Here is a 57,671-nt window from a genome sequence, read left to right as displayed (position 1 = left end):
ACGGATAAAGCTGATAGTGAAGCTCTTTCACGTTATGGTTACACCGCAAAGTTAATCATATGGCAGCCTGAACCTGAAAATGTCAGATTATTAAAAGCTTTACTAGGCAGACGAGATGTCTATCTAGGTAGTCTATTGCAGGAAAAGAATCGACTTGAAAAGGCGCAGTCCACTCATACCTCCGTTGTTGTGATTAAATTACTTGAAGAGAATATTGAGTATTTAAATCAGCAACTTGAACATATTGATAAGTTAATAAATAATCACATAGATCAAGATCCAACATTGAAACAGGATTTGAAATTACTGCAAACTATTCCTTCAATCGGTGAACGATCAGGCTTATTACTGTTGGGGTTATTTCATTCGCACAAGTTTGAAAAAGCAAGTCAAGCTGCTGCATATGTAGGTTTGGTTCCAGTACATCAGTTGTCTGGCAGTTCAGTCAACAAGCAAAGTCACTTATCAAAAGCAGGTGACAGTAAAATACGCTCAGTATTGTATATGTCAGCATTAACAGCGATTAAATATAATCCACACATTGAAGCTTTATATCAACGATTATTAAGCCAGGGTAAAAATAAAATGTGTGCTTTAGGTGCTGCAATGCGCAAGCTTATACATCTGTGTTATGGCGTTTTAAAACATCAGACTGCCTATCAAAGAGATTATTTATTGGTCGAATAATCTCAAAACCTGATTGACTACCAAGACGGTATCTCAGGTCAGTGACTTTACGTATATTCAAACAAATTCAGGCTGGGTCTACACCGCCTTTATTATTGATGTATTCTCACGAGCAATTGTTGGCTGGAAAGTATCTACACGAATGAATACAGATATGGTGCTCGATGCATTGGAGCAAGCATTGCACGATCTAGGCATGCCAAAGAATGTGATTCATCATTCCGATAGAGGTGTTCAATATCTTTCTATTCGCTATACCAATCGTTTAGAAGCTGCAAATTTACGAGCATCAGTCGGTACAACTGGTGATTCATACGATAATGCTCTGGCTGAAACGGTGAATGGCTTATACAAAACAGAGGTGATTGAATATCTAAAAGCAGATTGGCAAGGTTTAGCAGATGTACAACTTGCGACATTAAATTGGGTAGATTGGTTCAATAAAAAGCGTGTACACAGTGCACTGGGTTATGTATCGCCTTTTGAGTTTGAAGCAATGTACTATGATAAGATTAACCCGTTAGGTCAGGTGGCCTAACTTAAATAAAAAAGTCTCCGACAAACCCGGTACGGTTCAGTTCAAAACCTATTTAGGGCATACCATTGTGAAAAAACATACCCAGATTGATAACTGTCACTATATTGATGTCGGTTCCTCTTATACCCAGAAGCTGTGTATAGTCAAAATTAAATAAGGATAAAGACGGTGATATAAAAGATCTCCTTACGAAGAAATGAAAAGCATCAATATGATGGCTTTATCAAACGATTAATTAATAGGTTTTATAAGGTAAAAACTTGCCAGACAATACGACATTTACCCGGTCACCGTTCGGGTTTTCCTCACGCTGAATATCCATGCTGAAGTCGATTGCGCTCATAATGCCATCACCGAATTCTTCATGGATCAGCTCTTTAATAGTCGAACCATATACATTTACAACTTCATACCAGCGGTAAATTAAAGGGTCCGTAGGCACACTGGTTGGTAAAGAGCCTTTGTAAGGTACAATTTGCAGCCATGCTACTGCCTCATCACTAAGGTCAAAAATCTGACCAATTTTCTCTGCCTGCTGTTTATTAAATGCCATTTGTCCCAGGCAGGCAGCCGTTACCCATTCTTTAGAAAGACCAATTTCTTTGGCGACATCTGCCCATTTAATTGACTTTAAAACTTTCGCTGAAATGATCATGTCAGTTACTTGTTGACGATGGGTAATCATAAAAATCTCCAGATTATTTTTGAAATACATTTATGTGAATTTTCATTAATGCAGTTCTCATGCCAACTAGAGGACGAAATTAGCTTTAAATAGAGCGTAAAAAATTGAATGATTTTTAAATAATTTATGGCACAGCTTTTGCTTTATTTATAACAAGCATGGCAATGGCGCCATAACAAAATTACCTGTTCTGATATTTAAGGCAACGACGCCTAAGGTTTCAAAGACCTTAGGCGTCTTTTTGTTTAAAAACAGGTCCAGATATTAAAAATGAGGACGATGACATGGCATATCTTGCTCCTGCAGAGTTTGCAAAAAAAGTGGTAGATGCGGGTGAATCCAAATTACATATGGCAACCCGTGATGTATTGATTCGTGCCTTTATGGCAGGTGCGATTTTGGCACTGGCAGCAGTATTTGCCATTACCATAGCCGTGCAAACAGGATCAGCACTAATTGGTGCGCTCCTGTTTCCAGTTGGTTTTTGTATGTTGTATTTATTGGGCTATGACCTGTTAACTGGGGTATTTGTACTTACGCCGCTGGCATGGCTAGATAAACGCCCAGGGGTGACATGGGGACGTATTCTAAAAAACTGGGGCTTGGTGTTTGTAGGGAACTTTACAGGCTGTTTAGTCGTTGCAGTGCTCATGGCAGCGGTTTATACCATGGGTTTTGCAGCGGATCCAAACCCTGTCGGCGTGAAAATTGCGCATATTGGCGAGGAGCGGACATTAGGTTATGCCGAATACGGATTCGCCGGCTGGATGACTATTTTTATCCGTGGCATGCTGTGTAACTGGATGGTGTCATTAGGTGTCATTGGCGCGATGATGTCTACTACGGTGAGTGGCAAATTCATTGCCATGTGGATGCCAATTATGCTGTTCTTTGCCATGGGCTTTGAGCACTCTGTCGTTAACATGTTCCTGTTCCCATTTGCCATGATGATGGGCGGTGACTTCTCGATTGCTGACTACTTCCTATGGAATGAACTGCCGGTTGCTTTAGGTAATCTGGTGGGTGGTTTGGCATTAACAGGTCTGGCACTTTATACAACCCATGTCCGTACTGGTGTTAAAAAAGAATTTTAATATTCACCATTTTATAAAGGGATCATATAGATCCCTTTTTGAGCTTTCAGCATGAAAAAAACATTAAAAGTCAGTATTGGGCAATATTCTACTGCCGGAATTAAACAACAGAACCAGGATTTCCATGGAGTATATCTGCCCGAAGGACATGTGCTGAAACAGAAAGGTATTGCCTGTGTTATAGCGGATGGAATCGGTAGCAGTAATGTCAGTCATCTTGCAGCAGAAACCGCCGTTGGCAGTTTTTTATCTGACTATTATTCTACTTCAGATGCCTGGAGTACACAGACTTCAGCAGAACGGGTGATCCGCGCGACCAATTCATGGCTTTATGCACAGACTCAACAAAGTCAAGGACGTTTTGATAAAGACCGAGGTTATGTCTGTACCTTATCTGCACTGATTTTAAAACAGCAACAAGCCCATGTTTTTCATGTTGGTGATAGTCGTATTTACCGCATTCGCGATCATGAAATTGAATTACTGACCCATGATCATCGTGTCTGGTTGTCTTCAAGAGAGCATTATCTTAGCCGAGCCTTAGGTGCCGACTATCGTATTGAAATTGATTATCGAAATATTGAGCTCAAAGAAAAAGATATTTTTTTACTGATGACGGATGGGGTCTATGAATTTGTCACAGATCAACAATTATTAGATTTAATTTTAGTAGATGCAGATTTAAATCAACTTGCCAAAGCATTCGTTGAAAAAGCTTTAGAACAGGGCAGTGATGATAACTTAAGTCTCCAGGTGATCCATGTAGAACAGCTGCCTGAACTGAATCAGTTTCATATTCAGCAGGATTATGTATTTCCACAACAGCTCAGTAAAGGTGAAGTGTTTGAAGGCTATGTGATTGATAAAATTTTGCACCAAAATCATCGCAGTTGCCTGTATTTGGCACACGATACTCAGCAGCAGCCCTTGGTTATAAAAACTTTGGGGGTAGATTTACAGCAAGATAAAAATGCCGTAGAGCAGTTTCAACTCGAAGATTGGGTATCGAAACGTCTGAAACATGACAACCTGATGCAGTGTTATCCACATAACACTGAGAAAAAATATTTATTCCAATGTTATGAATATTTACAGGGTGAAACCTTGGCTCAATGGCTGCATCGCCAAGAAAAGCCTTTAAATCTGGATGAGATTTTACCAATTTTGCAACAAACAGCCTTGGCTTTAAATGCAATGCACCGGCTGGAAATGCTACATCAGGATATACGACCAAAAAACATCATGGTTATAAATGCAGAAAATGCCATGAAAATTAAACTGATTGATTATGGTTCAACGGCAGTAAGAGGCCTGGTCGAAATTAATCCTAAAAATGCGAATCGAGCACTCGGAACCTTGGCATTTATGGCACCGGAGTATTTTATTGATCATTCGCCATCTGTACATTCAGACCAATTTTCTTTGGCGGTAATGGCCTATTATTTATTCACCAAACAATTACCTTATGGGACAGATTTAGCTCGCTGTAACAGTTTAAAGCAGATGAAAAAAGTTCAATATCATTCCATCAGGAAATATCGGCCAGATTTACCTATATGGTTAGATAAAATTTTAGGCCAAGCGCTGAGTATTGAACCGATACATCGTTTTGAGGCCTTGTCTGAACTCATTCATAATCTAATGCATCCTTCCAAAGAATTATTAAACTCTAAACCACCAGCAATCATTGAACGAGATCCTTTACGTTTTTGGCAAATGAGTTGCGCCGTATTAGGGCTATTATTTTTACTGAGTATTGCATGGCCATTTATTTGAAAAGATAGGATCAAACCATGCTTAAAATTGAAGGTACATAGATAAGTTTTTATTCAAACAGCTTTGTTGCACAAAGATTTGAAATGCAAAGCGCCCCTAATTGAGCTAAATTTAAGGCGTAATTTGGGTAAGTGGTCGACCTAATTCCGTAAATCTGTTGAGGACTGCTACACGTGCATGAATCTCATTGACTTGGCTATCAAAACGCCTTGCTCTGAGTTTATCTCCTAATAATTTAATGCAGTGCATCTTAGTTTCAACCAAACTTCACCGATGATAGCCTGATTTTTTCCATAGTGTCCTGCCTGAGAAGCACTGCTTCCAAGATTAACTGTTCGAAGTAATTCATTTCGATCTAGCGAGCTGCTCTTTGTATCTTTCCAAGGTTTCGCATTTTTTTCTAGGTGGAATCACCGCATGCGCTTGCCGATCTGCAATGACCTCACGGCATTGCTTGGTGTCATAAGCTCCATCGGTATAAACAGAGTCAATCTGCTCATCTTGTGGAATCTGATTAAGTAAATCACCAAGCACCTGTGAATCACTGACATTATTGGTTGTAAGCTGAATAGCGCGTATTTGTAGAGTTTTAGCATCTATGCCAATATGAAGTTTACGCCATTGGCGACGATATTCAGGTCCATATTTCTTGCGTTTCCATTCGCCCTCACCTAGAAACTTCATGCCTGTAGAGTCTATGAGTAGATGCAGCCCATCGCTACTTTTTTGGTAATTGATTGCAATATTAATATGCTTTTGTCTTCTACAAAGCGTGGTGTACGAATATCACTGATATTCGTAGCTGCTCATCCGCAAAGTTTAATCAGACTTTGCACAAAGCCAGTGACCATACGTAAAGACAGACGGAGTAAGGATTTAATCATTAAGCAGCATTGGATGGCTGCATCGGAGTAGGTTTGATTTCGCCCTTATTTTGCCTTTTGATGGCGCATACCATTGCGTAGCAGGATCAAACCAAATGGCAATATTTCCGCGATGAACGAGTGCTCGGTTATATGCGGGCCAATTGGTTGTGCGGTAGATTTTATGTGTAGGCTTCTTCATTTGAAAATTATATCGCTGAAAAAGCCTTTACAGATAGGTTTGTGCAACAAAGCCTCTATGAACTTAAAGTAACATGTTCTAAATTTAACATAATGGCGGTTTTACGAAATTAAAAAATCCTAGACTCAAATCTAGGGTTTAAATTTAAAAAAATACATAAAAATTAATAACATGGTATTAATATTGTCCCATTGTAATTTGTTTCAATTCTAATGAATTATGAAACTCAAAATGTAAATAATTATCAAATATTTTGTATTTAAGCCAACTGTTACTTTCTCTTTCGGGGGTTTCAAATAAATTAGCTACAGATTGCATCGTACTTTTGTGATTAATACCTGTGATCAGATTTTCTAAAAATGGGTATGGGTAATATTCTTCATTCTCTTTGACGTAGATGAAAATGGTATCTAGTATCTGATGTTCATTAAACCTGAACGTAATACCTCTCTTAAAAAATTGCCAATAGGATAGCTTTTCTCCACCAAAATTAGTCTCTAATGAGTCAAACTCACTTGCAACAAGAATAACTGCTTTCAAAATATCTGAACTTGACTCTTTAGTTCCAAGACAAGATAAAAAAACCTCTACATCACCTGAAAAATTCACTTATGACATACCTAAATCAAAATTTTCTTTATCCTTTGGTTTTTATCATATTAAAAATGAAATCTCTGATTCAAAGTTAAAATTTTCAAAAGCTGTATCCATTTAACATAAATCTCTTATACGAATTCTAGCCCTGCATAGGGCGGGCTAGATATAGCGATTAGACCCAATTCTCTAGCTTCAGACCATCAATTCGTTCAAATTCTTTTGTATTGTTCGTAACTAATACAACATCCAATGCCAAAGCATGAGCAGCGATCAGCATATCTAAGCTGCCAATCGGTTTACCTGTAGATTGAAGATTCTGGCGTAATTTGGCGTAATGCCAAATCGCCTGTTCATCGTAAGGAAGAATCTCTAAAGGTGACAAAAACTTGTTTAACGCCTTTTTATTGCGTTCAGATCCAGACTTCTCTACACCAAAAGCCAGCTCAGATGCCGTGATACTCGAAATCGCAAGCTGGCCGAGTTGATATTGCTTAAAGCGCTCAAAAACTTGTTGAGGCTTATTGTTGATGACATAGATACAAATATTTGTGTCTAAGAGGTAAATCATCTGAACTCCTCACGGAGCTGTTCGCCTTGATCAGCTCGCTCCAATTGGAATCCAACCTCAAACTCATTTATTGCTTCTAACATGACATCCCAAGGATTGTCGATGGGCATGAGTAATACACCACGACCGAAGCTTTTGATGGCCACTTCCGTGCCATTAAAGCGAAAGGCTTTAGGCAAGCGAACAGCCTGACTGCGACCAGTTTGAAATACTTTCGCAATTTCCATAATTACCTCCCGAAACCAAGATATATATCATTGATATATATCTTAACATTAAATCTTGTAAAGTCAAAGTGAAATTAAAATCATAAGGCAATAAAAAAGCCCGACATCCTGTCGGGCTTTTTCATATCGGGGTGCTCGTCTTACTGATCTCGTGCTGCCCATTCCTTGCGCTATTTTCTTATTCTTGTTTTCTGGAAACATCCAGTTCCCTTATGTATTCATCATAGGGCTAATGCTTTGGATTACCAATCCTCAAAAATCTTAAATTCATGTAAGTTTTAGCTTACAAAGTTGGCCTATTTTATCCCAAGAGTTGTCCGCAGAAATTGGGGATTATTTATGAACTGTGACCCTTGAGAAATCAGGAAAAAATGCAAAAACGAATGTTTTTTGATCAATTTTATTGGCTAAAAGTTACAGTTTTGCTTAAAAAGAAACCGACTTGTTTCCAAGTCGGTTGAACGAGAACGTTCCAGAGGGTATGAATAACGATAAGATACTGATCTTAAAGTAATATTAAAAACACTGTTATTCACCAATTAAAATGTCTATGCGATAAACCATTTAAAATGTCCTGTTTTTAACCACAAGAGTCAAGCACAGGATTTAAATTTCTTTGTTCAATAACAGCTTTCTGAGCTTTACGACTCGGCATACTTTTCTTGGCCCGGGAACGTTTATTTTGTTTTTCCAATACTTCATGTTGCTGTTGAATATGCGCCAGGACTGAACCTAACCGTTTATTCTCAACAATCTCATTTTGCTGCAGCCCAGCCAATTTATTGAAGATGCTGTAGTTGAGCTTTCGTCCTTCATGCATGAGGGCCAAAGTGCCATCCGGATACTCCAGAATTGAAATGTATTGCCCAGCAAGCTTATGATTCAGCTCTGTCGGTTCAAGTATATAAATACATTTATCATACGTGATGGTTAGGTTCTTCGTGACCTTACGCGGTTCCTGCCAGGTAAAAATATCATCCAGTTCAAGATTAGATTCGGTTAGGGGTAGATGTAAATTCTTCGAGTTTCTCGCACACTTGGCAAATTTCTGATTGAAGTGCTCAATGAAGCAGGGTAGCCATGCATTGGCTTCGGCAATTGAACTGATGCCTTCCAAACGCATCTCCTTGATCAACCGGTCTTGAAGGGTTCTATTCGCGCGTTCTACGCGACCTTTAGCCTGTGGTGAGTTGGCAAAGATAATATCAATGTTTAACTCATTCAGAATCCGGCCAAATTGCGTGATCTGGCTGTTTAGGCTAGATTTTTGGTTCACTCGGAAGACCTAATGTTTGTCGCTATAAAAGGCCAGATGTTTGCCGTATTGTTCAATGTAGGCTCGGGTTGAAAGCATATAGTCAAAGGTCGTTTCGGCCTCACAAAAGCGCAGATGCAACAGCTTTCCAGTAGCATCATCGATATAAACCAGCAAGCAGCACTTAGCAGCGCGTCCTTCGAACCAGTCATGATATGAGCCATCAATCTGGATTAGCTCACCGAAGCAATCCCGGTTATAGTGTGGCTGATATGGACGTTTAAGGCGCTTGGATCGAGGAATCCAGAGGTCATTTGCCGTCATCCACCGCCGAAGCGTTTCTACCGGGATATCTAGGGCAAACATGCTGCTGAGCTTCTCATGCGCCAAGGTGGGTCCAAATCCAAGCAGATGTTCAGAAATAATAGAAAAAATTTCGATTTTAATAAATCATCATGGCGACGATGACCTGGTTGACCACGACTGGCATGTATCAGGCCTGAAACACCATCTTGCTTTAGCTTGTGCAATAATCGGGTTATTTGACGGGTTGAAAGATTAAGAATTTCTGCAGCACGGACTTGGTTAATACGTTGATCTCGAACGTCTTGCAGAACAGCAAGACGTTGAATTTCTTTGTCAGACATAGTGATCAGCATCTATATTTCATATCCAGTCTATGATGTTTAAACCATCATAAACTAGACATTTTTATTGGTGAGAATATAGACATTTCTATTTTGGAGTTACACTTAGTGTTATTCCTAAGTAGAAATGTCCTACCTAATAACCAAATAGAAATGTCCTATATGGACATTTCCAAGTCAAGCACAGGATTTAGATTTCGTTCTTGAATTGCTGTTTTCTGTGCACGTCTGCTTGGCATCTTTTGAGAACGATTACGTTTGTTTTGCTGTTCCAGTTCTTCATGCTGTTGTTGGATATGATTCAGAACAGCACCCAACCGTTTATTCTCAACAATCTCTCGCTGATTCAGCTGACTTAATTTATCGAAGAGGCTGTAATTGATCTTTCGGCTATTATGCATGATGGCTACAGTACCATCCGGGTATTCAAGGAACTAAAGATACTTACCGATCAACCTTTGATTTTCTTCGGTGTTTTCCAGGAGATATACGCATTTATCATAAGTAATCGTCAGGCTATTCGTGACTCTGAGGGGTTCACGCCAAGTAAAAATATCATCTAATTCTTCGGCTGTTTCAGTGATAGGCCGATGTAGATTCTTAGGATTAAAAGCCAGCTTGGCGAACTTCTGATTGAACTGCTCAATGAAGCAGGGTAGCCAGGCATTCGCTTGCTCAATCGAACAGATGCCTTCCAGGCACATCTCCTTGATCAGACGATCCTGAAGGGTTCTGTTAGCACGTTCCACACGGCCTTTGGCCTGCGGTGAATTAGCGAAGATGATATCGATATTCAGGGTGCTGAGTACACGTCCAAACTAGGTAATCTTGGTGTCTTTCTTGCTGCTTTGATTCACTCTTAAGACTGAATGTTTGTCGCTGTAAAATGCTAAAGGCTTACCGTGCTGTTCGACATATAAGCGTGTTGAAATCATATAGTCAAAGGTTGATTCTGACTCACAGAAGCGTAAATGCTGTAATTTTCCTGTGGCATCATCGATAAATACCAGCAGACAGCACTTAGCAGCGCGTCCTTCAAACCAGTCATGGTGTGAGCCATCGATTTGAATCAGTTCACCATAACAATCTCGGTTATAACGAGGCTGATACGGGCGTTTCAGGCGCTTGGATCGAGGAATCCATAAGTCAGCTGCAATCATCCAGGAACGCAGGGTTTCTACTGAAAGATCGAATCCATGTACGGTGGTGAGCTTTTCATGCGCTAAAGTGGGTCCGAAACCATGGAGTTGGTCAGAAACAATATTGAGGCACTTGAGTCTGAGTTCTTCAGGAAGTTTGGAATTGCTGATTTGGCCACGACCGGCATGGGCTCATGCAACTGGACCTTGGGCTTTGTATTTCTGCAGTAAGCGTCTGATCTGACGTTCTGAAATATGAAGTAGCTGAGTAGCCTGGGATTGAGTTATGCGTTGATCGCAGATTTCCTGCAAGACCGACAATCGTTTAAGTTCTTTATCCGACATAGACACCAACATATCAAACCGTCCGCTAAGGAAATTGCAGAAGTGCATATTCTAAAAGCGGACATTTCTATTTTGGAGTTACAAAACCCATTTCGTATAAGGTGTATTATGTTAATTTTAGCTATTCTTAATTCCCCTCTATCCAAACTTGCTTGATCCACTCCGCTAAATTTAGCCATATCTCATCGCTGTAACCATCGGCTGTCCAATACCTAATTTCATTACTAGGAACTAGGCAATAATAACTACCATTATCTTCACAGATAGGTAACCAGTTGTTTGGCAAGCCTTGCTCCCTAGCATCACTCAGAACAATAGAAAGTTCCCTGTAATATTCTTTATTGTTTGTAATAGATGCCAATTCAAGTGTTCCATAAAAGATATTACTAACTTCTTTCAATACTTTTTTATAATCTTCTGGAAAAATGAAACCAATTTCCCTTTCATAGCTAGCTAATACTGTATCAGTAGGTAATTCTATATTTGGGTAAACTGAACCGTACCGGGTTTGTCGGAGACTTTTTTATTTAAGTTAGGCCACCTGACCTAACGTGTTAATCTTATCATAGTACATTGCTTCAAACTCAAAAGGCGATACATAACCCAGTGCGCTGTGTACACGCTTTTTGTTGAACCAATCGACCCAGTTTAGTGTCGCAAGTTGTACATCTGCTAAACCTTGCCAATCTGCTTTTAAATATTCAATCACCTCTGTTTTGTATAAGCCATTCACCGTTTCAGCCAAAGCATTATCGTATGAATCACCCGTCGTACCGACTGATGCTCGTAAATTTGCTGCTTCTAAACGATTGGTATAGCGAATAGAAAGATATTGAACACCTCTATCTGAATGATGAATCACATTCTTAGGCATACCTCGATCGTGCAATGCTTGCTCCAATGCATCGAGCACCATATCTGTATTCATCCGTGTAGATACTTTCCATCCAACAATTGCTCGCGAGAACACATCAATAATAAATGCAGTGTAGACCCAGCCAGAATTGGTTTGAATATACGTAAAGTCACTGACCCATAATTGGTCAGGTCGATCAGCACTAAAATTCCGTTTCACTAAATCATCTGCTCGTTTTTGATCATCTCGGCTGCGGGTAGTTTGTTTGTTCTTACCACGCCAAACACCTTGTATTCCTAGCTTTTGCATCAATCGAGCAACTGTACAGCGCGCAATATTATAGCCTTCACGTTTCAGTTTTTGCCAGACTTTACGTACACCATATCGACCTGAACTTTCTTTCCAAATACGTTTGATTTGCTCTGCATGATGTAAATCATGTAGATCTCGTTTCGCTCGATGTTCTGGATTGTCAGCGAGATCTAAAGTTCGGTAATAGGTTGAAGCTGCGATCGGTAAAATCCTACAAATCGCATCAACACCATATCGATCTTTATTGTTATGGATAAAATCCACCATTATTTGTATGGGCGGTCGAGCTCCGCCTGGGCGAAAAAAGCGGCTGCTTTACGTAGAATTTCATTGGCACGCTTTAATTCTTTAATTTCACGTTCCATTTGCTTCATTTTTTCTTGATCAGATATCTCTTGTACTTTAATAGGATTTTGCTGATCTAAATGCTTTTGATGCCAGGCACGAAGTGTTTCAGGAGTACAACCGATCTTAGGCGCAATTGCTGTGATTGCAGCCCAAGTAGAAGGATAATCTTTTTCAGATTCAATCAATAATTGAACCGATCTTTCTCTGATTTCAGGGGTATATTTTAATTTTGTCATCGGGATAGTCTCTCAGAATATTGACTCTCCGACAAACCCGGTACGGTTCAAACTTCAGATGAGAGATTCTTTAGTTCATTTAGAACTTTATCAAGCTGAGTATTCATATTTTTAATCATTTAAATGGTTTTTCGTATTATATTAATTTTAGGGATATTTAATAATTAAGAATATTACAATGACTAGAAATGAGCTTATTAAATTATTAGAGCATCTGGGAATTCATCACAGCAGTTACTCTTTTGATAAAATCAAGAACTCTGAATGCATTAGTGTCTTAAAACAAAAAACAGAGTGGTGTGTTTATTACACTGAGAGGGATAAACCTGAACTTATATTTTCCTCTAAAGAAGAAAGTGATGCTTATGAATTTGTAGCTGATGAGTTTAAAAGATGGGCATCATAGAAACCCATTTAACATAATGGCGGTTATACGAAATTAATGGATGTTCGTATAGATTACTTGCATATTGTATTCGATCGAATACAATATAGTGAGAAGATAAGGAATCCTCATGATTGAAATTAAACGTCTTCCAGAATTTGATGAATGGTTGGATGGCATTAAAGACAATATGACCCGTATCCGCCTGAATCGTCGATTAGATAAGGTTCAACGTGGAAACTGGGGAGACATTAAACCTCTCCAAGATGGCGTTTGGGAAATGAGAGAATTCTTCGGTTCTGGATGGAGGATGTATTACATCCAACATGGTGACGTTGTGATTGTAATGCTTGGTGGTGGAGATAAATCAACTCAACAACAAGACATCGATCGTGCAGTCAAACTATCGAAAACGTTGGAGGATTAAAATGGTTAAAGTAGCTGATTTACCAAGTTTTGATATGGCTGAGTCACTCAAAACTGAAGAAGACATTGTGATGTATCTCAATATGGTTCTTGAAGAGAATGATCCAGCTGAATTAGCTCATGCACTTGGTGTTATTGCCAAAGCTCGTGGCATGACTCAAATCGCTAAAGAAGCAGGAATTGGGCGTGAGGCACTCTACAAAGCCCTACGTCATGATTCAGCACCACGTTTTGATACGATTAATCGTGTAGTGAATGCTTTAGGCTTAAAACTCACAGTACAACACGCCTAAGACTTTAAAAAATATAATAAAAATGGGAGCTAAAGGCGCCCATTTTTAGTTTCGTATAAGGTGTATTATGTTAGGGTCTGTTGACATTTACTGTTCATAATTAACCCTATAAAGGTAGCCATAAAAATATACAGGCTAAAGCAACAGAACTTTGATAATTTCTTTTGAGCTTGTCATATCGAGTAGCTATTCCTCTAAATTGCTTTAATCTACAAAACATATTTTCAACTAAATGCCTGATTTTATATAAATACCAGTCCATATGGTCATTGTTCGATTGGCTATTTGTTTTCTTTGGTATATTCGCTTTAGTCCCTGTTTTCCTGATCTGTTCACGCAGTGGTTCTGAATCATAGCCTTTATCTGCACATACCACTTTTGTCTCTTTTAAATCTAATGTTGATATTAAATCAGGTGCAACTTTAACATCATGTGTGGTTCCATCGGTAATCATGAAATCAATAGGATTGCCATGTGCATCAACAATCAAATGTATTTTTGAGGAGTTTCCTCCTACACTTTTAGAAATAGATTGATTCGCTATGCCAGCAGAATGTTGATGAGCACGTACATGAGAGCCATCAATAAAAATCCACTCCATATCGGGGCATGAGGCTAGTAATTTGAATAATCTAAGTAACTTACCGCTGCTTGACCAACGATTAAAACGTTTGAAAATAGAGTTTGAATGACCAAAACAACAAGGAATATCTCGCCACGGACAGCCTGTTCTAATTCTATAGAGAATAGCTTCAATAAAATTGCGTAAATTTGAGTTGTGGTGAATGGATAAATTACGCAGAATAACTTTCAACTTTTGCCAGTGTTGATCTGTCAGCATGGTACGAGGCATAGCGAATAGTAAAATTGGGTTCGGCGATTTGATTTTACTACTTCGCTATTTTTTTAAGCTAAAAGTGTCAACACACCCTAATTTTAGAAAAACTAATTTTTTAGCAAAAACAAAATCTAATCTTCTAAAAAAGCTCTACGATTTATTCTGTTCTTAACCCTAATCGTTTTTTCCATTCTTCTATAGGGATATAATATTGATCTAACTCTTCTTCCTTGAGATCACTTACTCTTCGCATGTATAAAGTCGGCCAGTGATCCTCTTCAGGGATATAAGCAAACTCTATATTAAATTTTCCTTCTTCTGTTAGGGTGATCTTATAGTTCGTCCATTTTTCTATAAATAGCTCCAATGATCTCAACTCTTTTATCAGCCCACAAATATTTTCTTCAATTTCATATGCGCGTTCACCAAATGGAAAAGAATCAATATTTCCATTCTTCAAACGCCATTCAGCCCCACCAGAATAGTGTTCAGGGTATATATCACCAATAAAATATATTTCTATCGCCTCATTTGGCATTATTGACCATAGAAGTTCGCCAATTTTTTGATAAATTTCCTGTTCGTTCATTTTCAACATTCAAAAATTATTACCATTCAATTAAATGATCTTTTTTATAGTATTAAAAGCCTTATATTTAACATAATGGCGGTTATGCGAAACGAGAGCTACCAGCTCTCGTTTTTTGTTATGGAAACTGCTAAAATTCAAATACGCCATTGACGTATAAAGAGTCCATGTTATTTATTGAAACCAGCATCTTTACCAAGTAAATTAAAGACCTTGTATCTGATGAGGAATATCGTCAACTTCAGCAAGATCTTTTGGTACAGCCTGATAGAGGTGACCTAATCAAGAATGGCGGTGGTATTCGCAAAGTACGTTGTGCTCAAGGTAACAAAGGGAAAAGTGGTGGGATACGGGTGATTTATTATTGGGTCACCGAGGATGATCAGATCTTTTTCTTAGTGGCTTATCCAAAATCAGTAAAAGATAATTTAACAGATAAGGAAACCGCCATTCTGCGCCAACTCGTGAAGGAGCAATTTCATGGATAACAACTTATTTGATGACTTGGTTGCTTCAATCAAAGAAGCTGGAGCTATCAAACGTAAAGAAGTTAAAGCAAGCCGAGTTACAGAACTCGAATTGCCTGATATTAAAGAAGTACGTGAAAAAACTGGCTTGAGCCAAAATGAATTTGTTGCACGTCTACATATTAGCCCCCGTACCCTGCAAAATTGGGAACAGGGACGACGCTATCCAACTGGACCAGCAGCTACATTGATTCGAATTTTAGATGCTCACCCAAGCCTTATTTGAAAAAATTACTTAAAAAATGGGAGCTTAAGACCCCCATTTTTATTTCGTATAAGGTGTATTATGTTAATTTAGTTTTTCTAATTTAATCGATCTTTTGACCCATCTTTAATTCTTCAAGACCCGCCATACAACCAATATATGATTTTTGTTGATTTTCATAGAATTTATTAAAATCATCCAAACTAGAATCATCATCAAGATTGTTTTTTTTCACCCATTCTTTATAAGAAGAAAAATTCTGAATCACAAAATCTAATAAATTTATTCTAGTTTTGGTTAAGTCACACCACTTACTTTTAGATTCTATTTTTTCTGACAATGGAATTTTTTTATCATCATAATCCTTCGAATAGATCATATTATTAATTACGGCTTTATTGAGTTCACCATTTAAATTTTGATACTGTTTATCAAATTCTTCACTAGATAAAGCAAAACAACTACAACTAACGAATAACAGTATAAAGCTTAGTAATTTCATTATATTAAATGCCCTAAATTTTCATTTATTATAAAAGAAATTTCAACAAAGTCTTAGTCTATTTAACATAATAGAGCTTATACGAAAAGTGTTTGTTTAATATTACTTTAAGATCAGTATCTTATCGTTATTCATACCCTCTGGAACGTTCTCGTTCAACCGACTTGGAAACAAGTCGGTTTTTTTATGAACAGTTTTGATAGTTCTTGCCAATAAATCTGACTAAAAATTACGCTTTTCAGCTTGAGTGATACAATTTTGTGATACATTATTGTATATACAAATTTGAATGTTTTTTATGGAACAGTATTTCGAATGGGATGAGGCAAAGAATCGAAAGAATCAGAAAAAGCACGATGTCTCTTTCGAAACAGCAAGCCTTGTTTTTGATGATCCATTAAGGATCTCAATCCAAGACAGACATACCGATGGTGAAGAACGTTGGCAAACCATTGGAAAAGTAAAAGGCGTACTAATGCTCTTAGTAGCTCACACCATCTTTGATGAAGATGACTGTGAAATCATACGAATCATTAGTGCAAGACAAGTCACCAAAGCGGAGCGAGATAGATATGAGCATGGTTAGATACTCACGCAAAGAACTGAATGAAAAATTCAGCGACAAGCAAGATGCTGAAATTCAACGCTTGCTTGCTAAGGGAACGGTTCCTGACGATCAGCTAGATCTCTCAGATATGCCTGAAATTACCGACTGGAGCAATGCTGTACGCCATAATCAATTATATCGCCCAGTGAAGCAACAAACTTCCATTCGTTTAGATGCTGATGTACTTGCATGGTTTAAAGCTCAAGGCAAAGGCTATCAAACACGAATGAATGAAATTTTGCGGGATGCTATGCTCAAAGAATTAAAAAATCATCAGTAAAAATGGGAGCTTAAGCTCCCATTTTTGATTTTGATTGCGTATAATATAGATTATGTTAAATAGGCGTAGATATAGAGCTTAATTAACAAAAATTCTCCAAACCCATTTAAAAATACTGCCAACCATATTAGGAAATAAATAACCTATAACGAAGCAACTGATTACTGTAAAAATTATAATTTTAGGTGAACTAACCGTAGAGCCTAGATATAAAGAGGAAAATATTGCTAGTCCTAGACCTAGGATGACCCCACCCACAGAATAGTAAAATGCTGTAATTAATCGTTCAGAATTATCCATTATTACCCCTGAATTTTTAATTAGGATTAAGAGGTTTAAAAATTTTATTAATAATAATTGCTTGCGATATATCGCAAGTATCACTTACCTCTACTTTCCATGAATAATTCCTTTTTTTAAGAGGAAAATCTTCTCCTCCACCATATGCAATTTTATCTCCGATATGGAAATTTTTATAGATAAAAACCTGATTTTTATACTTTTAACAATGATACAAAAAAATTAACTGAAGCAGATGTAATTGCTCTTTTTATGCCAACTATCGATTAAGCATTATCAGTATATTAAAACTATCACTTGGTTTACCTGTAAGTAAATTGAATACTTGGCATAATCCCAAATGGCTTGTTCATTGTAAGGTAAAGTGACAAAAGTAAAATAAGTCTACACAGCGCATTAAAAATACTGTGTCTGATTTTATGGTGATTCTGATGCTATCGCGATGAGTTTGCGCACTCTCTGAATATAGTATTTCGCTTCTTCATCGCGAGAGAAAGCACTGATACTGACTTTGACACCATCAGGCATTCTTAGTGTAACTATTGCAGCATCGTAAACAGGGTAGTCTGATTCCAGTTCAACTTTATATACTTGTAAATTTGAAAGGGGGTAATGTGTTAGCCTGCTTCTAAAAGGAGACTTTCTTTGAAGAATGATTTCTCTAGATATGGAATTTAACGTCAAATCAATTGAATCACCTAAAATTGCAAACCACAAAATCACAGTTGAAAAAACAAGAGGAAGGATCAAAAATCCGAAAGTTGCAAAAATGACTCCGAAAATTGGAGTATTTGTCCAATCTGTCGATTGTGCTAAGCCTAAATAGTACAAGACGAAAGGAATACAAAACAGAGACCAGGGCAGCAGAAAAAGCCGAATCCAAAAAGGAAATTCTCTTACGTAGCGTACTACATCTTCTTCGAAGATAATAAACTCCTCTGATCTTTGTAACTTATTTTTACTTATCATTTTCTTCTTGAATCACATATCTATCTTGATGGTGTTTTATTTATTATACGCTTATCAGTTTTTTTCTCATGGTAAACTTCTGATGAGTACGTTTATTTTACCAAGTTAAAGTCTCCGTTTTTATCAGCACACATCAACTCTAAAAAGTTCCTTCATCTTATGACACTTGCGCCACCTTAAGTTTATTTACCGTCTTAAATCTGTAAATAACTCATCACTGTCTAGTGATGTGGTGTAGTCGTTTGTGTGTTGTATATATCACATCACTAGCCTATCTGAAAAATTAAAAAACAGGCTATGTTTATGTTATCTAATGTCCGAGAACAGTGGTTCTCTAACATCCGTGGGGATGTACTTGCCGGATTAGTCGTCGGTCTTGCACTCATCCCTGAAGCCATCGCATTTTCAATTATTGCAGGTGTAGATCCTAAAGTTGGTCTATACGCATCCTTCTGTATTGCCGTCGTGATTTCTTTCGTAGGTGGTCGTCCTGCCATGATTTCAGCAGCCACTGGTGCAATGGCGCTGCTTATGGTCACATTGGTCAAAGAGCATGGGCTTGAATATCTGCTGGCAGCAACAATTTTGACAGGCGTGATTCAAATATTGGCAGGCTATTTAAAGCTCGCCAAGTTAATGCGGTTTGTATCTAAATCTGTGGTTATTGGATTCGTAAATGCGTTAGCGATCTTAATTTTCATGGCTCAATTGCCTGAACTGATTAATGTGACCTGGCATGTATATGCTTTTGTTGCTTTAGGTTTAGCAATTATTTATCTATTCCCTCTGGTTCCCAAATTAGGAAAATTACTCCCTTCTCCACTAGTCTGCATCATTGCAATCACATTATTGGCAATCGCTTTAGGAATTGATGTACGGACCGTGGGCGATATGGGGTCTTTACCTGACACACTTCCAATGTTCTTGATTCCAGATATTCCTTTGAATATTGAAACATTGATGATTATTTTGCCTTATTCAGTCGCACTGGCGGCTGTAGGTTTACTTGAATCGATGATGACAGCAACTATCGTGGATGAAATGACTGATACGCCAAGTGATAAATATCAGGAATGTAAGGGACAAGGGATTGCGAATATTGCTTCTGGCTTTATGGGTGGCATGGCTGGTTGTGCAATGATTGGTCAATCTATGATTAACGTAAAATCAGGTGGCCTTACACGCTTATCAACATTCTCTGCGGGCATTTTTCTTCTTATTCTGGTTGTATTTATCAGCGACTGGCTCAAAGTGATTCCAATGGCTGCATTGGTAGCGGTAATGATAATGGTCTCTATCAGTACCTTTGAATGGAGTTCTGTCACTCAGTTAAAAGATAATCCTAAGAGCAGTAATATCGTCATGATTGCGACGGTGATTGTAGTTGTTGCTACGCATAACCTGGCTTTGGGTGTGTTAACAGGCGTATTACTTTCAGCCTTGTTCCTGGCGAATAAACTTGAAAATGATATCCAGGTGACAGCATCTTTTGAAGGAATGGCCCGTTTATATGAGTTGAGAGGTCAGATCTTCTTTAGTTCTTCTGAAAAATTCATGCAAGGTTTTGACTTTAAAGAGGATGTAAAGGATGTGATTATTGATTTGACCCATTCTCACATTTGGGATGTAACATCAGTCGCCATGCTTGATTCTGTTGTAAAAAAATTTCAAAAGAATGGTGTGAATGTCACTGTGCGTGGCTTAAATGAAGCCAGCTCTATCATGATTGATAAGTATGGAACACATGCCAGAATCTAAGCGCAGGAGATTTTACGTTTATGTAGAATCTCTAAAATTAACATAATACACCTTATGCGAAATCAAAAAAGGGAGCTGTAAGCTCCCTTTTTTACTAATTTTTTTCAATTTTTAGATGTCAATCTAGGCTTCAATAAATTAAGCACCTAAACGCATTAATTTCTCTTGAATCGCATCGCTTACAAAAGCATTAAGAGAATTATCACTTGATGCTAAAACAGCTTTACGGTGTAACTCAGGACTAATACGGACATTAAATGTACCTTTGAATGGCTGATCGGGTTTTTTACCTAATTCAGCACAAGACTCTAAATATCCATCGACAGATTCCTGAAAAGCTTGTTCAAGAGTTTTTAATGTTTCTGCTTCATAAGTGATGAGATCACGGATAAATGCAAGCTTTCCAAATAACTCACCTGTTTCAAGATCAGGTTCAATTGTACCTAGATAACCTTTGTATTTTAAATAGCTCATAAAAATCCCTCCTGCTTGAGTGCCTGTTTTACAGATTTCAAAGCCCCACCTTTGATTTCATTTTCAGGGTGTGGCCTGTGCAGTAAAATCATGTGTTCAGTTTTCGTATTAAAAAAACGGACACGAGAGCCTGCCATTTCAAATTTTTCATAGCCGAGCTGATTCAGTAAAACGACTAAATCTTTATACGGAAATGTATTTTTTGAATTTCCAAATTTTTCCAGTAACTTTTCCGTTTTACCCATACTTCAGCCCTACTGCTATTGCAACTAAGTATAGTTACTTTTAAATAATAATTGCAACTATATTTAGTTGCAATTTCGTATAACAGCCCTTATGTTAAATCAGGTTTAAAACTTAATATCATGTGAATTAAAGTAGGTCGGATCAAACTCTATCTCTCCTATTTCATCCTCGATAATTTGCATGTAATCGTCATATCTTGGATGTTTGGGGTCTTGTAATGCATCTAAAATATCAAGATATCCAAAAATTCCTCCAATATCTTCAAATGGAGCATGATTTTGACCATCTATACAACATGGATATTTTTTATTTAAATCAGGAGATTGTCTGCTTTCTACAGTAATCAAATGTTCCCAACAATCGCCAAAATCATATGTATATATAATTTTTTTACCTACACGTAGAACTTCTTTCAATTTTTGTCTTTTATTGATCTTTTCATGCTTAATAGTCGTGAATTCATGTAAATGGCTATCTTCCCAATCAAAAGCAGATTGAATTGCCTTATGGAGCCTAGATAAAGTAGCTGCCGATGAAATTTGAATAGTTCTCCAGATTTCAGGATCACTACCTAGCAGACTAATTTTTAATTGAAAAACTTCATCAGAAGATTTGAGCTTTACAGTTCCCATAACAGCCTAGTTCTCAAAAAATAGTTTTAGTAAATCTAAAATTAACATAATACACCTTATGCGAAGTCACAAAAATGGGAGCCTAAGCTCCCATTTTTATTGATGATTTTTTAATTCTTTAAGCATGGCATCCCGTAAAATTTTATTCATTCGTGTTTGATAGCCTTTGCCTTGGGCTTTTAGCCACTGCATGACATCTGCATCGATGCGAACCGTAGTTACTTGTTTAGTCGGCTTGTAAAATGGATTTTGCACTGCATTTTTCCAGAAGCTGTCATCAAGTTCAGGAATATCTGAAAAATCGATTTCACTGTCTGGACGTTTAGCTAATGCTTCCAGTCTTGCCTTTTGTTCTTCAGACAAAACAGGAGGATTATTCAAATCCATTTTGTAAGTAACGGTTTTGCTCATACTGTTTCCTCTCTTTTTTCTCTGCCTGTCGTGCCGAAATAATGCGGATATGATCCATCCCATTATGGTCTTGTACTGTGTGGGCCACCAATAAAACAGCTTGCCCATGTACCATACCTATCGCTTGCCAACGATATTCACCATTTTCAAAGCGATCCTGTTTGAAGACGGCATAGGCATCATAAAAAACCAAGGTTGCATCTTCGAAAGCTACACCATGTTTTTTGAGGTTTGTATCTGCTTTATGCTCATCCCATGAAAACTCAATTTCCATAGTTGTATCGCTTTTTGTTAATATAAAAATGTTAATACAAAATTGTAAATTTTGCAAAGTTGTTCCACTTTTTATTGGCAAAATATTACAGAATCGAACATAAAAAAGCCGACTTGTTTCAAAATCGGTTTTTTGGTCATTTTAGAATTTTTCTGGTTTTGTTAAGTGTTTGATATTTATATTAATATACAAGTGTATTGCATATAATCGCCATTATGTTAAATGGAAGGAAGCAAAATAAGTTAACATTTTGCTTCCGGCCACATTAAGCTAGAGTTTTATTTAAATAAAGCTATTTAGTAATCATTAAATTAATTAAAATCTAAATCTAACACCAGCTCCATATAACCAACCTTTCTCAGAGTTTGATTCTATTTGCCACGACGTTTCATCATTACCTTTTGAATACTCATAGGCAATGTCGATATACGGCATGATCTTTTTACTGATTTCATAGCGAGTTTCAAACCCTGCGGTTGCACTGCTTAAACCAGTTTTTTTCGCATATTTAGAGTCATCACTAAAGATAGCATCCAACTCTAAATAAGGTTGAATAATCAACTTTTGCGTAATCAGAAAATCACGTTCCGTTTCTAGGCTAAAGCCCGCATAATTGTCTTCTCCCGCATAGAGATAAGCATCAGTTTCAAAGAAATATGGCGCCATACCATGTAAGCCAATCACCGCATCAACATTTTCTTCGGTGTCTTTGCGATGATCATTGAGTTCAACTTTTTCACTGCGATAACGTGCACCAATCTGTGCATCCCAAAAGTCTGAAATCATACGGCTATATAAAAGTTTGGCATCATAATGTGCATCATGCGATTCTTCTTTATCGGCATGAACTTTAATAAAAACCTTATTTTCATCTGTGCCAATACGGGTTTCAAACTCTGACTTTAAACCGCCTGTGCCATCTTCATTGACAAACCACTTATTATCCACCGTCGTAATCGCATAAATTTGCGCACCGTGTTCTGAGCGATGATCATAATGCGAACTCTGCTGAGTATTCGCATCTGGTACATGATGTAAATGATTAACCGTAGATGTTGCCTGATGTTGTGCCTGATTCATTTGGCTATGGTTCATTTGAGAGCGATCCATTTGCATCGGCTGATTTTGACTAGAAGATGTAGCAACTGTCATTTTTTCAGGCGCACTATGATCTTCACCATTATGTGCCAAACTCACTGCACTGACCATCAACAAAGAGCTTGCTAAAACAGTTTTAGAAAAAAGATTAATGGTGCGCATGTTGATCTCCTTTCTGTACTTTTTGATCTTGCTGTTTCTCTGTTGATTTGTGATGCATTGGCTGATGACCTGCATGTTGATGGTTCATCGGTGCTGAATGTGCAGCATGATTCATTTTCCCCATCATCTGCATGTGTTGTGCATGCTCTTGTGGAGAATGCTGTGAATGATCCATCTCAGACATCGCTTGATGATTCATTGATGGTACATTTTTTCCATCAGTCTGAGCAGTTGAATGATGCCCTTCGTGCGCCAAACTTAAGCTTGTTAAACTCAATACCGCAACAGAAAAAAACGCTTTAAATACAAAATTAGTGATGTGCATGTCCAGCTCCTTTTTGCTCAGTTACTTGGTGAGTTTGAGTCGAATTTGTACCTTGAATTGGCGTTGTAGACACTTGTTCATCGCTAACATTTGCCACGATCAACTTGTTCATCATTCCTGCACTCATGTGATACAACAAATGACAATGGATTGCCCATTCGCCCAACTCATCCGCAGTTAATAAAGCAGTCACTGTTTTACCCGGTGGTACAATCAATGTGTGTTTATTCGGCATATCTACCGACTCTTGACCATTCTCCAACTGCATAAACATGCCATGTAAATGCATGGGGTGCGCCATCATACTGTCATTAATAAATTTGATACGGATACGCTCGCCATACTTCACTTTTAATGGCTCAGCATCGCTGAATTTTTTACCGTTAATCGTCCAAATATAACGCTCCATAGTACCGCCCAAACGCACTACTAATTCACTGCTAGCTTCACGAGTATCTTTTTGCGGTTCTAAAGATTTTAAATCACTATATTGCAAGGCTTTATTGCCCGCAGGTGTAGATGCATTTGCCCAACCATAAACCACTTGATCATTTTCTTGTGGTTTTGCTGTGCCATGCTGTGAATGATCCATTTTCGAGTGATCCATGCCTTGCATATCGCCATGGTTCATTTTTGAATGATCCATTTTCGAGTGATCCATGCCTTGCATATTGCCGTGGTTCATTTTTATACTTAATCTGCCTGTGCTCAATATCTACTGGACATTTTCCTTCTCGCTTTAATCGTGATAAAGCATGGCCATAGGTCGCTGCTTTATCTGTATTGATGACCCGTGGAATTTGCCATTTTTTCACCGTATTGAAGATCTTTCCTAGAAAACTATAGGCTGATTTACTGTTCCGTCTAGCGGAAAGGTAAAAGTCAATCGTATGACCACGTTGATCAACTGCACGATACAGGTAAGTCCATCGCCCCTTCACTTTGATATAAGTCTCATCCATATGCCATGAATGTAAATCTGTAGGATTACGCCAATACCAGCGTAAGCGTTTTTCCATTTCTGGAGCATAACGCTGAACCCAACGATAAATTGTACTGTGATCCACATTTATGCCTCGTTCAGCGAGCATTTCTTGAAGTTCACGATAGCTGATGCCATATTTACAATACCAACGAACAGCCCAAAGAATGATTTCACCTTGAAAGTGCCGACCGTGGAAGGGATTCATCTGCTGTATCTCGAAATAAATAAGATATTTAGCTTATCATGTCAGCCTATTTGCAACAGTGCCCTTTTTATTCAATAATCATGTCCCCAACAGATCCTCATGTTTTATTCATAGTTCATACTTTCTGCTTTAAGTGCTGACCACAATTTTTTAACATATCATTTTTCGATTCAATTACTTGAGTTTTAATATCCAGTAAACTTAATAAGCTGGGGAAAAGATTGTCATGACTCAAGATTTGATCTGATTGAGTACTTAAACATGTCAATTGTTCTGTATTATTTAGCTGCCATGCCTCTGAAAACCACATCAGCATAGGGATATGCGTTTGTTGAGTCGGTGCCATAGAATAAGGTGCACCATGCAAATATAAACCATGTTCTCCAGTCGATTCCCCATGGTCAGATAAGTACCAGAAACCAGTTTGGTAGAGAGGTGGTCCCACTTGTTTGAACAACTAAAAGCGTATTTATAAGTGATATTCCGCTCTAGTTAAGCCACCTTGTTTTGTTGGGGTAGCTGATCATAGTAAAACTCATTTGGTGTCATTTTGTCTAGACTCGAATGAGGTCGTTTCAAATTATAAAACTCAAAATATGCACTTAATTGCTTTTTCGCATCTGTGACACTGCTATAAGCTTTGAGATACACCTCTTCATATTTAACGCTCCGCCATAATCGTTCAACCATCACATTATCAATCCATCGACCTTTACCATCCATACTGATTTGAATGCCATTTGATTTCAATACATCAATAAATGCATCACTGGTGAACTGACTGCCTTGGTCTGTATTCAATATTTCAGGTGATCCATATTTTTCAATCGCTTCATTTAAAACCGAAATACAAAAATCCACCTCCATACTAATCGATACCCTATGCGCAAGTACCTTGCGGCTATGCCAATCAATCACAGCACATAAATAAACAAAGCCTTTTGCCATAGGGATATACGTTATATCCGTAGACCACACTTGATTACTGCGCTGAATAGCCAACCCTTTGAGCAGATATGGATATTTACGGTGAGCTTGATTAGCCTGGCTTAAATTTGGTTTGCAATATAACGCCTGAATACCCATTTTCTTCATTAAAGTACGTGTATGACGTCGTCCTATATGATGCCCTTGACGATTCAACAAATCACGCATCATACGACTGCCTGCAAAAGGATATTGCATATGTAATTCATCAATACATCGCATCAGTTTCAGATCTGATGAGCTAACAGGTTTTGGGCGATAATAATAACAACCACGAGAGACTTTCAGTAACTTAGCCTGTTTAGATACTGAAATCTGAAGTGAGTGATCGATTAACTTTTGTGGTTGAAGCGGCCCAGTTTCTTCAACACACCTTCTAAAAAATCAATTTCTAATGCCTGCTCACCGATTTTTGCATGTAACTTTTTAAGATCAATGGGGGGTTCTGATGGAGCTTTTGATTGATCGAAAGCTTGCGAGGAAGCTGAGATCAATTGATTTTTCCAGTCAATAATTTGGTTTTGATGAACATCAAACTCAGAACTCAATTCAGCAAGTGTTTTTTCTGCTTTGATCGCAGCAAGTGCTACCTTAGCTTTAAAGTCGTTTGAATGATTTCTTCTTGGTCTACGTGCCATAAAATACTCCATATATTGATGTTTATAACATCATTTGAGGAGCAGAATATCACTTATAGGAGTTGTTCAAATTTACGGATCCATCTCTGTAGTCTGTATTTTGTTTTAAGGTCTGAATGATTTGACTTAATACATGGTCTGTATAAACAATCGAGTTATCATAACTATTGTGCAATTCAGTGGTACTGCATCCTTGAATGGCATTGCTATTACACATAGGTTGAAACGGTTGATAAGGTGCTTTGGAACGTTTGAAGTATGCCGGTCCATGGCTACCCATTTGGTGTAAAACAATCAAATGAGATACTGTGTCATTTTTTTTCAGATTCTTTAAATAATCTTGCAAACTATCCACCAGAATCTCATCAAAACATTCACCGCTAGCATCACACCATTTTTGTTTTAATGCCTGTGGAATTTGATATTGTTCAACTCGATCACAAGCACCTTTACAGCCAGAATTATTATCAATCCATGTGACTTTATAGCCTGCTCGTTGTGCAATATCCAGTAAACCTTCACGATGATTTACTAATTTTTCATCATAGTTTTTACGTGTCATCCCTGAAAACATACACGGAACAGATACTGCGGTTGCAGTACCGCAAGAACTCACTTGACTAAAGTTGATGATATTTAGTTTTGATAATTCCGGATTGGTATTTTTTGCATAGCCATTCAATGAAAAACTTTCAGCACGTGCAGTTTCCCCTACCACTAAAACCATCAATTTAGGAAGCTTAGAGGGTTGCGCTGGTTGCACTACATGAGCATCTTCACCATAGGCAATAAGCGGTAATTTTTCTTTAGGGCTTTTTTTCTTATAATAAGATAGGGTAGATGCGATGGTATTTTGCGGAGAGATCATACCTTTTAGGTCACGATGTTCACGGAATATCGCTGCATAATCAACATAAAAGCAAAATAATAAAGTTGCTATGACGATGAAAGAAACTGAACTCATTATAGCTTTTTTAAATATGTGTTTCTGTAATGGATCTTGTTCAATTGTTAAAACTGCCACAACACCGAGTGGAAAAAGAACAAAAATGAGCGTCCAGATGACCAGACGGATAGACCACAAATCTTTCGCTTCCCTCACATCTGTTTGTAGCAGATTTTGTATTTGATCCGGGGTAATGATGACGCCCAAACTATTAACGAAATAGGCACTTAATCCACCAATGATAATTAACAAACTTGCAAAAAATTTAGCACTCCATTTCCAACTGATTAATTGTAATAGTAGGTTATAAATTGCAACTATGACAATTAGTGTTGCTCCCAAAAACAACATTGATTTCATACCCTTATAGGGAGTAAGTTGATTAATTTTTTCAAAAAAACCGAAATTTAAAACTAAACCCAGCCAAATCGCGAGAATGAAATTAAATTGCATTAAAGTAATAGGTTTCTTTAAATCTTTAAGTTTTAAAAACCAAGTAAGCATGATTAACCGATCAAAAATTGTTAAAATTATATTCTAGAATTTAAACCTTAAAACTGAATTAAACAATATGAAAATCTGTCACTAATTATAATAAAATTCAAATATTTAGAATTATTAAATAATGATCACCACGCTCCTCTGAACACAGTTAAATGATTAATATTTTAGGCATGTTTTATTGTATAGCTGATAGGTTAATTAAGTAGATTGTTTTTTGTTCAGCATTATAAGGGCTGATATTATCACTTGATTTGGTGTCTAACTTGATTGGATCACTACAATTTATTCTTAAGCTTAGGTTAATGAAACCACTTTAAAATATTAAAAAAGATCACCAAAGAGTTCAGCTGATGAATCAACAAGAATCAAGTATCGCTACTCACCTTTCTAAAGTTCCTCAAATAACTGCACTTTTCTGGATCACTAAAATTTTTGCCACAACTTTTGGTGAAACTGGCGGTGATGCAGTATCGATGTCTCTAAATTTAGGCTATTTGATCAGTACCTTTATTTTCGCAGCAGTATTTATAGCTTTGCTATTCTTTCAAATCCGCTCTAAATTTTACCGTCCTTATTTGTATTGGTTTACCATCATCGCCAGTACGACCGTAGGTACGACACTGGCTGATTTGATCGATCGATCTTTGGGGATTGGTTATATCGGCGGAAGTAGCCTATTGCTCGGTTTGGTCTGCTTGTCTTTATTCAGCTGGTATAAGGTTGAAGGCAGTATTTCACCGCATACGGTGAATTATCCACGGGCAGAAATTTTCTATTGGTTAACCATTACCTTTTCCCAAACCTTAGGGACGGCTTTAGGAGATTGGTCAGCAGACACCATGGGGCTGGGTTATAGCGGTGGAATTATCCTTTTCGTCGGTCTTATTCTCATGATTTTGGCCCTGTACAAATTCACTCATGTTTCAAGAACCTTACTGTTTTGGAGTGCATTTGTTTTAACCCGCCCTTTGGGGGCTGTGGTGGGGGATTTCCTGGATAAACCGATCGCTTCGGGTGGTTTGGATTTAAGTCGCTTTACTGCTTCAGCTGTCATTTTGATTGCGATTCTAGTGTGTATTCACTTTAGCAATAAAACGACTGCAAAAAAGGCCTAAATATATAAAGTCGTATTGATATCGAAACATTGATTGGATCTGTGCGCTGACAAAATATGACAGTAAGCCCTGCTAAAAATGCTTTCAACGAGGAAATTTTTTCGCCATGATTCCATTGATTCAAGCCAATCAGCAATTGTTCATCTTGAGCATCCTTGTATTTTCACTGGTTATTCTTTTGTGGGTATTACAGTACTGGATTATTCAGCATGGCAAGCAATTATTTGATTCAGTTGTGCAGTATGGGGGAACGTTTAAACAGCAGGTGGGAAAAAGCAATTTATTCATTCGAATAAAATACAAGTACCCCCGTTTTTTTGGTTTTTTGTCGAAAAGATTTCAGCTCCAGCATTTTTATGGCTTACCTCTGACGCTTTTATTTTTAGCCATGGGCTATATTTTAGCTTTGTTTACCGGACTTGTTGAAGATGTGGTTACTTCAGACTCCATCGTGACAATGGATTATTTTGTTTCCCAACAGATGAATATGCTGCATCAACCCAGCGTAGTGGATTTTTTTATTTTCATCACCAGTTTTGGTTCTACAGCAATTTCTTGTTTGATTGTGATTTTAGTCGGTGTGATCTGCTGGATCATTCGCCAACCCTATATATTAATAGGGTTGCTGGTCTCCACTATAGGAAGTTCTATATTTACCTTCCTGAGTAAACTCTTATTTCATCGCGTGCGACCAGCAGATGCTTTACTGCTGGAGCAATCCTACTCATTCCCTAGTGGACATGCCACCATTGCTATTGCCTTATATGGATTTCTTGCTTACCTGGCTATTCGTTTTAGCCCAAATTTTATCAGACAAGTCCGTATATTTTTTACGATGTTTCTTTTTGCTGTACTTTTAGGCCTAAGTAGAATTGTCTTAAATGAGCATTACTTAAGTGATGTGCTGGGTGGTTTTTTGGTAGGAACATTATGGTTAATTGTCAGTATTAGTCTGACAGAATGGTTAAGTGCCAGAGGAAAAATTATTTGGCAAATACCTGGGTCAGCTATGCAGACTTATACAGTAAGCCTAAGCATTATTTTGGTTCTGCTTGCTGCGCTAATCTATGCAGAAGTCTATCAATTTCCATTGTTGGCTTAAGTAAAATCAACTTTTAAGATCTTTTAGTGGACAAGTAAAATAATTGACCAAATAATAAAAATAATGAGAAGTGCTGAAAATTGTGCCGCACTTCTCATATCTTTTGCCTTTTTGGAATGCATGTTTTTCAAGCGAAATACGATCTAAAACAGCTTCAATCGCAGAATTGAATAATTCCACAATTACAGCCAGTAAACAGACAGCCACCATCAGTGCCCGTTCTATAGAAGAAACAGCAATAAAAAAGCTCATAGGAATTAGAATAAGATCAATTAATACGATTTGACGAAAAGCTGCCTATTTTTAGACGCTGTTTTAGATCCTAAAAATGAATAGCCAGTGGCTACTAGAATCCGTTTTAAAATTTTTTTGCCTTTTAATCACGGTTTTTGAAATTAGCCAATAATAATCTCTACAGATGAAATAAATTTATTATAATCATCCTGATAACAAAAAGGATATACCTTGTGCGCCATTCTTATCATATTGAAAAACATTACATCGAACGTGCGGGATGGTTGCGTGCAGCTGTGCTGGGGGCAAATGACGGGATTATTTCAGTCACAAGTCTCGTGGTGGGAATCGCAGCCAGTGGAGCATCTACCCATACTGTACTGGTGACCTGTATCGCCGGATTAATATCTGGAGCTGCATCGATGGCTGCAGGTGAATACATCTCCGTTAAATCGCAACAAGACATTGAAAAGAATGATCTGCAGATGGAAGAACGTGAACTGCAACGCCATCCTGAACATGAATTAAATGAGCTAAAAAATATTTACATACAGCGTGGATTACAACCCGCTTTAGCGCAAGAAGTCGCGCAACAACTGACTGCACACAATGCTTTAGATGCACATGCGCGTGATGAAATTGGTATTTCAGATCATACTTCTGCCCAGCCGTTTCGTGCTGCCTTCTCTTCAGCCATTGCATTTACTGTAGGCTCATTATTTCCTTTAATTTCAATTATGCTTCTGCCTGAGCGATACTTAGAGAAAGGCGTCATGCTGATTGGGGTATTAAGTCTCGGAATTATGGGTGCCTTGGCCAGTTATGCGGGCGGCGCCAGTATTTGGAGAGGTTCGATTCGGGTAATGATTTGGGGTATTATTGCCATGTTATTCAGTGCTTGGATTGGATCATTATTTAATGTTGCGGTGGCATAAGATCCTTTTTTGTATAATCCAAATATTCCCACTCCATGAGGAGTATAGATAATAAGTCTATAGAAATACCTGACCTATCTGACATGCTTTATATCAATAAAGCATGTTGTTCTAGGTGAACAATATGCCTATTTTCTATAGTTATAGATCTAAATCATTTCATTTTTTTAAAAAGCATACTTTTTAATACATTATCTTTGAAAATAAAATGGTGGATTAATGCAGCACAAGCATGTAAACCTACGACTGTAATAAAGAAGTTACCTAAAAATTGATGCATCTGACCAATATATTTAACCTCTCTAACACTGCTCAAAAGTGGCAAATTTAAAGAGAATACTTGGAAGTTATCAGTGAAACTCGATAATGCAAGCCAGCCCGCTATTGGAACGACACATAAACTTACGTAAAGCGTAAATCTGACAATTTTAAATAATTTTATTTGATACGGATTAATGATCTCATTTTGAGGAATACTTCTTTTATAGAGAAAAACAACACTCAACCGCACGAAAAATAGAATAAATATTGAAATTCCACCTATAACATGAATCTGGCCCTGCAAACCTGTTCTTGTTGGATCTCCACTCGTCAAATATACAATTACAACTAAAACAAAGGTAATCCAGTGCATTATTATCATAGGTTTAGGATAATTATTGTTCATATTTTTTTCCTGAATTTTAAATATTTATATAAAACTGAACCGATGAAAAAAGAATAGATAAAATTTATCTAGTAAAGTAGTCGTAGCCCAAGTTGGCTGCAGATCATCTCCCAACTTGAAGATCTTTTGTAATTTCAACATACCTCATTTCTAGCCTATACATGGTACTACTATAATCTTAAAAAGGCACTGTTGCAAATAGAGATTTGAGTCGATGATGTTCCCTTTAAAAAGTACTTAGAGACCGAAAACCCTGTTGATTAGACACACTTCACCCTGAGGCTGACCATAATAAAATGACGATGCTTGTCCTTTACGTAGTGCACGCATGACTTCAATACCTTTAATTGTGGCATAAGCCGTCTTCATAGATTTGAATCCTAATGTGGCCCTGATGATCCGCTTTAGCTTGCCATGATCACATTCAATCACGTTATTTTTATACTTAATCTGCCTGTGCTCAAGGTCTGGTGGACATTTACCTTCCCGTTTTAACCGTGATAAAGCACGTCCATATGTGGGTGCTTTATCCGTGTTGATCACTTGTGGAATTTGCCACTTCTTCACATTATTTAAAATTTTTCCAAGAAAACAATATGCTGATTTGGTATTACGTCTAGAAGAAAGATAAAAATCAATGGTATCGCCACGTTGATCGACTGCACGATACAGATAAGACCATCGTCCATTCACTTTTACATAGGTTTCATCAATATGCCACGAGCTCAGATCTGTAGGATTACGCCAATACCAGCGTAAACGTTTTTCTATTTCAGGAGCATAACGTTGAACCCAACGGTAAATAGTCGTGTGATCAACATTCACACCCCGTTCGGCCAGCATTTCCTGCAGTTCACGATAGCTAATGCCATATTTACAATACCAGCGCACAGCCCAAAGAATGATTTCGCCCTGAAAATGCCGACCATGGAAAGGATTCATATGCTGCACCTTTAGCTAAAACAGTCTTCAGCTTACCATTCGTGGTTATTTGCAACAGTGCCGTTGTACATTCCATGGATCGTTTTGCGCGAAGCCTAAAAGATTTGGTCACTGAAGTAGATAAACTGGTCAAACGAGGGATCGCCATCCAGTTTGTAAAAGAAAATATTACTTTTACGGCCCAATCCACTCCGATGGATAATTTGATGCTGCAACTGATGGGTGCTTTTGCACAGTTCGAACGTGAGATCATTTTAGAACGGCAAAAGGAAGGAATTAAACTAGCCTCTACTCAAGGAAAGTACAAAGGCCGGGTACATAAATTAAAACCCGACCAAGCTGAAGCTTTACGGCAGGCATGGAAGGAGGGGAAGTACCCTTCAAAAATGGCATTAGGCCAGGCATTTGGAATTAGTCGCCAGGCGGTATACCGCTATTTAAAAGACAGTGAGTAACTCATTGAAATTTGCGAATAGACTTAGTTTCACGATGAAAATCGTGAAACATTGATTAAATAATAAGTGCAGAAAGCAAAGAATCACAAAGTTTCCGGCCTATAAATTTTTGATTTAGCAATAATTAAATCCCTTACAATTCAAATTTTTCAGCAACGACTTATCTTTGTTAAAATAGTATTAATTTATTTTTTTTAGGACAAACCTTAACAAAATTACAAATTTGTAATTTGGTTGTCATTTAGGTGTATATATCTAGGAATTAGTATATGAAGAAATTATTTTTTGGTCCAAGATATGATTAGATTCAATAATATATATGAAGATTGTTTTAGTTATTTTTACTATAGTTTTTTCAACCAGTAGTTTTGCTGATGGGGGACTTCGTTTCTTAGAGAAAAATTTAGAAATAATTAACAATGAAAAAAGCAAAGGGTGTGAAGAGAATTAATTCAAAATTATAATGAAGCACATATAACTAGGAAAACTAAAAATTAGTTATTTTTAGTATGGTGTAACTAAGATTAATTAATTTTTTTAAATCGAATGATAAATATATTTATTGTTTTTAATTTATTCTTTACCATTTTCAAATTTTTAAATAATCCGAAAAGACTATTTTAAACTTTAGGGTTACATATGCTCCTATACATAGGCAGGAATAAATATGCAACTTAGTATATTTGCAACAATAGTACTGGAAAGATTCATGTAATAATGCTTAAAACTCTCTAATTAGTTAGGGAGGCATTGGAATTGGAGAAAAAAGTAAAGTGCCCACTAGCAAATGTGGTTATTGGAGGAATTATCTCATCAACCCTTCTTATGTTGGTTTTATTACCAATATTGTCCCGGTGGATAAATGAAAAGAAAGCTTCTTGACCAATTATAGTAAGCAATTTTTAGCAGAAATATTGAGGCTTACTCAAGTCTCTCAGCTAATCGTAAATAGAATAAGGAAACTATTGTATGTCAGAAGATCATTCTCAGAGCCACGCGGCTGTTACTGAAGAGAATAGTAAGAAGTTAATATTTACTGTAGGTTTGACCACTACGTTTTAATCGTAGAAATTATAACCGCTTTTATTACTCAAAGTTTAACTTTTGTGATTATCTAAAAACACATAGCGGCCGAATGGCCATATTAACTGACTTAAAATCAGTCGCATACTTTAATGTAGCGGTTCTGATAGCACAAAAGTTCGCAGCATGAAAACGGAATCGGCATAATTGATTTATAGTGAACCCATACACTAAGCATAATGATTTAGAGGACGATAATCCCAATGAAAAAATTCCTTTTAGGAGCTGTTGCCGCATCTGTTTTGGCCTTTTCAGGTAGTGCTATGGCCAATTTTGTGGCAGGTCAGGACTATCAGGTGGTCGCAAAACCAGTCAAAGTCGAAAAACCGGGCAAAATTGAGGTACGTGAATTCTTCTGGTATGGCTGTGGTCACTGTTTCACGTTGGAACCGCATATGCAGGACTGGTTGAAAAAATTACCCAAAGATATCCGTTTTGTACGTACACCTGCTGCAATGAACCCGCTTTGGGAACAGGCTGCACGTGCTTATTATGTTTCAGAAGCCCTGGGTGTGCGTCAAAAAGCACATTTACAGTTATTCCATGATATTCATGACAAGCAGCGTCCAATTTTAGAACAGGCACAATTGGCCAAGTTCTATACCCGTTATGGTATTTCTGAAGAGAAATTTAACACGACTTATAAATCATTCCCGATTTCGTCAAAAATTGCTCAGGCAAAAAATTTGACTGCTCAATATCAGTTAAGCGGTGTACCAGCGGTGACCGTGAATGGTAAATATATTGTGCAGGGCAATGATGCCAAAGTAATTCAGGTGGTGAATTACCTGATTGAAAAAGAGCGTAAAGCCAAATAAGACGCGATTGATTATCTCTAAAAAAAACCTGCATCGAATCTGCAGGTTTTTTTATTTAAACTGGAGGAATGGTTATTTACGTCCTGACTGCCGGATCTGGTGTTTCTATCGGCGGGCGATACCAGTGTAAAATTCCTCGGAATAAGAGCTGCATCTGCAACACGCTTTGCGCTTTAAAGTCATGGGATTGAATATGAATCGTGGATTGTATCTTTACCAGTTCATACCCGATATCTTCATTCAGAAAATGAATTTTCCTTTCTATTTCAACACGCAGAATTGCCGAGGCGCCCCGACGCTCTACAACAAACAAATTCTAATCTAAGATTTACATAAATAGACTGATAAAGTTTAAAAGGAATAAATATTAATTTAAACAACATGGAAATTCTTGTTAATTTCAACAGAAATATGAACAATCTCTTCATGAATTGACAAAGCTTTACGAACAGAGGTGGTCCCACTTGTTTGAACAACTAAAAGCGTATTTATAAGTGATATTCCGCTCTAGTTAAGCCACCTTGTTTTGTTGGGGTAGCTGATCATAGTAAAACTCATTTGGTGTCATTTTGTCTAGACTCGAATGAGGTCGTTTCAAATTATAAAACTCAAAATATGCACTTAATTGCTTTTTCGCATCTGTGACACTGCTATAAGCTTTGAGATACACCTCTTCATATTTAACGCTCCGCCATAATCGTTCAACCATCACATTATCAATCCATCGACCTTTACCATCCATACTGATTTGAATGCCATTTGATTTCAATACATCAATAAATGCATCACTGGTGAACTGACTGCCTTGGTCTGTATTCAATATTTCAGGTGATCCATATTTTTCAATCGCTTCATTTAAAACCGAAATACAAAAATCCACCTCCATACTAATCGATACCCTATGCGCAAGTACCTTGCGGCTATGCCAATCAATCACAGCACATAAATAAACAAAGCCTTTTGCCATAGGGATATACGTTATATCCGTAGACCACACTTGATTACTGCGCTGAATAGCCAACCCTTTGAGCAGATATGGATATTTACGGTGAGCTTGATTAGCCTGGCTTAAATTTGGTTTGCAATATAACGCCTGAATACCCATTTTCTTCATTAAAGTACGTGTATGACGTCGTCCTATATGATGCCCTTGACGATTCAACAAATCACGCATCATACGACTGCCTGCAAAAGGATATTGCATATGTAATTCATCAATACATCGCATCAGTTTCAGATCTGATGAGCTAACAGGTTTTGGGCGATAATAATAACAACCACGAGAGACTTTCAGTAACTTAGCCTGTTTAGATACTGAAATCTGAAGTGAGTGATCGATTAACTTTTGTGGTTGAAGCGGCCCAGTTTCTTCAACACACCTTCTAAAAAATCAATTTCTAATGCCTGCTCACCGATTTTTGCATGTAACTTTTTAAGATCAATGGGGGGTTCTGATGGAGCTTTTGATTGATCGAAAGCTTGCGAGGAAGCTGAGATCAATTGATTTTTCCAGTCAATAATTTGGTTTTGATGAACATCAAACTCAGAACTCAATTCAGCAAGTGTTTTTTCTGCTTTGATCGCAGCAAGTGCTACCTTAGCTTTAAAGTCGTTTGAATGATTTCTTCTTGGTCTACGTGCCATAAAATACTCCATATATTGATGTTTATAACATCATTTGAGGAGCAGAATATCACTTATAGGAGTTGTTCAAATTTACGGATCCATCTCTCAATACGACGTTTACCATTTTCACGAGAAATTTGGTTGGGTCCTTGAATATTCTTCAATTCAATCAATTCGGACAACAATACACTTGAACCATCAGGCAAACTGACAGGAATTTGATACAGTTTTTCCAGGTCAGTTACTGAGTTTTGATCCATCCGCACAACAATATCGAACTTACGATCACCCTCAAATACTTTACCTGCTGTTTCACCGGTGATTAGATTAGAAACGTGCTTTTGCACATCTTCTGCATCTAGCCCATAGTTCGCAATCATGTCTTTCTTGAGTTCAACAGACACCATTGGCAGTCCCGACATCTGTTCAACTTTCAAGTCAGCTGTACCGTTCACACCTTCAAGTACATCTGCAACACCATTCCCTAATTCCAAAAGCTGCTCTAAATCATCTCCGTAAATTTTTACAGCAACGTCAGTACGGACACCTGAAATAAGTTCGTTAAATCGCATTTGAATTGGTTGAGTGAACTCATAGTTGTTTCCATATACACTTTTAGAAACACGTTCAATTTCAGCAACGATAGCGGATTTTTCTTTATCGGGATCTGGCCACTGATCGCGTGGTTTCAATATGACAAAATTATCAGCTACGTTTGGTGGCACCGGATCAGTTGCAATCTCAGCCGTACCGACTTTGGCAAATATCGTTTGAACCTCAGGGATTTTCTTGATTTCTTTCTCAAGCGCATATTGCATTTCGACCGCTTGAGTTAAGGACGTGCCCGGTATACGCAGCGCATGTAATGCCACATCACCTTCATCTAAAGAGGGAATAAATTCAGACCCCAATCGTGTTGAAAGGCTTGCACTAAATACAAAGAATACAGCTACAAAAGCAATCAGCTTGTACCTATGATTCAATGACCAATCTAAGACCGGGTTATAAATCTTTTTAATGAAGTAAACAATTCTAGACTCTTCATCTTTGATTTTACCTGCGGTCACTAAAGCCACCATTGCAGGTACAAATGTAATCGATAGAAGCATAGCGGCAACCAATGCCATCACTACGGTCATTGCCATAGGCGTGAACATCTTGCCTTCTACCCCAGTCAAGGTCATTATCGGCAAATACACCAAGATGATGATCAACTGACCATAGAGAATGGCTTTTCGTGATTCCTTAGTCGCTTCAAAAACCGTCGTGAATCGTTCTTGACGGGTGAGTATTCGTCCTAATTCTTTCTGCTTCATCGCCAATTTGGCAAGTGAGGCTTCAACAATTACCACGGCACCATCTACAATGATCCCGAAGTCCAAAGCCCCTAAGCTCATTAAATTTGCACTAATTTTCTGATTCACCATACCTGTTATGGTCATCAGCATAGACAGTGGTATCACCATTGCGGTAATCAGTGCAGCACGGAAATGACCCAGAAAAATGAACAACACGACAATGACCAGAATTGCACCTTCGAGCAAATTCTTCTTCACGGTTTCAATCGTGGCATCAACTAATGTCGTACGGTTATATACTGCTTTGGCTTCAACACCTTCAGGTAAAGACTTTTGGACTTGCTGTAATTTTTGATCTACTGCATGAGCGACATTACGAGAGTTTTCTCCAATCAGCATAAAAGCTGTACCCAGCACGATTTCCTGGCCATCTTTTGTTGCAGCACCTGTACGGAGTTCATGTCCAATAGAAATCTTAGCTACATCTTTTAAACGCAAAATATAACCATTGCTTGTGGTGATCGGAATATTCTGAATTTGTTCAATCGAACTGATTTGAGAATCAGAACGTATCAAGTACTGCTCACCATTCTTCTCAATATAGCCTGAACCTTTATTCATGCTATTTTTAGAAATAGCATCCAAAATAGTCTTTTGATCTAGACCAATACTTCGTAAATACGCATAGTCGGGCTGTACAACAAATTGTTTTAAATAGCCACCAATCGTATTGATTTCATTCACACCTTCGACATTTCGAAGCTGAGGCTTGATCACCCAATCCTGAAGTGTTCGCAATTCAGTCGGTGAAAGTGGAGTCGGGTTGTTTTTTGCATTTTCCACCGTGTACATGAAGATTTCGCCAAGTCCTGTAGAAACAGGACCCATAGAAGTCGATATACCTCCTGGAAGACTTGGTGTAACCCCTTGCAACTTTTCATTCACTAGCTGACGGGCAAAGTAAATGTCCGTGCCTTCCTTAAAAATCGCAGTCACTTGAGATAAGCCGTATCTGGATACTGATCGGGTATAGTCCAGATTAGGAATACCAGCCAAAGCCGTTTCAATGGGGTAGGTGACCTGGGATTCCATCTCGGTTGGAGATAAGCCCTGGGCCTCACTGTTAATTTGAACTTGTACGTTGGTAATATCGGGTACAGCATCAATTGGCAGTTTAAAATAGTTGTAAACGCCAAATGCCCCTATGAATAGGAAAATGATCAGTACCAGCCAACGATTCTTTATCGAGAGCTTTACAATTTGGTCAAACATAAACGCTACTCCTTAATGATCATGAGTAGCGCCAGATTTACCCAGCTCTGCTTTTAATAAATAAGAATTACCTGCTGCATAAATCTGCCCTGCTTTTAGACCAGATTTAACTTCAACAAAACCATTAAATTTATCGCCTAACTCTAGAGGACGTGCTTCAAAGTCATTCCCGACACGAATAAACACCACATCCCAATCACGGAAGTTTTGCAAAGCATCTTCACGGACAACCATCGGTTTCATGCTCTGGTTTTCAAAGATTTGTGCAGTGATTAACTGTCCTGAACGCCATCTGAACTGGTTGGGAATTTCAATAAAAACTTGCGCAGTTCGTGTTTTTGGATCAATCACGTCACTGATATATTTGATGCGCCCCAATGCTTCTTCTGTGCCTGTTTGAGTTTGAGGCTTAACAGTTACTTTATTATTTGGATTAATGGCATCCAGTTGATCCGCAGGCACATTAACCACAGCAATAAGTTGAGATGTATTGGCAATTTTGAACAATGGAGATGATGGCGTTACATTAGAACCAACAGCACCAAGCACTTGTAGAATCGTACCTGACATTGCGGCTCTGACTTCAATTGTTCCATTACCTGCCCCCCCATAGGAACGGATTAAGCTATTCAGCTCATTGGCCCTAGTCTGAGCATTTTCAAATTCACGTTTGGCATTGATGTAGTCAATTTCAGGTGAAACTTTCTTTTGAAATAAAACTCGTTCCTGTTCCATCTTTTTACGGGCAAATTGTAAGGTATCCAATGCAAGCGTACGTTCCGCATTAAGACGGATTAACTCCTGACTTTGCACAGTCGCTAACAGATCCCCCTGATTCACTTTATCGCCAATTGAACGGTACGTTTTTATTAATTTTCCACTCGTTTTAGGTGTAATAAAGCCTTCAAAATTATCAGGAAATTTAAGTTCACCTTTGAGTTCGAGTGCATTTTCAAACATCATGGGTTCAACTTTTAAAAGTTCCAAACCACTGCTCTTGATACTGCTATCAAGCATAGTGACTCGTCCCTCTTTGGTATCCCATTTCCAAGTATGTTTTTTACCTTGATAATCAACATTGATCACCATCAAGAATGAATGTGGCTCATAGACAATTTCATTCCCAATCAGATAATCGCTTTCAGGCTTAAATGATATGGTTTGTTCTGCATCAAGACGCTGGATAAAAATATTGGCACTAATCTCTTCTGGTTTTAATGGCTTATCTTTAAAGTAGCCATACACCCGTAAATGAGGCTCTACCCCTTCCTCGAAGATTTTGACTTCAGCAGCAAAATCACCATCGCGATATAAACGGCCCCCATGCGGGCCTTTTTCATCTCCTGCTACAGCAACTTTTTCTTCAGTCACCTCATTATGACTTGAAGTTTCGGCTTTATTACCCGTTTTGTACCAAGCGATTGCACATAAAACGACTAATAAAGCGATAACACCTGTAGTAATTAAAGTATTGGTTGGTTTATTCATATTTTCAGGCCTTATTCTTGATCTAAATTGGTCACATAATTTCGTTCAACCTCTGCAATTTGATTTTGCAAAGCCAACCACAAATCGAATCGAGCGAGATGTTTATCCAACCAAATTTGCTTAATAGTATTGAATTCAAGTAAAGAAATTTTTCCTGCCTGATACCCCATTTCAGCAATTCTCAAACTTTCTTTGGTGGCAGGAAGTATGGACTGATCATAATTTTTGATCGAATCAATCAGGTTCGATACTTCAATAGACTTATTTTCTAATTCAATTTTGGAGTTACGGTTTACGAGAATAGAACGAGTTTCTGCATGTACTTGCTCCGCTTGTGCAAGTGCAATGCTCCCCTTATTTCGATTAAAAACAGATAGGGGAATAGATGTAGAAACTAAGAAAACTTGATCATTGGTCTCCTGATAGTTCCTTACCCCTAAACCCAGCGTAATATCTGGCACGGCTTCTTTTTTAGCTAATTCATACTGGGTTTTAGCCAGTTGAGTTTTAAGCAAGGCTTCTTGTTCAGATAAGCTCAATTTATCCGCAAAGTTAATGCTTAAAGGAACTTCTATTGCTTGATCAGGTAATACAGATATGAATTTGGAACACAGATTTTTTTGAAATTGAACTTTCTTCACTTCGTTCTGATAACGTAGTTTTGATTCAGACGATAAAGCTGAACTCAATTGAACATCAGATGGAATTACTCTGCCAAACTTCAATTTTTCATTCAGAACATGGGCTTGTCTCGCGTTCATCTTGCTTTCGGTAGAATAAATTTCTACCCGTTTTGAAGCCGCATACCAATTTGACATACAAACACGGAAATCGGCTTTTAATTCAGCCTGACGCTTCAATGCCTCAAATTGGTTATTATTCCCTTGAAACCCTGCCAACTGCCTACGCAAAGCGCGTTTATTATTGAGAGGAATATCCTGGGACAAACCAATCATAGTCGTTGGCCCATCAAGATCTTTAAGGTCTGAATTACCTAAATTGTCTAATTCAAGATTAAACGTAGGATTATTAAGTCTACCGGCATATTTCTGATTTATGGCATATGCGTGTTGAGACTGTTGCAAACTCTTCAAAATTGAATCGTTTGAAATTACCTGTTGTTGTAGCTGAACGTAATCAGATGCTGCAAATAATCGAGTCGTTGCTGCTACTAAACCACAGGCAAGAAATATCTGATATTTTTTAGACATGACTTTACCTATACAAAAAAATGGAAATTATTTTTTGTACAGAAAAATCAATTTCTTAGAACAATTAAACCTTTTGTAAATATATAGGAATTACAAAGATATTCTATCCTTTTCCTAAGTGCATAGGATCGAACGGGTCGTTCAAAAAGACTCAGGAAAAGCAGAATGAGCGGGAGGGAAAAACTTAAGAGAAAAACTGGATCAATTGTAATTTGATCATCAGCTTGAATAGGCTTAGTAGAATGATGAAAAGGTGCTTCATCATAACTGGTCCAGTTGTGATTTTTAGTATCTTCTAAGACTTGCTCTTCAGCATGATGAATAAGAGACCATTGGCTGGAACTGTCTGTTTCAACTGAGATAGTCACATCATGATGATGGTCAAGATTTTTAGCTATAACTGGCGCCCATGTGTAAGCTCCCGTTGTTGTTATCGCAAACAAAAACAGGACAAACGCAAGAATAAGTTTTGAGAACTTATTATGTGGCATACGAAAAAATCATCTCGAGATTCGCAGAAAGCATACTGAATAGAACTTCAAAAGTAAATTGTTACCTAAGATAAAAACTATTTGTATTATTTTTAGAAAAAGGTATGAGTAAGCTACCAAAGATAAGTACTCTAATGTTTGATTTCCTCAACAACCTTATTTTGGAATTATCTTATTCAATACCCACTACTGTTGTTATGCCTGTAATAAGGATCTCATTTCCAAATATATAAAGTGAAGCCAACAAGACTTTAAATGTATATAAAAAATGGTTAAATAATTGCAAGGGGGGCTTTAAAACGTTTTAATCGTAAAGCATTTCCTAGTACAAATATTGACGAGAGAGCCATTGCACCAGCAGCAAATACAGGAGAAAGTAGCAGTCCAAATTGCGGATAAAGTACACCTGCTGCAATAGGAATCAGAGCTGCATTGTAAACAAATGCCCAAAATAAATTTTCACGAATATTGCTTATAGTCGCTTTGCTTAAAGCGATAGCATTCGGCACTCCTTTCAGGTTGCCAGACATCAAAACCACATCAGCAGCTTCAATAGCTACGTCTGTACCTGTACCTATTGCTAAACCAATATCTGCTTCTGCAAGTGCAGGGGCATCATTAATGCCATCTCCAACATATGCGAGTTTACCATATTGATTTTTTAATTTTTTAACGGCCTCTATTTTACCTTCTGGTAAGACTTCTGCAATAACCTCATCAATACCTAGTTTTTTTGCAATCGCTTGAGCTGTATGACGGTTATCACCTGTAATCATGGCAACCTTTAAACCTAACTGATGTAACGCTTCAATTGCAGCAAATGTTGATTCTTTAATTGGATCTGCTACAGCAATAATGGCAGCAAGTTTCTGGTCAATCGCAACATAGAGAGGGGTTTTTCCTTCTTCTCCCAAACGATCCGAAAATTGAGAAAAAACAGTAGGATTCAAACCTAGTTTTTCCATATATCGATCTGCACCAATATGAACCAAATGCTCAGAAACCTTCGCTTCTATTCCGTAGCCGGTCACTGATTTAAAATCAGCAACAGGAGACAGGATTAATTCCTTATCTATAGCGGCTTGTACAATTGCTCGAGCAATAGGGTGCTCAGACTTTGATTCAACGGCTGCCATCAGTGAAAGTACGGTATTGTATTCAAAACCTTCTAAGACATGCAGATCGGTTAAAATTGGTTTCCCTTCAGTCAGAGTCCCTGTTTTATCAACTGCAACCACTTTAGTTTCTTTGAGCAGCTGTAAAGCTTCACCTTTACGGAATAAAACCCCCATTTCAGCACCCCGCCCAGTTCCCACCATGATTGATGTAGGCGTTGCAAGTCCCATCGCACAAGGACATGCAATAATGAGTACAGCAACCGCGTTCACTAAACTAAACGTTAGGGCTGGTTCAGGGCCGAAGATAAACCACGTAAGAAAAGTTAAAAGAGAGAGACCCATTACTACAGGTACAAACCACATGGTAATTTTATCAACCAATGCCTGAATCGGCAGCTTGGAACCCTGTGCCTGTTCAACCATTCGGATGATTTGAGAAAGCACTGATAAACTACCAACAGAGGTGGCTTTGATATTTAAGCTGCCACTTTGGTTAATTGTTCCTCCTACCACAGTAGAGCCTATCATTTTTTCAACGGGCATAGGCTCGCCAGTAATCATGGATTCATCAATAAAACTTTGGCCGTGAATAACTTCACCATCGACAGGGATACGCTCGCCTGGTCTAATCTCTACAATCGTTCCTGTTTGAACTTCGGCAATCGGAACTTCTATCACCTGATTATTGAGCTGTATTCTGGCAACTTTAGGCTGCATTCCAACTAGATGTTGAATTGCTAAAGACGTTCGGCCTTTTGCCTTGGCTTCAAAAAATCTACCTAATAGAATTAAAGTGATAATAACCGCTGCAGCTTCATAATAAACATTGACCGTGCCTTGTGGCAGGACACTTGGAAAGAAAGTAGCAACCACTGAATAAAGATAAGCAGCCAATGTTCCTACAGCCACCAAGGAATTCATGTCTGGTGCTAAGCGGAATAAACTTGGGATGCCCTTTTTAAAGAAGCGTCGGCCTGGAAAAATTAATGCTACTGTGGTCAAGAAAAATTGCATTAACCAGCTATTTTGTTGGCCAATGTTATCCATCATAAACGTATGAAAGGCGGGAATCAGGTGTGATCCCATTTCTAAAATAAAAACGGGTAGAGTCAATAGGACTGACAAAATTAAATCTTTTTTAAGTTTTTCTAATTCAATATTCTTTTTATCTTGAAAGCTTTCCGTAGTTTGATGAACTGACTTTGCTTCAAACCCTGCTTTGGTGACAGCCTGAATTAACGAGTCACGAGTGACAGATGAGCTTGCCTGAATAGTCGCTTTTTCGGTTGCCAGATTTACATGAGCTGATTCCACCCCCTCAACAGATTTTAAGGCTTTTTCTACTCGACCTACACAGGAAGCACATGACATCCCTTCAATCGTAAGCTCTATCGGTTGCAGAGTTTCCACTTCGTATCCAGCTTTTTCTACAACTTTAATTAAACTAGAACGATCAAGGGGACGATGCGCATAAATGACTGCTTTTTCGGTAGCCAGATTTACATGAGCCGATTCAACACCCTCAACAGATTTTAAAGCTTTTTCCACACGGCCTACACAAGAAGCACATGTCATCCCCTCAATCTCTAATGTTTCACTGTAGTGTGGCGTATCAGTCATTTCGGTACTCATATACGATCTCTATCATTTAGATATGCTGAGTTCTATATGCGAAGATCAGCTCGAACCAAGATTAGGGGGAATTCAGGGATTACTTTTATTTCAAGCAAGTACAGGTTTTATCTGTACGATGAGGAAAATAAGAGAGAGTAAAAGTGGTAAGGAATTCCCACTGTTACTCTAACAGAGATTAAGCAGGATCAGCTGTAAATCCACGCTCACTGAGAGTGGCAATGACTTGATCCTGACTCACCGTTGTGTTGATTTCAACAATACGGTTTTGTAAATCAATATCGAGTGAGGCATTCGAGTCGAGCTCTTTAATTGCGGTAGTAATGCCGCGTGCACAACCACCACAAGTCATATTAGCGATGTGAAATTTCATATGTTGCTCCTTTTTAACAAAACATTTGTTTAAAACATTAGAACAGTAACTCTAAACTTTCACCATACAACCAGCCTTTTTCTGAATCAGTTACTCGCTGTAACTTGGTCTGTTTACAACCTTACAGTTTTCTTCAGAGTATTCCAAAGAAGAGTGTTCTAATGACTACAGTAAAAGTACTTAACCAACATTAATGTGACTTTAAAATGACATTTTTGTCATCTACGATCACTCTGAAATTTATAAGATTAGTTATTTCAATCAATGGTAGTGAACTGAATAGATAAGACCGTTATGGGTTGAAGATAAGCTAAAAACCGGTGACTACCTTTATGTATAATGCCTCATGATGCGATTTTACTGTTCTGATTGTCGTAAGTTGACAGTCCAGTAGAAACTTTATTGCTCAGCTACAAAAGATAAATGCAGTAATGTTAAATTTCCTCAATTCCCTTATTTTGAAATTCTCTTATTCAATACCCACGACAGTGGTTATATAGCCTGTTGTTAATAGAATTGATAGACCTAATAACATCTCAAATAAAATGGCATGACTAAGGTGTTTAGCGAATTTAGGATGTTGAAGACGCGGGGTGAAATACCATTTGTTGAAGGCAGCTAAAAGTAGAATACCTATAACAAAAAACATTTTAACCATGAAACCATAGCCATATGCAGTATTGATTAAGGTATTAAAATCTTTAATTAAAAGAAGAGCTACACTAGCGCCACAGGCGATTAATATCCCAACAATGAAAGCAGCAATACGTCCAAATACATGCATGCGATCTTTTAAAGGTAAACCACTTATTTCCCGGCTGGTTTTCCATAACGGATATAAAGACCCCATCCATAACGACATAACTAGAATATGGATTGATAATAAAATTTGAGCAAGTAAGGTTAAATTAGCGACATGTCCGAGCTGGGAAAAACTAAAAATAATCGGGATAAGTAAAATACAAAATATTGAACTTTCAATTATAGAAAACTGACCTTTGTTCCTGTTAACTTTAACCACCATGAGAAGAAGTAAAAGAGCAAAACTAATAGAACGAAGAACGTATATATACCCCGTCGGAGTATTAACCAATATATTAATATACGTGGGGTCCACCATCCCTGTAATACCAGTATTGGCAAAACTACCAATCAGAATAAAAAATCCCAAGGTACTGGAAATTAGGCCTAATCCAGCGCCAATTGTAATATATTTAAGAATCGATTCTTTTAGTTCAAGATATTGTCTAAGTAAAAAATAGCAAAAGGCTCCACCAACGACAAAAGCTAAACTTAAATATAAAATAACCTTAGTTAACCAAGTGGCCCACATCCAATATTCAGAAATCATTATTTTTGTCCATTCTAGAACAACATGCCAGCACCTCACTGACATGTTGAAAGGTAATCAATTCTTATTTAGTTGATTTGATAGTGAAACTATATTCACCATTCATGTTGTGGCCATCTTTCCCCATTGTTGTCCAGACAACGGTATATTTACCTTTTTTCAGTTTCGGAAGAGCGACATCAAAGGATTTCTTTAAGTCATGAGTAACTTTATATTTTAAAGGAACATCTCTTCGCTGAGCATCCAGTAACTTAATATTCATCAACATAACCTCTGTACCAAAGTTAAGGGTCAAGTTCTTTGGTTGACTAAGGACAGATGCATTTTCCGCAGGAATCGCACTCACTAAACTCACATGAGCGAACGTAGTTGTAGTAGCCACAATCATCGTTGCAGCTACTACAACATTACGTAGAGCAGTCATTTTATTTTGAAATAATTTCATTTACGTTTCCTCTTGATTCGTTAGTTCATTAGAGATGACTTTATAAAATCTATATTTAATGAGACCACATCATCTCCTCTTATATTTCAATTATTAGTGAGAGACAGAAACAGAGCGATGACTTCAAAATTACATTTTTGTCATTTTTAAAAATCAATAGACTCAAGTGATAAAATTATTCAATAGAAATAAAAAAATTGACTATAACCAGCTACCACCTAAGTAAAACACCGGTGGCATAACCAGCGATCAACTTCATCAAAAGAATGAGTGGAGCAAATAAATGAAAAATACCTCTCTATTTGTTTGCTTCATTCATTTAAAGGTTGTATCGGCTGATCAACTGATGGAAGGAAAATATCATGACTTATATCCGCCAAACTTTACTCACACTTTGTATAACCGTTGCCTCTTTAGGTGCATTAGCTCAAAATCCCGAAGAGCATAAAACGCATCACCCAGAAAATACCCTTTCATCTACAGTCACTGTTAACAAGACAACTACTGGCAAGATGAATCCAGACAAAATGGCTGCAATGGACCAGCACATGAAAGCAATGCAAGCCATGCATGCAAAGATGATGGCTGCAAAAAACCCTCAAGAACGTCAAAAACTTATGGCTGAGCACATGAAACTCATGCAAGGAGGTATGAGCATGATGAAACAGATGAGCGGCCAAAGCATGAATGCAAATATGGCTGACCGTCAGCAAATGATGGAAAAACGTATGGACATGATGCAATCCATGATGCAGATGATGATGGACTGTATGCCTCCCTCCACAACTAAATAATTACCCATGAATTAGAGAGGGAAGCACCATGAACCATCAACCTCAAGAACATAATTCAGTACCTAACTTTTGGTCTACACGTTATGCCATCGGCCTATTCGTGATTGGTGGTGTGGCAGCCTATTTTCTCTTAACCGAGCATTTGGCCCATGTCGTTGGTGTTTTACCCTTTTTACTCCTTTTAGCATGCCCACTCATGCATATTTTTATGCATGGTGGTCATGGACATCACCATCATCAACAGAAAAATCCAGACACATCAGATAATAAAAAATCACGCGAACCAGGAGACCCCTCATGAATCATGCGGAATCGGCCTATGGTCTGTGGTGGCTCGTCATCATAAATTCGGCAATTTTCATTATGTTTGCCTTCAGTTTTTTTAAACCCGCCACAGCACGAGACTGGCGTACTTTTAGCGCTTTCTCTGCTTTCATCATTGCATTGTTTGTCGAGATGTATGGTTTCCCTTTAACCATTTACCTGTTGTCAGGCTGGCTACAAACTCGCTTTCCTGAACTTGATTTGCTGTCGCATAACTCAGGTCACTTATGGTCAACGCTACTGGGTGAAAAGGGTGATCCACATTTTGGCATTCTGCACATCGCGAGTTATATTTTTTTGGGCTATGGTTTCTATTTACTGTCATCAGCATGGAACGTGTTGTACCACGCACAACGTCATCACCAATTGGCAGTAACCGGACCCTATGCACGTATACGTCACCCCCAATACGTAGCTTTTGTAATGATCTTGCTGGGGTTTTTATTGCAATGGCCAACTTTACTGACACTGATTATGTTTCCAATCTTACTCTTAATGTACAGCCGCTTGGCAATTAAGGAAGAGGCTGAAATGAGTAAACAGTTTGGCGCTGTCTATGACAGCTATGCTCAACAGACTCCAAGATTTATTCCAAAATTCGGCCATAAAACCACTTTACCATAGGAGAATTATTTATGTCAGATCAAAAAAATCATAACCAGGACCATATGGCACAGGCTACAACAGACGTACTGAAAGACCCAGTCTGTGGTATGACCGTCACTGAAGAATCGAAATACCATGAGGAATTTAAGGGGAAAACTTACTTTTTTTGCAGTGATAAATGTCAATCAAAGTTTCATAGCAGCCCGGTGCAATATATCGCTAAACCCGCAACGACGACTGCCGATGCACATACACAGCATCATCAGACTACTCAATCCGTTAATGATGCAAGCACAACAGGCACGACCATCTATACTTGCCCAATGCATCCAGAAATTAGACAGGATCATCCTGGAAACTGTCCTAAATGCGGAATGACACTGGAGCCACTCATTCCTGAATTAGAGGAAGATGAGAATCCGGAGTTACGTGATTTCCGCCGACGCTTCTGGTGGACACTGCCATTGACCATCATCGTGACTTTTTTGGCGATGTTTGGTCATCAAATGAACCTGTTCAATATGGCTGTTCAGAGCTGGATTGAACTGGTGTTGTCACTCCCAATTGTACTTTGGGCAGGTTGGCCATTTTTTTCCCGGGGTTGGCAATCGGTTGTGAATCGCAGCCCGAACATGTGGACGCTGATTGGTTTGGGCACTGGAGCTGCATTTATTTATAGTGTGGTCGCAACCATTGCACCGCAAATCTTCCCAGACTCATTTATTTCCATGGGTCGTGTCGCTGTTTACTTTGAAGCTTCAGCGGTCATCATTTCATTGACCCTACTGGGACAAATATTGGAGTTAAAAGCACGTTCGCAAACTTCTGCTGCAATTAAGTCACTCCTTGGGCTCGCTCCTAAAACAGCTCGCCGAATCCTGCCTGATGGAACTGAAGAAGATGTTCCTCTAACGCATGTCCATGTAGGAGATTTACTCAGAATTCGCCCAGGTGAAAAAGTGCCTGTGGATGGTGTAATCACTGAAGGAAGTAGTTCAGTAGATGAATCAATGCTGACAGGTGAACCTTTACCTATCACTAAACGTATCGGCGATAAAGTCATTGGAGCTACCCTGAATACCAATGGTTCATTGATCATGCGTTCAGAGAAAATTGGTTCAAGTACCATGTTATCCCAGATCGTACAGATGGTGGCGCAAGCTCAACGATCGAGAGCACCAATGCAACGTATGGCTGATCAGGTAGCAGGTTGGTTCGTCATGGCTGTAGTGACCATTGCCTTGCTTACCTTCTTTGGATGGGGACTATTCGGCCCAGAAGAATCAAGCTGGGTTTATGCATTAATCAATGCTGTGGCAGTACTCATTATTGCCTGTCCTTGTGCACTAGGCTTGGCAACTCCAATGTCTATCATGGTTGCGACGGGTCAAGGTGCTACTCATGGTGTGCTGTTCCGTGATGCAGCAGCCATTGAGAATCTACGCAAGATTGACACACTAATCATCGATAAAACAGGTACGTTAACTGAAGGACGCCCTGTATTCGATCGTGTAGTTGCCGCATCAGATTTTGACGAATCTGAAGTACTACGTTTAGCCGCCAGTCTTGATCAAGGCAGTGAACACCCGCTAGCCGAAGCGATTGTAAACGCAGCACACGAACGTGGCCTGTCTCTTGAAACACCAGATAATTTTGAATCGGGCTCAGGGATTGGTGTTCGAGGTCAAGTGGGCGATCGTCAGTTAGCTTTGGGCAACACAGCACTGATGGAGCAATTGGGTATCTCGGTACAATCTCTGATTCCGCAAGCCGAAGAGCTGCGTTCAGAAGGTGCAAGTGTGATGCATCTAGCCATCAATGGTGAATTGGCCGGCCTGCTTGCAGTATCCGATCCCATCAAAAAAAGTACCCCTGAAGCACTTGCCACCCTGAAGGAAGCTGGACTACGTATCGTGATGGCAACAGGAGATGGTCTCACCACTGCCCGTTCAGTCGCAGCACGTCTAGGCATTGATGAGGTACATGGCGAAGTCAAACCCGCAGATAAACTAGAACTGGTCAGCAAATTGCAGAAGGAAGGTCGCATCGTGGCTATGGCTGGTGATGGCATCAATGATGCACCAGCCTTGGCTAAAGCTGATGTCGGTATCGCTATGGGAACCGGGACTGATGTTGCAATGAATAGTGCCCAAGTTACGCTGGTCAAGGGAGATTTACGAGGGATTGCTGTTGCCCGTTCACTTTCGGAAGCTACTGTCGGCAACATGAAACAGAACCTCATGTTTGCTTTCCTTTACAATGCTTTGGGTATCCCTATCGCGGCTGGCGTACTATATCCATTTACCGGTTGGTTGTTGTCACCGATGATTGCCGCCTTGGCTATGAGTTTGAGTTCAGCTTCAGTCATCACCAATGCCCTTCGCCTGCGAAATAAAAAGTTATGATAGAGAGTTCTTTTCTTCCACCAGATGTACCAGGTCTTATTGCAGCACTTGCCATCGGCCTGCTCATTGGTTTAGAACGAGGATGGCACGATCGTGAATTGCCCGAGGGCAGCCGAGTAGCAGGCCTACGTACCTTCACATTGACAGGATTGCTCGGAGGAGTGCTCGGTCATTTACAACCAAACTTCGGGCCTTGGCCGCTGGTCGCGGCCGTATTAGGGCTTTCCTTATTATTAACAGTGTCCTACGCGCGTACCGCAAAACTTTCCGGTAATCTAAGCGCTACCACGACGATCGCGATGCTGTTGACATTAGTTTTAGGTGCATATGCATCCCATGGTAATGTTACTTTAGCATTAACCGCGGCTGTAATCGTCGCTGTATTTTTGGATCTCAAGCCAACCTTACACGGTTGGCTACGCTTGATAGAGCATCGTGAATTAACCGCATCCCTGCAGTTGCTGGTACTTTCTGTCGTTATATTACCTTACTTACCCAATACGGGTATGGGACCTTTTGCTGCATTAAATCCTTACCAGTTATGGTGGGCGGTGATCCTGATTGCCGGACTCTCTCTGGCAGGTCATTTTGCCATGCGGCTCACCGGTTCAGAAAGAGGCATACTCTGGACAGGTCTATTGGGTGGTTTGGCATCTTCTACAGCTGCAACTGTTGCACTGGCACGCTATACACGCCAGCACCCCGTCATGGTCAGTGCTGCTATTTCTGGAACATTGGCTGCCTGTGGCATCATGTTTTTTCGTATGGTTGTGCTGATAGGCGTCATTGAGCCAGCATTGCTAAGCACTTTTGGTGGTGCAATGATGATTGCGGGAATCCTTCTGCTGGGTATGGCATTGTGGAGACAACGCCAAATTACCAGCGCTGAAAACAACGATCGAACAATAGAAGCAATGGCGCCTTTTGATCTTGGGACAGCATTCAGCTTCGCTGCTTTCCTGGCTGTCATGGCAGTCTTGGTCCCGGCAGCAAAACAATGGTTGGGCACCAGCGGCATCTTCGTATTATCGACTATTTCTGGGCTAGCAGACGTAGATGCTATTTTAGTCTCACTTGCCCGCCTGCATAGTACTGAAGGCTTAACAACAAATGTGGCTGCTGTCGCGCTAGGGCTGGCCACACTGAGCAACATGTTAAGCAAAGCGACAATTGCATGGATGACAGGGGGGGCACAGTTTGGCCGAGCTATCATATTTGGCTACACAATTGCCATGATAGGTGCTGGCGTAGCTCTGGCTCTCAGTTTGAGCTTTATGTAAGGTCAACTCGGGTAAATGGAAGATGTTCAAAAAATGAGTTAAAATGATTCCCCTTGCATGGATTCACTTTGAAAAACAATGGTAAAAATGATTCGACCATTGAGGGATTCAGCCTGGATGGTCGCCCCAAGCATATCAAGAATAGATTTTGTTATCGCGAGCCCTAAGCCGGTTCCTTCTTCTGTTCTTTGTCTAGATGCATCTGTTCGATAAAATCGATCAAATAACCTGGATAGTTGTTCAGGAGAGATTTCAGGGCCTTCATTTTCAATTGAAAATATTGTGTTATCTAAATTCTGTTGAAGTTTTATGCGTATTGTAGAATTCTTATTTCCATATTTAACTGCATTAGATAATAGATTGCTGAGTGCTCGACGTAACATAGCAGGATCACCTTTGACATTTCCAGATCCTGTTTGTTGAAGCGTCATATTTTTTTCGGCAGCTAGCGCATCATAGAAATCAATTAAGGCTGTAACTTCTTTAACCAGGTCAATATTCTGTAAGTTCTGTAATTTTAGGCCATGTTCTGCTTTTGCTAAAAACAGCATATCGGAAACCATTCTCGCTAAATGCTCAAATTCTTCTAAATTAGAAAATAGTATTTCTTGATAAGTACCAATATCTCGGTTACGGGCGAGACATACTTGAGTTTGGGTCATTAAATTATTAATCGGTGTTCTAATTTCATGTGCTAAATCAGATGAAAAATCGGAAAGTTTTTCTAAAGCTGACTCTAGTCTGTCCAGCATAGCATTGAAGGCGATTGCCAATGATTTTAGTTCGGTTGGTGTATGCTCAACTTCTAAACGTTCTGAAAGATGTTGAGCAGAAATTCCTTGTGCGACCTTAGCCATTTTTTGCACTGGTCTTAAACCTCTCCAGGTTGCAAACCAACCTAAAAACATTAAACAAATTGTACCAGCCAAACCAATATACAAAAGTTGACGCTTAAAATCTTTTAGAAAATGTAGATGTTCTGATGTATCGATCCCAACAATAATTCGTACAGATTGTATTTCAGAATTTCTATTTATACCTGTAGTGTAGATCATGCCACGATAGGTCTTATTTTGAACTTGCCATTTAATCCATGAATTATTTGCTGACTTGATTAAATTTTGAGTATTAATGATTGAGGATGCTGAACTAAATAAAACTTTACCTGTCGGTCGTTCTATTTGGACCATAAGATCATGGTGTCCAACTAACGCATCTCTTAAATAAAGATCAAGTTCTGGAGAATTTTTAGGATGCTGTTGGAGAAGATTCTGAATAAGCTGGATTTTACCTTCTAATTGGGTACGATCTTGCGTTTCAAAATGATGCATCACTAATTTATGGATGAAAAACCCCATCATAATGAGAATGCATATAGTCGATAATGAGAAAATAATACCAATACGAAAACTGATAGATTTGAATAATTTATTATTCATCTTCTACCTCTAATACATACCCCATTCCTCGAATATTCTGAATTAACTTAGGGGTAAAATTACTATCTACTTTATTTCTTAATCGTTTAATAGCGACTTCAACTACATTTGTATCACTATCAAAGTTCATATCCCAAATTTGAGATGCAATAAGTGTTCTTGGTAGAATTTCACCTCTTCTACGCATAAAAAGCTCCATAAGCGCAAATTCTTTAGCCGTCAGATCAATGCGTTGACCTGCTCGTGTTACCCGACGTTTTCTCAAATCAAGTTCTAAATCAGCAATCTTAATAATATTATTATCTTCTCTTTGTTGCCCTCGTCTAAGGAGCGTTTTTATTCGAGCTAGAAGCTCTGCAAAAGCAAAAGGCTTAACTAAATAATCATCAGCGCCTAGCTCTAATCCTTTTACTCGATCTTCGATTTGATCTCGGGCGGTAAGAAAAAGAATGGGCATTGTTTTACCGCTGCTACGAATATCATTGATAATATTCCAACCATTTAGTCCAGGTAACATCACGTCTAAAATAATTAAGTCATACTCTTCAGAAAGAGCTTGATGTTTACCCGTTAACCCATCTGTAACCCAGTCCGTAATATAGCCAGCTTCGGATAAACCTTGCTTGAGATAATCACCAGTTTTTTGTTCATCTTCAACTAATAGTATTCTCATTTCCGAATCCTAAGTCATTCATTAAAACTATAATAACGTTATAAAACATCTGATCGAGATAGATTACAAAAATGTCATTTTCAAGTCACTTAGATGTTCAGTGCTTCACTTTATTGTAGTAGCAAGAAATTAACTTTTAGAGAAACTTATGAAAACTGTAGTGCGTCGTAGTCTAACAATTTTAATGTGTGCTGGAACTTTAATTGCTGGTACTCAATCTTGGGCAAAAGATGTATCAACCTCAAGTGCCACTAAAACGGTAAAAGCACAGGAACCTTGTACAAAACCTTGTAAGATGAACAAGGATAATAAGGTTCAGCAAGAACCTAGCCAACAGCAAGCGGCAAATTCCTCTGATATGTCGAAAATGGATCATTCTATGATGAATATGGACCATTCTAAAATGGATCATTCAAAGATGAATATGCCTGGTAGCAATAAATAATTTTATAAATAGCGACTCTGTACACGACAAAAATAGATAACTCATTGAAATAATGTCACAATAATTGTTTTCTAACGACGAATACTATGACACATCTCAATGAGTTATATCTTATCTTAAACAAATATCTAAAATGGAACAAGTCACATTTAAAGTGCTTTGCGCTCATCATGCTTGTGATTATTTTAAAGCAAACATGTAATCTTTCTTCTGCATCTAAAGCCTTGCCCATCAAGTGCTTACCACAATCATTTTATCGACGTATGCAGCGCTTCTTTGCAGGTCAGTATTTCGATTATCGTCAAATTTCTCGGTTGATTTTCAATATATTTTCATTCGACAAAGTGCAACTGACTTTAGATAGAACCAATTGGAAATGGGGAAAACGAAATATTAATATCCTGATGCTCGCGATCGTTTATCGTGGAATAGCGATACCTATCCTTTGGACATTGCTTAATAAACGTGGAAATTCAGATACGAAAGAGCGCATTGCTTTGATTCAACGCTTTATCTCCATTTTTGGTAAAGACCGTATTGTGAATGTGTTCGCAGACAGAGAGTTTATCGGTGAGCAGTGGTTTACATGGTTAATTGAACAAGACATCAACTTCTGCATTCGTGTTAAAAAAACTTCATTGTCACCAATCATTTAGGAAAGAATCATAAAATTAGTGATTTATTTCGCCATCTTAAAGTTGGTCAAATTGAATGTCGTAAACGACGGATTTTGGTTGGTCGGGTGAAACTATATATAAGTGCACTACAGTTAGAAAATGGAGAGCTTTTACTCGTCGTTTCTCCTCAGTTTAATGCCAATGCTATTCAGGATTATGCATTACGCTGGGAAATTGAAACCTTATTCAGTTGTCTCAAAGGACGCGGGTTTAATCTTGAAAATACGCGCTTGACAGACCCTAGACGAGTGAAAAAATTGATTGCGGTGTTAGCTATAAGCTTCTGTTGGTGTTACTTAACGGGTGAATGGCAACATGATCAAAAAAAAGCGATAAAAATAAAGAAGCATGGACGACTCTCAATGAGTTTATTTCGCTATGGTTTAGACTATGTTCAAATGGCGATTCAGCGTTTAATTGGTTTTGGGAAAAAAGAAGAGTTTAAGGAAATTTTGGCAATTTTAAGAAGGCAGAATCCTGATAGGATAAGGGTTCTGTGAAATTTGTCGTGTACAGAGAAATAGCGAGAAAGAAGAAGTATTAAAGTTTATACTAAATATTTGCTTTATTACTTCAATCTTGACCTTTCTAAAGGTGAGATAGAATGTCAAAAAATCTAAAGGTGAGATAGAATGTCAAAAAAGTTAAGTCATATACTCTTAATTGGAGTTGGTTTATTTTCATCAACTTGGGTAATGGCGGCAGTTAAAGAATATGATTTAACAATCGCTGAACAAACTGTAAATATCACAGGAAAACCGCTAAAGAGAATTACTGTAAATGGTAAATTCGTTGCACCACTTCTTGAATTTGAAGAAGGTGATGAGGCCGTTATCCGTGTTCACAATAAGTTAAAAAATCAGGACTCTTCAATCCATTGGCATGGCTTATTATTACCTGGAATTATGGATGGTGTACCTGGATTTAACAAATTTCATGGCATTGCCCCTAATACAACTTATGAATATAAGTTTAAAGTCCGCCAAAATGGTACTTATTGGTATCATTCACATAGTAAAGGACAAGAACAAGACGGTTTATATGGTGCTTTTGTTATTTATCCTAAAGATAAAACTCCACTAACAGCTGCTGAAAAAACCGATAAAGATTACGTTGTTTTGCTTTCTGATTTTCATAATTCGACAAGTGATCAAATTATGAAAAATATTAAAAAAGAATCAGACTACTATCAGAACCGCCGCGAAACAGTATTCGATGTATTAAAACAAGTTAAACGTGATGGGCTAAAAGCGACTTGGCAAGACCGCTCTATGTGGAATCAGATGCGAATGCAGAAAACAGATATGTCCGATGTGACTCGTTATACATTTTTAATGAATGGCAAGACACCTCAGCAAAATTGGACGGGTAACTTCAAAGCTGGTGAAAAAGTTCGCCTTCGTTTTATTAATGCTTCCGCTATGTCATTTT

General features: G+C 38.3%; 53 protein-coding genes, 14 pseudogenes and 1 other annotated feature (2 of these 68 cut by a window edge). Of the genes and pseudogenes, 28 read left to right on the top strand and 39 right to left on the bottom strand.

Annotated elements, in window-relative coordinates; genetic code table 11:
• The 3 genes and pseudogenes from HUK62_RS17860 to HUK62_RS19180 all read left to right on the top strand — a co-directional run.
• Window positions 1–687: the 3' portion of an IS110 family transposase gene (locus HUK62_RS17860; protein WP_228723773.1), read on the top strand. Its footprint begins 357 nt before the window's first position; the window shows 687 of its 1,044 coding nt (coding positions 358–1,044); its start codon lies off the left edge, out of view; its stop codon occupies window positions 685–687.
• Window positions 688–724: 37 nt separating this feature from the next.
• Window positions 725–1,225 (top strand): annotated as a pseudogene (locus tag HUK62_RS17855) (IS3 family transposase); the annotation flags it as partial.
• A gap of 49 nt (window positions 1,226–1,274) precedes the next feature.
• Window positions 1,275–1,382: pseudogene (locus tag HUK62_RS19180) on the top strand (serine/threonine-protein phosphatase 2); the annotation flags it as partial.
• A 78-nt stretch (window positions 1,383–1,460) separates the two neighbouring features.
• Here HUK62_RS19180 and cynS read toward each other — a convergent pair.
• Entirely contained in the window at window positions 1,461–1,910 is a 450-nt protein-coding gene (gene cynS, locus HUK62_RS17850; protein ID WP_000628076.1) for a cyanase, read from the bottom strand.
• A gap of 284 nt (window positions 1,911–2,194) precedes the next feature.
• Between cynS and HUK62_RS17845 the strand changes: the two genes are divergently transcribed.
• Window positions 2,195–3,004 carry a formate/nitrite transporter family protein gene (locus tag HUK62_RS17845; protein ID WP_000323725.1) on the top strand — a complete coding sequence of 270 codons (810 nt, stop codon included), beginning with the start codon at window positions 2,195–2,197 and terminating at the stop codon, window positions 3,002–3,004.
• A gap of 51 nt (window positions 3,005–3,055) precedes the next feature.
• Complete coding sequence (locus HUK62_RS17840; RefSeq protein WP_000751934.1) at window positions 3,056–4,780, top strand: bifunctional protein-serine/threonine kinase/phosphatase; 1,725 nt, start codon at window positions 3,056–3,058, stop codon at window positions 4,778–4,780.
• Window positions 4,781–4,891: 111 nt separating this feature from the next.
• Here HUK62_RS17840 and HUK62_RS17830 read toward each other — a convergent pair.
• The 8 genes and pseudogenes from HUK62_RS17830 to HUK62_RS17795 all read right to left on the bottom strand — a co-directional run bounded on the left by HUK62_RS17830 (window position 4,892) and on the right by HUK62_RS17795 (window position 12,375).
• A pseudogene (locus HUK62_RS17830) lies at window positions 4,892–5,845 on the bottom strand (IS5 family transposase).
• Between the two features lie 177 nt (window positions 5,846–6,022).
• A complete protein-coding gene (locus HUK62_RS17825; RefSeq protein WP_176538575.1) occupies window positions 6,023–6,454 on the bottom strand; it encodes a hypothetical protein in 432 nt (143 codons plus the stop codon).
• Between the two features lie 160 nt (window positions 6,455–6,614).
• Window positions 6,615–7,010 carry a type II toxin-antitoxin system VapC family toxin gene (locus tag HUK62_RS17820; protein ID WP_063454755.1) on the bottom strand — a complete coding sequence of 132 codons (396 nt, stop codon included), beginning with the start codon at window positions 7,008–7,010 and terminating at the stop codon, window positions 6,615–6,617.
• Complete coding sequence (gene vapB / locus HUK62_RS17815; RefSeq protein ID WP_000401521.1) at window positions 7,007–7,237, bottom strand: type II toxin-antitoxin system VapB family antitoxin; 231 nt, start codon at window positions 7,235–7,237, stop codon at window positions 7,007–7,009. Before vapB ends, HUK62_RS17820 begins: the two co-directional genes overlap by 4 nt.
• A 580-nt stretch (window positions 7,238–7,817) precedes the next feature.
• A pseudogene (locus HUK62_RS17810) lies at window positions 7,818–9,151 on the bottom strand (ISNCY family transposase).
• Between the two features lie 146 nt (window positions 9,152–9,297).
• A pseudogene (locus tag HUK62_RS17805) lies at window positions 9,298–10,623 on the bottom strand (ISNCY family transposase).
• 127 nt (window positions 10,624–10,750) lie between these two features.
• Window positions 10,751–11,050, bottom strand: coding sequence for an SMI1/KNR4 family protein (locus HUK62_RS17800; RefSeq protein ID WP_267314106.1), 300 nt, complete (start codon window positions 11,048–11,050; stop codon window positions 10,751–10,753).
• Window positions 11,051–11,155: 105 nt separating this feature from the next.
• A protein-coding gene (locus HUK62_RS17795; protein ID WP_176538574.1) for an IS3 family transposase occupies window positions 11,156–12,375 on the bottom strand; the annotation gives its coding sequence in 2 pieces (ribosomal slippage) (window positions 11,156–12,099 and window positions 12,099–12,375; 1,221 coding nt in all).
• Window positions 11,984–12,100 (bottom strand) — a sequence feature (AL1L pseudoknot). Its footprint overlaps the gene before it by 117 nt.
• 178 nt (window positions 12,376–12,553) lie before the next feature.
• Here HUK62_RS17795 and HUK62_RS17790 point away from each other — a divergent pair.
• The 3 genes from HUK62_RS17790 (at window position 12,554) to HUK62_RS17780 (ending at window position 13,479) form a co-directional block, all read left to right on the top strand.
• Window positions 12,554–12,781 carry a hypothetical protein gene (locus tag HUK62_RS17790; RefSeq protein ID WP_176538573.1) on the top strand — a complete coding sequence of 76 codons (228 nt, stop codon included), beginning with the start codon at window positions 12,554–12,556 and terminating at the stop codon, window positions 12,779–12,781.
• A gap of 109 nt (window positions 12,782–12,890) precedes the next feature.
• Window positions 12,891–13,187 carry a type II toxin-antitoxin system RelE/ParE family toxin gene (locus HUK62_RS17785; RefSeq protein ID WP_004647749.1) on the top strand — a complete coding sequence of 99 codons (297 nt, stop codon included), beginning with the start codon at window positions 12,891–12,893 and terminating at the stop codon, window positions 13,185–13,187.
• A 1-nt stretch (window position 13,188) separates the two neighbouring features.
• Entirely contained in the window at window positions 13,189–13,479 is a 291-nt protein-coding gene (locus HUK62_RS17780; protein WP_005093398.1) for an addiction module antidote protein, read from the top strand.
• Window positions 13,480–13,585: 106 nt separating this feature from the next.
• Here the strand turns inward: HUK62_RS17780 and HUK62_RS17775 are convergent, their stop codons facing one another.
• Both HUK62_RS17775 and HUK62_RS17770 read right to left on the bottom strand, forming a co-directional pair.
• Window positions 13,586–14,332 (bottom strand): IS5-like element ISAba31 family transposase, encoded by a 747-nt coding sequence (locus tag HUK62_RS17775; protein WP_004645384.1) that lies wholly within the window; start codon window positions 14,330–14,332, stop codon window positions 13,586–13,588.
• Between the two features lie 142 nt (window positions 14,333–14,474).
• Entirely contained in the window at window positions 14,475–14,906 is a 432-nt protein-coding gene (locus tag HUK62_RS17770) for an immunity protein YezG family protein (protein WP_026438531.1), read from the bottom strand.
• A 203-nt stretch (window positions 14,907–15,109) separates the two neighbouring features.
• Here HUK62_RS17770 and HUK62_RS17765 point away from each other — a divergent pair, with 203 nt between their 5' ends.
• On the top strand, window positions 15,110–15,394 hold the full coding sequence (locus tag HUK62_RS17765; RefSeq protein WP_228723779.1) for a type II toxin-antitoxin system RelE/ParE family toxin: 285 nt from the start codon (window positions 15,110–15,112) through the stop codon (window positions 15,392–15,394).
• Window positions 15,387–15,659 carry a NadS family protein gene (nadS, locus tag HUK62_RS17760; protein WP_176538572.1) on the top strand — a complete coding sequence of 91 codons (273 nt, stop codon included), beginning with the start codon at window positions 15,387–15,389 and terminating at the stop codon, window positions 15,657–15,659. Before HUK62_RS17765 ends, nadS begins: the two co-directional genes overlap by 8 nt.
• A gap of 82 nt (window positions 15,660–15,741) precedes the next feature.
• Here nadS and HUK62_RS17755 read toward each other — a convergent pair whose 3' ends face one another.
• Entirely contained in the window at window positions 15,742–16,140 is a 399-nt protein-coding gene (locus HUK62_RS17755; RefSeq protein WP_026438543.1) for a hypothetical protein, read from the bottom strand.
• A 298-nt stretch (window positions 16,141–16,438) separates the two neighbouring features.
• On the opposite strand from HUK62_RS17755, the gene HUK62_RS17750 reads away from it, so the two are divergent.
• The 3 genes and pseudogenes from HUK62_RS17750 to HUK62_RS18910 all read left to right on the top strand — a co-directional run.
• Complete coding sequence (locus tag HUK62_RS17750; RefSeq protein WP_004884492.1) at window positions 16,439–16,726, top strand: BrnT family toxin; 288 nt, start codon at window positions 16,439–16,441, stop codon at window positions 16,724–16,726.
• Window positions 16,713–17,027, top strand: a complete 315-nt coding sequence (locus HUK62_RS17745; protein WP_176538571.1) for a BrnA antitoxin family protein — start codon at window positions 16,713–16,715, stop codon at window positions 17,025–17,027. The genes HUK62_RS17750 and HUK62_RS17745 overlap by 14 nt, the downstream gene beginning before the upstream one ends.
• Before the next feature lie 460 nt (window positions 17,028–17,487).
• Window positions 17,488–17,597, top strand: a pseudogene (locus HUK62_RS18910) (GFA family protein); the annotation flags it as partial.
• A gap of 147 nt (window positions 17,598–17,744) precedes the next feature.
• Here the strand turns inward: HUK62_RS18910 and HUK62_RS17740 are convergent.
• The gene (locus HUK62_RS17740) at window positions 17,745–18,296 is read right to left on the bottom strand and encodes a hypothetical protein (protein ID WP_119686772.1); all 552 of its coding nucleotides are present in this window, start codon (window positions 18,294–18,296) and stop codon (window positions 17,745–17,747) included.
• A 303-nt stretch (window positions 18,297–18,599) separates the two neighbouring features.
• Between HUK62_RS17740 and HUK62_RS17735 the strand changes: the two genes are divergently transcribed.
• Window positions 18,600–20,054 carry a SulP family inorganic anion transporter gene (locus HUK62_RS17735; RefSeq protein WP_004762546.1) on the top strand — a complete coding sequence of 485 codons (1,455 nt, stop codon included), beginning with the start codon at window positions 18,600–18,602 and terminating at the stop codon, window positions 20,052–20,054.
• A 138-nt stretch (window positions 20,055–20,192) separates the two neighbouring features.
• On the opposite strand, the gene HUK62_RS17730 is transcribed toward HUK62_RS17735, so the two are convergent.
• From HUK62_RS17730 to HUK62_RS17675, 12 genes and pseudogenes are all read right to left on the bottom strand, one after another.
• Entirely contained in the window at window positions 20,193–20,528 is a 336-nt protein-coding gene (locus tag HUK62_RS17730) for a type II toxin-antitoxin system HicB family antitoxin (RefSeq protein WP_035270373.1), read from the bottom strand.
• Window positions 20,525–20,773: a type II toxin-antitoxin system HicA family toxin gene (locus HUK62_RS17725; RefSeq protein WP_044425274.1), complete on the bottom strand. Its 249-nt coding sequence runs from the start codon at window positions 20,771–20,773 to the stop codon at window positions 20,525–20,527. The genes HUK62_RS17730 and HUK62_RS17725 overlap by 4 nt, the downstream gene beginning before the upstream one ends.
• A gap of 105 nt (window positions 20,774–20,878) precedes the next feature.
• Window positions 20,879–21,406, bottom strand: coding sequence for a plasmid pRiA4b ORF-3 family protein (locus HUK62_RS17720; protein ID WP_000537572.1), 528 nt, complete (start codon window positions 21,404–21,406; stop codon window positions 20,879–20,881).
• 96 nt (window positions 21,407–21,502) lie between these two features.
• Window positions 21,503–21,817 carry a BrnA antitoxin family protein gene (locus tag HUK62_RS17715; RefSeq protein WP_038350244.1) on the bottom strand — a complete coding sequence of 105 codons (315 nt, stop codon included), beginning with the start codon at window positions 21,815–21,817 and terminating at the stop codon, window positions 21,503–21,505.
• A complete protein-coding gene (locus HUK62_RS17710) occupies window positions 21,780–22,091 on the bottom strand; it encodes a BrnT family toxin (protein ID WP_063454728.1) in 312 nt (103 codons plus the stop codon). The genes HUK62_RS17715 and HUK62_RS17710 overlap by 38 nt, the downstream gene beginning before the upstream one ends.
• A 315-nt stretch (window positions 22,092–22,406) precedes the next feature.
• Window positions 22,407–23,351, bottom strand: coding sequence for a copper resistance protein B (locus HUK62_RS17705; protein WP_176538570.1), 945 nt, complete (start codon window positions 23,349–23,351; stop codon window positions 22,407–22,409).
• Window positions 23,338–23,676, bottom strand: coding sequence for a hypothetical protein (locus HUK62_RS17700; RefSeq protein ID WP_004897649.1), 339 nt, complete (start codon window positions 23,674–23,676; stop codon window positions 23,338–23,340). The genes HUK62_RS17705 and HUK62_RS17700 overlap by 14 nt, the downstream gene beginning before the upstream one ends.
• Window positions 23,663–24,364, bottom strand: a pseudogene (locus tag HUK62_RS17695) (multicopper oxidase domain-containing protein); the annotation flags it as partial. The pseudogene HUK62_RS17695 and the gene HUK62_RS17700, both read right to left, overlap by 14 nt.
• Window positions 24,360–24,866: pseudogene (locus HUK62_RS17690) on the bottom strand (IS6-like element IS1008 family transposase); the annotation flags it as partial. The pseudogenes HUK62_RS17690 and HUK62_RS17695, both read right to left, overlap by 5 nt.
• A 115-nt stretch (window positions 24,867–24,981) precedes the next feature.
• A pseudogene (locus tag HUK62_RS17685) lies at window positions 24,982–25,296 on the bottom strand (sulfatase-like hydrolase/transferase); the annotation flags it as partial.
• Between the two features lie 62 nt (window positions 25,297–25,358).
• Window positions 25,359–26,503 (bottom strand): IS3 family transposase gene (locus HUK62_RS17680; protein ID WP_176538566.1). Its coding sequence is split into 2 segments (ribosomal slippage): window positions 25,359–26,239 and window positions 26,239–26,503, totalling 1,146 coding nucleotides; the frame shifts between segments, so codons are not numbered across the junction.
• A gap of 88 nt (window positions 26,504–26,591) precedes the next feature.
• A pseudogene (locus HUK62_RS17675) lies at window positions 26,592–27,941 on the bottom strand (phosphoethanolamine--lipid A transferase); the annotation flags it as partial.
• A 350-nt stretch (window positions 27,942–28,291) separates the two neighbouring features.
• On the opposite strand from HUK62_RS17675, the gene HUK62_RS17670 reads away from it, so the two are divergent.
• Complete coding sequence (locus HUK62_RS17670) at window positions 28,292–29,056, top strand: hypothetical protein (protein ID WP_176538567.1); 765 nt, start codon at window positions 28,292–28,294, stop codon at window positions 29,054–29,056.
• Between the two features lie 106 nt (window positions 29,057–29,162).
• Window positions 29,163–30,158: a phosphatase PAP2 family protein gene (locus HUK62_RS17665; protein WP_004827121.1), complete on the top strand. Its 996-nt coding sequence runs from the start codon at window positions 29,163–29,165 to the stop codon at window positions 30,156–30,158.
• Window positions 30,159–30,181: 23 nt separating this feature from the next.
• Here HUK62_RS17665 and HUK62_RS17660 read toward each other — a convergent pair.
• A pseudogene (locus tag HUK62_RS17660) lies at window positions 30,182–30,523 on the bottom strand (diacylglycerol kinase).
• Window positions 30,524–30,625: 102 nt separating this feature from the next.
• On the opposite strand from HUK62_RS17660, the gene HUK62_RS17655 reads away from it, so the two are divergent.
• The gene (locus HUK62_RS17655) at window positions 30,626–31,327 is read left to right on the top strand and encodes a VIT family protein (RefSeq protein ID WP_004761016.1); all 702 of its coding nucleotides are present in this window, start codon (window positions 30,626–30,628) and stop codon (window positions 31,325–31,327) included.
• 154 nt (window positions 31,328–31,481) lie between these two features.
• On the opposite strand, the gene HUK62_RS17650 is transcribed toward HUK62_RS17655, so the two are convergent.
• Both HUK62_RS17650 and HUK62_RS17645 read right to left on the bottom strand, forming a co-directional pair.
• On the bottom strand, window positions 31,482–31,994 hold the full coding sequence (locus HUK62_RS17650) for a cytochrome b/b6 domain-containing protein (protein WP_004761014.1): 513 nt from the start codon (window positions 31,992–31,994) through the stop codon (window positions 31,482–31,484).
• A 237-nt stretch (window positions 31,995–32,231) separates the two neighbouring features.
• On the bottom strand, window positions 32,232–32,936 hold the full coding sequence (locus HUK62_RS17645) for an IS6-like element IS1006 family transposase (RefSeq protein ID WP_001067784.1): 705 nt from the start codon (window positions 32,934–32,936) through the stop codon (window positions 32,232–32,234).
• 62 nt (window positions 32,937–32,998) lie between these two features.
• On the opposite strand from HUK62_RS17645, the pseudogene HUK62_RS17640 reads away from it, so the two are divergent.
• From HUK62_RS17640 to HUK62_RS17635, 3 genes and pseudogenes are all read left to right on the top strand, one after another.
• Window positions 32,999–33,391: pseudogene (locus HUK62_RS17640) on the top strand (recombinase family protein); the annotation flags it as partial.
• Window positions 33,392–34,360: 969 nt separating this feature from the next.
• Window positions 34,361–34,491 (top strand): annotated as a pseudogene (locus tag HUK62_RS19175) (cation transporter); the annotation flags it as partial.
• A gap of 186 nt (window positions 34,492–34,677) precedes the next feature.
• Window positions 34,678–35,292 carry a thiol:disulfide interchange protein DsbA/DsbL gene (locus HUK62_RS17635; RefSeq protein ID WP_004668326.1) on the top strand — a complete coding sequence of 205 codons (615 nt, stop codon included), beginning with the start codon at window positions 34,678–34,680 and terminating at the stop codon, window positions 35,290–35,292.
• A gap of 511 nt (window positions 35,293–35,803) precedes the next feature.
• On the opposite strand, the gene HUK62_RS17630 is transcribed toward HUK62_RS17635, so the two are convergent.
• The 9 genes and pseudogenes from HUK62_RS17630 to HUK62_RS17590 all read right to left on the bottom strand — a co-directional run bounded on the left by HUK62_RS17630 (window position 35,804) and on the right by HUK62_RS17590 (window position 47,597).
• Window positions 35,804–36,948 (bottom strand): IS3 family transposase gene (locus HUK62_RS17630; protein WP_176538566.1). Its coding sequence is split into 2 segments (ribosomal slippage): window positions 35,804–36,684 and window positions 36,684–36,948, totalling 1,146 coding nucleotides; the frame shifts between segments, so codons are not numbered across the junction.
• A 77-nt stretch (window positions 36,949–37,025) separates the two neighbouring features.
• Window positions 37,026–39,488, bottom strand: a pseudogene (locus HUK62_RS17625) (CusA/CzcA family heavy metal efflux RND transporter); the annotation flags it as partial.
• Between the two features lie 12 nt (window positions 39,489–39,500).
• The gene (locus HUK62_RS17620) at window positions 39,501–40,976 is read right to left on the bottom strand and encodes an efflux RND transporter periplasmic adaptor subunit (RefSeq protein ID WP_005248671.1); all 1,476 of its coding nucleotides are present in this window, start codon (window positions 40,974–40,976) and stop codon (window positions 39,501–39,503) included.
• An 11-nt stretch (window positions 40,977–40,987) separates the two neighbouring features.
• Window positions 40,988–42,187 (bottom strand): TolC family protein, encoded by a 1,200-nt coding sequence (locus HUK62_RS17615; protein ID WP_005248670.1) that lies wholly within the window; start codon window positions 42,185–42,187, stop codon window positions 40,988–40,990.
• A 47-nt stretch (window positions 42,188–42,234) separates the two neighbouring features.
• A complete protein-coding gene (locus HUK62_RS17610) occupies window positions 42,235–42,678 on the bottom strand; it encodes a hypothetical protein (protein ID WP_005248669.1) in 444 nt (147 codons plus the stop codon).
• A gap of 272 nt (window positions 42,679–42,950) precedes the next feature.
• On the bottom strand, window positions 42,951–45,428 hold the full coding sequence (locus HUK62_RS17605) for a heavy metal translocating P-type ATPase (RefSeq protein WP_176538565.1): 2,478 nt from the start codon (window positions 45,426–45,428) through the stop codon (window positions 42,951–42,953).
• A gap of 178 nt (window positions 45,429–45,606) precedes the next feature.
• Window positions 45,607–45,801, bottom strand: coding sequence for a heavy-metal-associated domain-containing protein (locus tag HUK62_RS17600; protein ID WP_004281879.1), 195 nt, complete (start codon window positions 45,799–45,801; stop codon window positions 45,607–45,609).
• A gap of 469 nt (window positions 45,802–46,270) precedes the next feature.
• The gene (locus HUK62_RS17595; RefSeq protein ID WP_004695733.1) at window positions 46,271–47,152 is read right to left on the bottom strand and encodes a CopD family protein; all 882 of its coding nucleotides are present in this window, start codon (window positions 47,150–47,152) and stop codon (window positions 46,271–46,273) included.
• Window positions 47,153–47,216: 64 nt separating this feature from the next.
• A complete protein-coding gene (locus HUK62_RS17590; protein ID WP_071851956.1) occupies window positions 47,217–47,597 on the bottom strand; it encodes a copper resistance protein CopC in 381 nt (126 codons plus the stop codon).
• Window positions 47,598–47,959: 362 nt separating this feature from the next.
• On the opposite strand from HUK62_RS17590, the gene HUK62_RS17585 reads away from it, so the two are divergent.
• Genes HUK62_RS17585 through HUK62_RS17565 form a run of 5 tightly spaced genes read left to right on the top strand, consistent with a single transcriptional unit; the run spans window position 47,960 to window position 53,006 of the window.
• Window positions 47,960–48,391: a hypothetical protein gene (locus tag HUK62_RS17585; protein WP_176538564.1), complete on the top strand. Its 432-nt coding sequence runs from the start codon at window positions 47,960–47,962 to the stop codon at window positions 48,389–48,391.
• A 28-nt stretch (window positions 48,392–48,419) separates the two neighbouring features.
• On the top strand, window positions 48,420–48,692 hold the full coding sequence (locus tag HUK62_RS17580) for a DUF2933 domain-containing protein (protein ID WP_004755892.1): 273 nt from the start codon (window positions 48,420–48,422) through the stop codon (window positions 48,690–48,692).
• The gene (locus HUK62_RS17575) at window positions 48,689–49,339 is read left to right on the top strand and encodes an isoprenylcysteine carboxylmethyltransferase family protein (RefSeq protein ID WP_176538563.1); all 651 of its coding nucleotides are present in this window, start codon (window positions 48,689–48,691) and stop codon (window positions 49,337–49,339) included. The genes HUK62_RS17580 and HUK62_RS17575 overlap by 4 nt, the downstream gene beginning before the upstream one ends.
• 11 nt (window positions 49,340–49,350) lie before the next feature.
• Window positions 49,351–51,726 (top strand): heavy metal translocating P-type ATPase, encoded by a 2,376-nt coding sequence (locus HUK62_RS17570; protein WP_176538562.1) that lies wholly within the window; start codon window positions 49,351–49,353, stop codon window positions 51,724–51,726.
• Window positions 51,723–53,006, top strand: coding sequence for an MgtC/SapB family protein (locus HUK62_RS17565; protein ID WP_176538561.1), 1,284 nt, complete (start codon window positions 51,723–51,725; stop codon window positions 53,004–53,006). Before HUK62_RS17570 ends, HUK62_RS17565 begins: the two co-directional genes overlap by 4 nt.
• 38 nt (window positions 53,007–53,044) lie before the next feature.
• Here the strand turns inward: HUK62_RS17565 and HUK62_RS17560 are convergent, their stop codons facing one another.
• Together HUK62_RS17560 and HUK62_RS17555 are read right to left on the bottom strand one after the other, a co-directional pair.
• Window positions 53,045–54,445 carry a heavy metal sensor histidine kinase gene (locus HUK62_RS17560; protein WP_176538560.1) on the bottom strand — a complete coding sequence of 467 codons (1,401 nt, stop codon included), beginning with the start codon at window positions 54,443–54,445 and terminating at the stop codon, window positions 53,045–53,047.
• Window positions 54,438–55,118, bottom strand: a complete 681-nt coding sequence (locus HUK62_RS17555) for a heavy metal response regulator transcription factor (RefSeq protein ID WP_176538559.1) — start codon at window positions 55,116–55,118, stop codon at window positions 54,438–54,440. The genes HUK62_RS17560 and HUK62_RS17555 overlap by 8 nt, the downstream gene beginning before the upstream one ends.
• Window positions 55,119–55,266: 148 nt before the next feature.
• Between HUK62_RS17555 and HUK62_RS17550 the strand changes: the two genes are divergently transcribed.
• From HUK62_RS17550 to HUK62_RS17540, 3 genes are all read left to right on the top strand, one after another.
• A complete protein-coding gene (locus HUK62_RS17550) occupies window positions 55,267–55,563 on the top strand; it encodes a hypothetical protein (protein WP_171265363.1) in 297 nt (98 codons plus the stop codon).
• 86 nt (window positions 55,564–55,649) lie between these two features.
• A protein-coding gene (locus HUK62_RS17545; protein ID WP_110925086.1) for an IS4-like element ISAba1 family transposase occupies window positions 55,650–56,740 on the top strand; the annotation gives its coding sequence in 2 pieces (ribosomal slippage) (window positions 55,650–56,190 and window positions 56,190–56,740; 1,092 coding nt in all).
• Between the two features lie 132 nt (window positions 56,741–56,872).
• Window positions 56,873–57,671, top strand: the beginning of a protein-coding gene (locus HUK62_RS17540) for a multicopper oxidase domain-containing protein (protein WP_176538558.1). The gene runs 1,169 nt beyond the window's last position; 799 of the gene's 1,968 nt are visible here — the first part of the coding sequence; it begins with the start codon at window positions 56,873–56,875; its stop codon lies off the right edge, out of view.

The sequence above is a fragment of the Acinetobacter sp. NEB 394 genome, assembly GCF_013374795.1.
Classification (GTDB): domain Bacteria; phylum Pseudomonadota; class Gammaproteobacteria; order Pseudomonadales; family Moraxellaceae; genus Acinetobacter; species Acinetobacter johnsonii.
This window is presented reverse-complemented; position numbering and strand designations above follow the sequence as displayed.

Excerpts from the sequence above, each read along its gene's own strand:
- cynS (WP_000628076.1), bottom strand. The coding sequence starts at position 1,910 with ATGATTACCCATCGTCAACAAGTAACTGACATGATCATTTCAGCGAAA.
- HUK62_RS17845 (WP_000323725.1), top strand. The coding sequence starts at position 2,195 with ATGGCATATCTTGCTCCTGCAGAGTTTGCAAAAAAAGTGGTAGATGCG.
- HUK62_RS17840 (WP_000751934.1), top strand. The coding sequence starts at position 3,056 with ATGAAAAAAACATTAAAAGTCAGTATTGGGCAATATTCTACTGCCGGA.
- HUK62_RS17820 (WP_063454755.1), bottom strand. The coding sequence starts at position 7,010 with ATGATTTACCTCTTAGACACAAATATTTGTATCTATGTCATCAACAAT.
- vapB (WP_000401521.1), bottom strand. The coding sequence starts at position 7,237 with ATGGAAATTGCGAAAGTATTTCAAACTGGTCGCAGTCAGGCTGTTCGC.
- HUK62_RS17790 (WP_176538573.1), top strand. The coding sequence starts at position 12,554 with ATGACTAGAAATGAGCTTATTAAATTATTAGAGCATCTGGGAATTCAT.
- HUK62_RS17785 (WP_004647749.1), top strand. The coding sequence starts at position 12,891 with ATGATTGAAATTAAACGTCTTCCAGAATTTGATGAATGGTTGGATGGC.
- HUK62_RS17780 (WP_005093398.1), top strand. The coding sequence starts at position 13,189 with ATGGTTAAAGTAGCTGATTTACCAAGTTTTGATATGGCTGAGTCACTC.
- HUK62_RS17775 (WP_004645384.1), bottom strand. The coding sequence starts at position 14,332 with ATGCCTCGTACCATGCTGACAGATCAACACTGGCAAAAGTTGAAAGTT.
- HUK62_RS17770 (WP_026438531.1), bottom strand. The coding sequence starts at position 14,906 with ATGAACGAACAGGAAATTTATCAAAAAATTGGCGAACTTCTATGGTCA.
- nadS (WP_176538572.1), top strand. The coding sequence starts at position 15,387 with ATGGATAACAACTTATTTGATGACTTGGTTGCTTCAATCAAAGAAGCT.
- HUK62_RS17755 (WP_026438543.1), bottom strand. The coding sequence starts at position 16,140 with ATGAAATTACTAAGCTTTATACTGTTATTCGTTAGTTGTAGTTGTTTT.
- HUK62_RS17750 (WP_004884492.1), top strand. The coding sequence starts at position 16,439 with ATGGAACAGTATTTCGAATGGGATGAGGCAAAGAATCGAAAGAATCAG.
- HUK62_RS17745 (WP_176538571.1), top strand. The coding sequence starts at position 16,713 with ATGAGCATGGTTAGATACTCACGCAAAGAACTGAATGAAAAATTCAGC.
- HUK62_RS17740 (WP_119686772.1), bottom strand. The coding sequence starts at position 18,296 with ATGATAAGTAAAAATAAGTTACAAAGATCAGAGGAGTTTATTATCTTC.
- HUK62_RS17735 (WP_004762546.1), top strand. The coding sequence starts at position 18,600 with ATGTTATCTAATGTCCGAGAACAGTGGTTCTCTAACATCCGTGGGGAT.
- HUK62_RS17730 (WP_035270373.1), bottom strand. The coding sequence starts at position 20,528 with ATGAGCTATTTAAAATACAAAGGTTATCTAGGTACAATTGAACCTGAT.
- HUK62_RS17725 (WP_044425274.1), bottom strand. The coding sequence starts at position 20,773 with ATGGGTAAAACGGAAAAGTTACTGGAAAAATTTGGAAATTCAAAAAAT.
- HUK62_RS17720 (WP_000537572.1), bottom strand. The coding sequence starts at position 21,406 with ATGGGAACTGTAAAGCTCAAATCTTCTGATGAAGTTTTTCAATTAAAA.
- HUK62_RS17715 (WP_038350244.1), bottom strand. The coding sequence starts at position 21,817 with ATGAGCAAAACCGTTACTTACAAAATGGATTTGAATAATCCTCCTGTT.
- HUK62_RS17710 (WP_063454728.1), bottom strand. The coding sequence starts at position 22,091 with ATGGAAATTGAGTTTTCATGGGATGAGCATAAAGCAGATACAAACCTC.
- HUK62_RS17705 (WP_176538570.1), bottom strand. The coding sequence starts at position 23,351 with ATGCGCACCATTAATCTTTTTTCTAAAACTGTTTTAGCAAGCTCTTTG.
- HUK62_RS17700 (WP_004897649.1), bottom strand. The coding sequence starts at position 23,676 with ATGCACATCACTAATTTTGTATTTAAAGCGTTTTTTTCTGTTGCGGTA.
- HUK62_RS17670 (WP_176538567.1), top strand. The coding sequence starts at position 28,292 with ATGAATCAACAAGAATCAAGTATCGCTACTCACCTTTCTAAAGTTCCT.
- HUK62_RS17665 (WP_004827121.1), top strand. The coding sequence starts at position 29,163 with ATGATTCCATTGATTCAAGCCAATCAGCAATTGTTCATCTTGAGCATC.
- HUK62_RS17650 (WP_004761014.1), bottom strand. The coding sequence starts at position 31,994 with ATGAACAATAATTATCCTAAACCTATGATAATAATGCACTGGATTACC.
- HUK62_RS17645 (WP_001067784.1), bottom strand. The coding sequence starts at position 32,936 with ATGAATCCTTTCCATGGTCGGCATTTTCAGGGCGAAATCATTCTTTGG.
- HUK62_RS17635 (WP_004668326.1), top strand. The coding sequence starts at position 34,678 with ATGAAAAAATTCCTTTTAGGAGCTGTTGCCGCATCTGTTTTGGCCTTT.
- HUK62_RS17620 (WP_005248671.1), bottom strand. The coding sequence starts at position 40,976 with ATGAATAAACCAACCAATACTTTAATTACTACAGGTGTTATCGCTTTA.
- HUK62_RS17615 (WP_005248670.1), bottom strand. The coding sequence starts at position 42,187 with ATGTCTAAAAAATATCAGATATTTCTTGCCTGTGGTTTAGTAGCAGCA.
- HUK62_RS17610 (WP_005248669.1), bottom strand. The coding sequence starts at position 42,678 with ATGCCACATAATAAGTTCTCAAAACTTATTCTTGCGTTTGTCCTGTTT.
- HUK62_RS17605 (WP_176538565.1), bottom strand. The coding sequence starts at position 45,428 with ATGAGTACCGAAATGACTGATACGCCACACTACAGTGAAACATTAGAG.
- HUK62_RS17600 (WP_004281879.1), bottom strand. The coding sequence starts at position 45,801 with ATGAAATTTCACATCGCTAATATGACTTGTGGTGGTTGTGCACGCGGC.
- HUK62_RS17595 (WP_004695733.1), bottom strand. The coding sequence starts at position 47,152 with ATGATTTCTGAATATTGGATGTGGGCCACTTGGTTAACTAAGGTTATT.
- HUK62_RS17590 (WP_071851956.1), bottom strand. The coding sequence starts at position 47,597 with ATGAAATTATTTCAAAATAAAATGACTGCTCTACGTAATGTTGTAGTA.
- HUK62_RS17585 (WP_176538564.1), top strand. The coding sequence starts at position 47,960 with ATGACTTATATCCGCCAAACTTTACTCACACTTTGTATAACCGTTGCC.
- HUK62_RS17580 (WP_004755892.1), top strand. The coding sequence starts at position 48,420 with ATGAACCATCAACCTCAAGAACATAATTCAGTACCTAACTTTTGGTCT.
- HUK62_RS17575 (WP_176538563.1), top strand. The coding sequence starts at position 48,689 with ATGAATCATGCGGAATCGGCCTATGGTCTGTGGTGGCTCGTCATCATA.
- HUK62_RS17570 (WP_176538562.1), top strand. The coding sequence starts at position 49,351 with ATGTCAGATCAAAAAAATCATAACCAGGACCATATGGCACAGGCTACA.
- HUK62_RS17565 (WP_176538561.1), top strand. The coding sequence starts at position 51,723 with ATGATAGAGAGTTCTTTTCTTCCACCAGATGTACCAGGTCTTATTGCA.
- HUK62_RS17560 (WP_176538560.1), bottom strand. The coding sequence starts at position 54,445 with ATGAATAATAAATTATTCAAATCTATCAGTTTTCGTATTGGTATTATT.
- HUK62_RS17555 (WP_176538559.1), bottom strand. The coding sequence starts at position 55,118 with ATGAGAATACTATTAGTTGAAGATGAACAAAAAACTGGTGATTATCTC.
- HUK62_RS17550 (WP_171265363.1), top strand. The coding sequence starts at position 55,267 with ATGAAAACTGTAGTGCGTCGTAGTCTAACAATTTTAATGTGTGCTGGA.